The organism is uncultured Sphingosinicella sp., assembly GCF_963974575.1.
Taxonomy (GTDB): Bacteria; Pseudomonadota; Alphaproteobacteria; order Sphingomonadales; family Sphingomonadaceae; genus Sphingosinicella.
Map to the genome: position 1 here is coordinate 277,328 of NZ_CAXBBQ010000001.1, position 54,137 is coordinate 331,464.

A 54,137-nucleotide genomic window follows, 5' to 3' on the forward strand; every position below is an offset into this window, starting at 1 on the left:
ATTCTGGAAAAGGTCACGGCGGACTATGCCGCGCGCGGCGTGAAGCTGGTGAAGATCGATGTCGACAAGAACCAGATGATCGCGACGCAGTTCCGCGTGCAATCCATCCCCACGGTCTATGCGTTCTTCCAGGGCCAGCCGGTCGCCGACCTGACACCCGCCCGCACCGAACGCGAGCTTATCGCCTTCCTGGACCAGATCCTGCCGCAGCTGCCGATCAATGCCGCGGACGGCCATGACAAGTCGCTTACCGCCTATGTGGAGACCGCGGCCGCCGCGCTGGAGGCCGGCGACTTCGCGCAGGCCGAGCAGATTTACACCGCGCTGCGTGCCGAGGAGCCGGAGGAGGAGGCGCACGCGATCGGCCTTGCCCGCGCCCTTGCCGGACTCGACAGGATCGACGAGGCCGAAGCTGCGCTCGGCGCCGTTGCCGCCGACAGCAAGGCGCCGGGGCTGGCGCAGGTGCGTGCCGCGATCGAGATGGCAAAGAAGCGCGTTCCCGCCAGCGCGCTCGGCGCGCTGGAAAGTGCGCTTACCGCGAACCCGGATGATCACGCGAAACGGCTGGAGCTTGCCGCCGCGCTTGCCGCGAATGGCGACCGCGACGCCGCGGCCGAGCACCTGTTCGAAGTGATGCGCCGCGAACCAGGCTGGAACGACAATGCCGCACGCGCGCAACTCTTGAAGCTGTTTGAGGCGATCGGCCTTGAAGACCCGTGGGTGAACGCTGCCCGCCGCAAGCTTTCGGCGCTGCTGTTCTCGTGAGCAGTTTCGGGGTCAGTTCGCTGCCGGAGGTGATACCGGTGTTTCCGCTGGAAAACGCGGTCGTGCTGCCGCGCGGCCAGCTGCCGCTCAACATCTTCGAGCCGCGCTACCTCGCCATGGTGAAGGCTGCGATGGGCGGCGACCGGTTGATCGGCATGATACAGCCCAAGGAAGACGGCAGCCTGTTTGAAATCGGCGGGCTCGGCCGCATCACGCAATTCACCGATCCCGAGAACGGCCGGCTGCTGATCGTGCTGACCGGCGTCACGCGGTTTCGCGTTGCCGAGGAGCTCGATGTGGAAACGCCCTATCGTCAGGTGCGCGCAGACTACCGCGATTTCGTGGAGGACTTCCAGGCACCGCAGCCGATGGCGGCGGTGCTGCGTTCCGATCTTGAATCCACGCTGCACACCTATCTCGATACGCAAAACCTGTCGGCGGACTGGGAAGCGGTTTCGGGCGCGGACGACGAATCGCTGGTGAATACGCTGGCCGCCGTCTGCCCGTTCGACGTGGCGGAAAAGCAGGCGCTGCTGGAAGCGAAGACCGTGCCGATCCGGGCCGCTACGCTCTGTGCGCTGATGACGCTCGCGCAGACGGGCGGCGAAAACGGATCGGGACTGGTGCATTGAGCCGCGACGTCGATCCGCGGCTGCTCGCGATCCTTGTTTGCCCGCTCACAAAGGCGCCCCTTACCTACGACCGTGAGAAGCGGGAGCTCGTCAGCAAGGCCGCGGGCCTAGCCTATCCAGTGCGTGACGGCGTGCCGGTGATGGTGATCGAGGAAGCCCGCGAACTCGGCGAGGACGAGCGTTAGGGCAGATCGCCGCGCAGCAGCGACGGCAGATCGCCCGACGCGCCGCGCGCCTCCGCCATGAAGAATCGCTTCAGCGGCGGCAGGCGGTGGACGCCGGCGAGGCCAAGGCGGCGAATCGTCGCCGCGGGACGGCCCGGAATCGCGAACAGCTTGTTGAGCACATCAGTCGCGCCCATGACCGACATGCTGTCGAAACCCCGCCAGCGCTGATAGCGCGCGAGCACCTGCGGGCCGCCGAGATCAAGCCCGAGCCGCACGGCTTCCGCCAGCACATCCGCCAGCGCGGCGGAATCGCGGAGGCCGAGGTTGAGCCCCTGGCCGGCGATGGGGTGCATACCGTGCGCGCTGTCGCCTACAAGGATCAGGCGGCGGTCTGTGTAGCGCTCGGCATGGTGGAAGCCGAGAGGGAAGGAACTGGGCTTCGCCGCGAGGCGCACCTTCCCGAGGAAGCCGCCCATGCGCTTGTCGATTTCGGCGATGAAGGCGCGTTCCGGCAACGCCAGCGTAGCCGCAGCATCGCGCTCCCGCACGGTCCACACGATCGCCGAGCGCGTGCCCGGCAGCATGGGCAGCACCGCGAACGGCCCGGCCGGGTAGAACAGCTCGAACGCGACATTGCTGTGCGGCACCTCGTGCTCGATCATGCCGACGATCGCGGTCTGGTGATAGCTCCACGCCGCGATGCGGATGCCGGCATCCTCGCGGATTTTCGATCGGCGGCCGTCTGCAGCGATTATGAGCGGCGCGGTAAGCGTGCCGCCGCTTCCGAGGCGTACGGTGACGCCCGCCTCGGTGCGCTCTATCGTAGCGGCCGCATCAGGCGCATGGATATCGATGTGGGGTGAGACCGCACCGGCCGCGACCAGCGCCATGCGCAGGTGACGGTTTTCGAACATGTAGCCGAGCGGTTCGCCCGACGCGTCACCGGCGCCGTCGAAGTGGAGGTGAAGCGGCGAGAGGCCGTCCGTGACGCGTATTTCGCGGATCGGACAGCCCTTCGGCGCGAGTTCGGTATCAAGGCCAAGCGCGGCAAGCATCCGCCAGGTCGCGCTCGCGATCGCCGAGGCGCGGCCGTCGAAGCCCGCCGCCAGGGTCGCATCGAGATCGGCACTGTCGATGACGGCGGAACGGATGCCGGAGGCCGCGAGGGCAAGCGCCGTCGTCATGCCGACGAGGCCGCCACCGATGATGATCGTATCGTGGGTATGCCGCATAGCCGAACCCTAGCCGCACATCGTATAGCGCGAAAGAGCATGATAACTGCCCAATTTTCAGGCGCGCACTTTAACGCGCCTATTTATTGTGCATTTCATATTCAGGAATCCACGAAGCTGGGCCATTCCGGGCTTGGCACGGATTTTGAAGAGACGCCGACGAGACGCATTTCGCGTCTCTGCTCGCTCGGGAACCTGGATTTTTCAGGACCGTTCCTGTCGGCCGGCCTCACCGCCGGCCGACTTTTTCTTGACCCCGGGGCGCTGCGGACTCAATCTTAGGCATGTTCGTGGGATGTTCCGCGCGGACGTTGCATTGGAACGGGGTCTACGAAGGGTCATGGCGCGCGGGGCAGCAAGCAAATCGACGGCGATCATGCCGCAAAGCTGGGTAGCGGCGCTGGAGCGCGCGGCCGTCGTGGCGGGCGGCGGCGTGCTGGTGATGATCGCGCTGGCATTGATGCTGGCCTTCGCCAGCTACGACAGCACAGACCCATCCTTCAACCGCGCCACGATCGCCGCACCGCAGAACTGGCTTGGCTACACCGGCGCCTACGTATCCGATTTGCTGTTGCAACTTGCGGGGCTTGCGAGCCTGCTTGTCGTGCCCGTGGTCGCGCTCTTCGGTGTGCGGCTGATTCAGCGGCGGGGCATCGACGGCTGGCGCCGCCAGCTCGCCGCGACGCTCGGCGCCGTGCTGCTCGCCGCAGCCGCGTTGGCGCTGCCGGGGCGCGACCTCCTCGGCGATCTTCCAGCAGGTGCCGGGGGCATCGCCGGGCTCCTGCTCGGCCGCATCCCCGAAGCCCTGGCGGGTCTCCTCCCACCGGACATGAGCCCTGCCGCCGTGACGGCACCCATCGGCGTGCTGTTGGGGCTCGGCGCGAGCGCGCTTTTCTTTTACGCGCTCGGTATCAGCCGCGAAGATATCGCCGCGCTCCGCACACGCCTTGCCGAACGCAGCAGCGAGCGCGCCGAAGCGCCGCAGCCGCGCCCCGTTCCCCGCGCGCAGCCACGCCGCGCCGCGTCGCGCGATGACGAGACCGTACCGGAAACAGCCGCCGCACCGACCAAGCGCATCGTCACGCCCGAGAAGAAAGCCGCCCCTTCGAAACGCGAGGCACGCGAGAAACAATCGCGGCTCGATCTGCGCGATTCCTACCAGCTACCGCCGCTGTCGCTGCTTTCGCCGCCGCCGAAGCCCGCCGCGCGCAAGATCGATGCAGCGAGCCTCGAACAGAACGCGCGCCTCCTTGAATCGGTGCTCGACGACTTCGGCGTGAAGGGCGAGATCGTGGAGGTGCGCCCCGGCCCGGTCGTCACCATGTATGAGCTGGAGCCCGCCGCGGGCATCAAGGCGAGCCGCGTGATCGGGCTTGCCGACGATATCGCGCGTTCAATGTCCGCGCTTTCGGCACGCATCGCCGTTGTGCCCGGCCGCAATGTCATTGGCATCGAACTGCCGAACGTGAAGCGCGAAACCGTGTCGCTTTCGGAAATGCTCTCTTCGGACGCGTTCGAGACGCAGACCGCGGCGCTCCCAATCGTGCTCGGCAAGGACATCGCGGGCGATCCCGTCGTTGCCGACCTCGCGCCGATGCCGCACCTCCTCATCGCGGGCACCACCGGATCGGGCAAGTCCGTGGGCCTCAACGCCATGATCCTCTCGCTGCTCTACCGGCTCAGCCCGCGCGAGTGCAAAATGATCATGATCGACCCGAAGATGCTGGAGCTTTCTGTCTACGACGGCATCCCGCATCTGCTTTCGCCCGTCGTCACTGAGCCGCCGAAGGCGATTCGCGCACTGAAATGGGCCGTCGAGCAGATGGAAGACCGCTACCGGATGATGGCGTCGGTCAACGTCCGCTCGCTTTCCGGCTTCAACGCGCGAGTGAAGGAAGCGCGGGCGAAGGGCGAGCCGTTCGTGCGGCGCGTGCACACCGGCTACGACAGCGAAACTGGACAGCCGATCTACGAGACCGAGACGCTGGAGTTCGATACGCTGCCGCTGATCGTCGTCGTCGTCGACGAGCTCGCCGACCTGATGATGACCGCCGGCAAGGAGGTGGAGTTCCTGATCCAGCGGCTCGCGCAGAAGGCGCGCGCGGCGGGCATCCACCTGATCATGGCAACGCAGCGGCCTTCGGTTGACGTCATCACCGGCGTCATCAAGGCGAACCTGCCGACGCGCATCAGCTTCTCGGTCACCTCCAAGATCGATTCGCGCACCATCCTCGGCGAGCAGGGTGCCGAGCAGCTGCTCGGCAAGGGCGACATGCTCTACATGCCCGGCGGCAAGCAGATCTCGCGCGTTCATGGCCCGTTCGTGTCCGACGAGGAGGTCGAGCGCGTCGCCATCCACTGGCGCGAGCAGGGCGCCCCCGAATATATCGCCGCCGTCACGGAGGAGCCCGAGGGCTCGGATGGTCAGTTCGGTCTCCCTATCGACGAGGACGACGCGGAGGCCGGCCTCTACCGCCGCGCCATCCAGGTGGTCGCCGAAAGCCAGAAGGCGTCGACGTCCTATCTCCAGCGGCAGCTACGCGTCGGTTACAACAACGCGGCGCGCCTCATCGAACGCATGGAGAAGGACGGCTACGTCGGCACGCCCGACCATGTGGGGCGGCGCGAGGTGCTGATCGACCCGGACGGCAACCGAATCTGACGGCGGTTCAACGCTGGTTCAAGCACAGTGCGGCACCATGCGCCCGGATTTGCCGCACCTCCGCGTCGGCGCTATCAGGACCCGAGATGAAAAAAGCCCTCTTTGCCCTTGCCGTGACCTTCGGCCTTTCCGCGCCTGCCGCCGCCTCGATCCCCGAGGTGAGCGCGCACCTCGCCGCGACGCGGACGATGACGGCGGATTTCCGGCAGACCGCCGAGAGCGGCGCGGTGGCGACCGGCAAACTCACGCTCGCGCGGCCGGGGAAGGTGCGCTTCCAGTATCAAAAAGACGTGCCGCTGCTCGTGGTCGCGGACGGGCGTAACCTCACCATGATCGATTATCAGGTGTCTCAGGTTTCGCGCTATCCGATCAAGCAGACGCCGCTTTCGGTTCTGCTCGACGCGAATGCCGACCTTTCGCGCTACGCTCGAATCGTCTCCTCGACACCGAAGGCGCTGACCGTGGAGGCGAAGGACAGGAAGCATCCCGAATACGGCGTCATCACCATCTTCTTCGACCGTGACCGGACCGCGCCCGGCGGCTTGGAGCTCAAAGGCTGGCGCGTGCTCGATGCGCAGGGCAATACCACGCGTGTCGATCTATCCAACATCGCCTTCAACGTACCCGTGAACGATAACGCCTTCCGCTACCGCGATCCGCGCCCACGCAGCCGCCCCGGCAGCCGATAAACGGGGATTCGGAGGCGGAACGGTCGAATTTGCTGACCAAGCGCCTGTCCGTTCATTGAAGCGACAGGATCGGCGCCTTAAATTGTCATCAGTCGGCTGGTGTTCGGGATTTGCCCCCTGTTGCCCGGACCCGCTGCCGACTTGCGTGACGAGCGCAAAAAGGGCCCCCGTCTTCTCCTCGAAGGCGGGGGCCTACGCGTTTCTGAGGCTTTGCCTGTGGGCGCCTGCCTTGCTAAGCCGCTCGCCATGTCCCGTCTCAAGATCGCCAGCTGGAATATCAACTCCGTCCGCATCCGCCTGCCCATCATCGCGCAGCTGGTGAAGGACGAATCGCCCGACATCATCTGCCTGCAGGAAACCAAGGCGCAGAATGCGGACTTCCCGCTCGCCGCGATCCAGCGGCTCGGCTATCCGCACGTGATCCTGAACGGGCAGCGGATGCATCACGGCGTCGCCATCCTTTCGAAGCAGCCGCTTGTGGAGGAACGCCGATTCGATTGGCAGGACAATGGCGAGGCGCGGCACATCGGCGTGCGGCTGCCCAGCGGCATCCTGCTTGAAAATGTCTATGTGCCCGCGGGCGGCGACATTCCCGACCGCACGCTGAATCCGAAGTTCGGGCAGAAACTGGATTTCGTGCAGCGCATGACGCGCTGGTCCGAATCGCTCCGCGACCCGACGATCATCCTCGGCGATTTCAATATCGCGCCGCTCGAATGCGACGTGTGGAGCCACAAGGCACTGCTCGACGTCGTCAGCCACACGCCGATCGAGGTGGATGCGCTCACCGGCCTGATGCAGAGCCACGACTGGGTAGACGTCGCGCGCACGCTCGTGCCCGCGCCGCAACGGCTCTACACATGGTGGAGCTATCGCAACAAGGATCACACGGTGAACGACCGCGGACGGCGACTCGACCATGTGTGGGTCTCACCCGCGATGAAGGACACGCTCGCAGGCTTCCGCGTACTGGAGCCCGCGCGGAGCTGGGAGAAGCCCTCCGATCATATCCCGCTCATCGCCGAGTTCGTGCTTTGAGCAGCGCCGAACGCGCGATCGATGCCCTGCGGCGCGGTCACCCCGTACGGGTGACCGACGGCGACGCAGCGATCGCTGTGCTCGCCATCGAACTCGCCGATCCTGCATCGCTCGCGGCGTTTGAAGGCGGCGCGCGCGCGAATGTGCTGCTGACGGACAAGCGCGCCGCCTTCCTCGGCCTCGGCAACCAGCTTGCCGCGGCGGGGATGCAGGCGGTGCTGATCGAGCGCACACCGTGGCTCGATCTCGATACGGCGCGCGCTGTCGCCGACCCTGTGCTCGATCTTGCAACGCCGCTGAAAGGCCCGTTCCGCAGCCTGCCGATGGGCGGCGTCGATCGGGCGGCTCGCGCCGCACTGAACCTCGCGAAGCACGCCGGGCTGCTGCCCGCGCTGTTCGTGATCGCGGGCGGCGCTGCGGATGACGTGGTGACTGCGGCGGACATCGAACACTTCGCGGAAACAGGCGCGCTCAAGCTCGTCAGCCGTGCGCGCCTGCCCATCAAGGTGCACGAGAAAACCGAAATCGTCGCCTTCCGCCTGCCGGGCGGGCCGGAGCATCTCGCGCTGCTGATCGGCGACCCTTACGGCACCACACCGCTCGTCCGCCTGCACAGCTCGTGCCTCACCGGCGACCTGCTCGGCTCGCTGAAATGCGACTGCGGCGATCAGCTCCACGCCGCGCTGCACGCGATCGCCGACTCCGGTGGCGGCATCCTGCTCTATCTGCAGCAGGAGGGGCGCGGCATCGGCCTTATCAACAAGCTGCGCGCCTATGCGCTGCAGGATCAGGGCTTCGACACGGTCGACGCCAATCTCCGCCTCGGTTTCGAGATCGACGAGCGTGAGTTCGCGCTCGCCGCGAACATGCTGAAGGCGCTCGGCTTCGGCACGATTCGCCTTCTGACCAACAACCCTGCCAAGGTCGCCGGGCTGGAGGCAGAGGGCATTACCGTCGCCGAACGTCTGCCGCTCAAGGCCGGTGAGGGCGCGCACAACGAGGCGTACCTGCGCACCAAGCGCGACCGCACCGGGCACATGCTGTGAGCGCTATCCGCGTCGACACCGCTGCGCGCACGCTGACGGCGTTCGGTGAGACCATCCAATGCCTGATCGGCAAGGCGGGCGCGACCGACGCAGCGGCGAAGCGCGAAGGTGACGCCATGACGCCGCGCGGCACGTACCCCATTCGCGCGCTGCTGGTACGCCCCGACAAGCTCGCCGTCCCGAACACGAAGTTGCCGTGGCGCTGGTTGCACGAAAGCGACGGCTGGTCAGACGATGTGCGCGACCCCGCCTACAACCGGCCGGTGCGTCATCCGCATCCGTTCTCGGCGGAGCACTTGTGGCGCGAGGACGGGCTTTACGACCTCATCATCATCCTCGGCCACAACGACACGCCGCCGGTGGAGGGCATGGGCAGCGCCATCTTTCTGCACTGCATGGCGGCGAAGGATTTCACGCAGGGCTGTGTTGCGATTCCGCGCGAGGCTCTGCTGGCGGTCTTGGCGCGCCTTGCACCTGGTGACATGATCGAGATCGTCTGAGGCGCTTGCCTACGAGAGATCCCGGCGTTTAACCCCACTGAAGCCCAGAATGAAGTCGGGGCCGAAAGCGCTGGAGGGGGTGTGGAAGCCCGGGGCAACCTCGCCGCCGTGAACACGGCGGGCGATCTCGACGGCGGTGAGGGCGGTGAGTGTGTAGCCTTCAGGGGTTTCGAGCTGGCTGACGGCGCTGTTTCCTTCGGCATCCGTCGCATGGCCGACGAGCACGCTGCGGCCCCGGCCGCGCGCCTCGGCATCCGGGCCGGGCGGCATCCGGTCGATCGCGCGGCCCGCGAGCCAGCGGCCGGGCGCGCTGGCGATCAGCGTCCGCAGCAGGCGGGGCATCCCGAGCGCGCGTTCGAGCGGTGGGCTCGCTTCAAAGAAAACGCGGATGTCGGGGATGCCGGTGGAATGCCACGCGGTGGAGACATCACCCCAGCTGACGCCGACGGTCGGCTTCAGACCGCGCCCGAAATCGGCGGTGCCTCGGGGTACCTCGGAAAGTTCTACGATGACCCCGCCCTCGCGCACGCGGGTGCCCGCCGCCATGCCTTCCAGCATTGTGCGCGTCGTCCCCCGGCTCGCCTCGTTGAGCCCGCCGATGACGAGATCGAGCGAGACCGCCCCGGGCAGTCGGCGCTTCAGGTGCGCGGCGAGGCAATCCGACGGCACGACGTCAAACCCCGCGCCGGGGAGCACAGCGATACCGGCCGCCTTCGCCACGGCATCCTGCGCGGCGAGGGCCTCGAACACGTCGATCTCGCCGGTGATGTCTATGTAATGCGCGCGCGCAGCTAGGCAGGCCGCCAGCATCGGCGCCGAGGTGCGCGAAAACGGCCCGGCGAGGTGAAGCACCGTACCGATGCCCGAAAGTTCACCCGAAACGTCGCCCTTGAGATCGAAGATGCGCGAGGGCAGCCCGGTTTCGTCGGCGAGCGCTTCAACCGCCTGACGATTGCGGCCCGCCAGAACCGGCTTCAATCCACGCGCGAGTGCGCGTTCCACCACCAGCCGGCCCGTGTAGCCGTTTGCGCCGTAGATGAGGATATCGCCGCCCATGTCGGGCAGCCTAGTGCGTTTCGCGCGTTCCGAACAGAGCCGAGCCGACACGCACATGCGTGGCACCAAGCTTCACGGCCGTTTCGAAATCCGACGACATGCCCATGCTGAGCCCGGAGAGACCATGGCGCGCGGCGAGTTTCGCGAGCAGCGCGAAATAGGGCGCGGGCTCGTGGTCGGCGGGGGGGACGCACATGAGCCCGGCGAGCGGAATCTGCGCTGCGCGGACATCGTCGAGAAGCGCCGGGAGATCATCGATGGCGACACCGCCCTTCTGTGCCTCGCTGCCGATGTTCACCTGTGTAAAGCAGGGCACGCGGCGGCCGGACGCAGCCATCGCCTTCGCGAGCGCAGCGACGAGCGAGGACCGGTCGAGCGAATGAATGACGTCAAACAGCGCAACCGCTTCTGCTGCTTTGTTCGATTGGAGCTGGCCGACGAGGTGGAGTTCGACACCGGGAAACGCATCGCGGAGCGCAGGCCATTTCGCGGCAGCTTCCTGCACGCGGTTTTCGCCGAACACACGCTGGCCCGCTTCGAGCAGGGGACGAATTTCATCCGCACCGAAGGTCTTGGAAACGGCGACCAGCGTCACATCGGGTTTTCGGCCGGCGAGCTTCGCGGCCTTTTCGATGCGGGCGCGAATGTCGGCGAGTGTCTCGGCAGCAGTCATGCGCTTCCCTATAGAGAGCGGGATGCGACGCCGCTACTCCCAGCGCCTGCCGGAAACCTGGCTCTTCACGGACCCCCGCATGGGCGAGGCGCTGTGGGACGCCATACGCCGCCTGCCGCGCGGTAGCGGCATCGTGCTGCGACACTACGATGAGGCGGATCGCACGGCGATTGCGCGGCGGGCGGCAAGGCTCGCGCGGCGATACGGGCATATGCTGGTGGTGGCCGGAGATTCTCGGCTCGCGCGTGCCGTGGGCGCGGCGGGAGTGCACATGCCCGATGGAGGCCGCCCGACAGGTGACGTCATAACGGCAGCGTCACATGATCGCGCAGGGCTAGTGCGAGCACGGCGCGCCGGTGCGACCCTCGCATTCCTGTCTCCCGTGTTCCCGACAACCTCGCACCCCGGCGCCCGGACGCTCGGCACCCTCCGGTTCGGGCTGATGGCGCGTGGAACGGGCATTGCCGTCGCCGCGCTCGGCGGCATAACGCCCAAGCGCTATGCGCGGATGCAATCGCTCGGCGCGCAGGCATGGGGTGCGATCGACGCCTGGAATAAGTGAGGCTTCGCGTTTGCAGCCCGGAACGGGCGAAACCGGAGCCGATCCTAGAAGCTGAAGGACGTACCCAGGTAAACCGCGCCCGCTTCGCCATCGGTGCCGAGGCGTTCGCCGTTGCGCAGCAGATAGCGGCCCGAAGGATCCGGTTCGGAGAGCTGGTAACGCACGCCGCCGATCACCGAGAGGCGCGGATTGAGCGCATAGGCGCCGCCGAGTTCGACCGTGTAGCGCTTGTCGAGGCTGAGCGGGTTCACCCAGCCGTCGGCATCGCGCTCGGCGTTAAGCTGAAGCGCAGTCTTCCAGCGGCTGCCACGATAGGAGAGGCCGAGGTCGACACCTTCGCGCTCGTCGCTAAGCACGCCGGCGATCTTGCTGTAGCCGCCGGTGAGCGCGAAGCCCCGGAGTGCCACGGACACGTCGAAATTGTATGCGGTCGCAGCTTCGGTTTCAGCCGGACGCGCGGTCTCCGGCGCGGCCGCGCGGACGACGCGCGCCGTGACGCCGAGCGCCAGTGCCTTGTTGTCGCGGCTCTTGCCTGAGGGCGTGAAGCGGAATGTCCGCTCCTGCGAAGCCCCGGCAACACCGGCGCGGCGCACATTATCGAGCATCGGCGGCGTAAACGAACCGAGCGTTTCCGCCTTCAGTGGCGTCACCACGCCTGCAGTGGTCGTGAGCTTGCGGCGGGGTTCAGAACCCTTCGCGGCAGCGGCCTTGTCGGCAGCCACTTTCTCAATCGGCTTCTTCGAAGAGGCGGCGGCGGGAAGCGCGCACAGCATCAGGCCCGCGGAAACCGCGACCAGTGCTTTTGCTGCGTATGTCCCAACCCGAATCATAACCCCCGCGCTTCTGTCGCGTGCCTGTGACAACTACGTGACAGAACTACAGTTTCCTCCGCACGAATCCGAGTCTGAATCGCTCGTTTGGCGGCGACCGACCGGGTTCGTTCGAACCTGTTGCAACATCTCAACAGCCAATGCAACGCGAAGAGGGGCTATGCGCCCCCGAAAGCGCTGCCTATAACGGCCGCCGAGCAAGCCTGATGGAGCGGAAATCCACGTGAAGACGAGTGTACGCATTACGGGTCTGGCAATTGCGCTGGCCCTGCTCGCCGCCTGCGGAGGCAAGAAGGACGCGCCGCGCGCCGACCTCGCCGCCGCGACGACGACGACGATCGGCGTCAATTCCTACCTCTGGCGGGCAAGCCTTGAAACGCTGGCGTTCATGCCGATGGCGCAGGTCGATTCGAACGGTGGCGTGATCGTGACGGACTGGTACGCCAATCCGCAGGCGCCCGGTGAGCGCGTGAAGGTCACCGTCTACATCCTCGACCGTGAGCTGCGTGCCGATGCGCTACGCGTTGCTGCCATCCGTCAGCAGCAACAGGGCGGCAACTGGATCGATGCGCCAGTGCGCGCCGGCACCGTACAGAAGCTCGAGGAAACCATCCTCGCCCGCGCCCGCGACATGCGCAGGGCCGTGTATCAGGGCTAAGGGCCAATGACGCGATTCAACCCCGCGGTCGCCGACGGCCGCTGGCAACGCATTTGGGATGAGCGCCAGGCCTTCGCGGCCGACAGCGCATCCGAAAAGCCCAAAACCTATGTGCTGGAGATGTTCCCCTATCCGTCGGGGCGTCTGCACATGGGCCATGTGCGCAATTACACGATGGGCGACGTGATCGCGCGGTTCCGCCGCGCGCGCGGTTTCGAAGTACTGCACCCGATGGGCTGGGACGCCTTCGGAATGCCAGCCGAAAACGCCGCGTTCGAAAAGAAGACGCACCCGGAAAGCTGGACGCGGCAGAACATCGCCGCGATGCGCGAACAGTTCAAAAGCCTCGGCTTCGCGCTCGACTGGAGCCGCGAGTTCGCGACCTGCGACGCCGAATACTACGGCCACGAGCAGGCGCTGTTCCTGAAGATGTACGAGGCGGGCCTCGTTTATCGCAAAGAAAGCTACGTCAACTGGGACCCGGTCGACATGACCGTGCTTGCCAACGAGCAGGTGATCGACGGCAAGGGCTGGCGCTCCGGCGCGCCCGTCGAACGCCGGCTGCTCAGCCAGTGGTTCCTGAAGATCACCGATTTCGCCGACGAACTGCTTGAAGGGCTGGGCGGCCTCGACGAGTGGCCGGACAAGGTACGGCTGATGCAGGAGAACTGGATCGGCCGCAGCCGGGGCCTAAATTTCCGCTTCGCACTTCAGGGTCGGGCGGACGGCCTCGACGTGTTCACGACTCGGCCCGACACGCTGTTCGGCGCGAGCTTCGCGGCCATCGCCGCCGATCACCCACTCGCTGCCGAGCTTGCCGCGAACAACGCGGGGCTTGCCGCCTTCATCGAGGATTGCCGCAAGACCGGGACATCCGCCGAGGCGATCGAGACCGCTGAGAAGAAGGGCTACGATACGGGCCTCCGCGTCGCACACCCGCTCGACCCGGAATGGACGCTGCCGATCTTCGTCGCGAACTTCGTGCTGATGGAATATGGCACCGGCGCCATCTTCGGCTGCCCGGCGCACGACCAGCGCGACCTTGATTTCGCGCGAAAGTATCAGTTGCCCGTGACCCGCGTCGTCGGCGATGCCGAGGAGCCGGTCGGGGACGAGGCCTATGTCGGGCCGGGGCGCCTGGTGAACTCGGGCTTCCTCACCGGCATGGAGGTCGATGACGCCATCGCCGCCGTGATCGCACGTGCGGAGGCTGAGGGCTGGGGCGAGGGGACGACGCAGTTCCGGCTTCGCGACTGGGGCGTTTCGCGCCAGCGTTACTGGGGCACACCGATCCCGGTAATACACTGCGGGGACTGCGGTGTGGTGCCGGTGCGCGAAGACCAGCTACCGGTACGCCTGCCTGCCGACGTCACCTTCGAGACGCCGGGCAATCCGCTGGAGCATCACCCGACGTGGAAGAACGCCGATTGCCCCAAGTGCGGCAAGCCAGCGCGGCGCGAGACCGATACGCTTGATACGTTCGCCGATTCGAGCTGGTACTTCATCCGCTTCGCGAGCCAGCCCGGGGACAAGCCGTTCGACCGCGCCGAGGCCGAGAGCTGGCTGCCGGTCGATCAATATATCGGCGGCGTCGAGCACGCGATCCTGCACCTGCTCTATGCGCGCTTCTGGACTCGGGCGCTGAAGGCGTGCGGGCTCATCGACCTTGAGGAGCCGTTCAAGCAGCTGTTCACGCAGGGCATGGTGACGCACGAGACTTACCGCGCCGCTGACGGCCGTTGGCTGTTGCCGAGCGAAGTGGAGCGGCGGGAGGGCGATCTATTCGAAGTAGGCGGCGGGACTGTGACTGTCGGCCGTGTCGAGAAGATGTCTAAATCGAAGAAGAACACGGTCGATCCTTCGCCGATCCTCGACCAGTACGGCGCCGATGCCGTGCGCTGGTTCGTGCTTTCCGATTCCCCGGCGGAGCGCGACCTGCAGTGGACCGAGGCGGGCATCGAAGGCGCGTGGCGCTTCGTGCAGCGCGTGTGGCGCCTGGTGAACGAAACCAAAGAGGATGCCGGCGGCGAGGACGAGGCTTTGACGCGCGCGGCGCATATCGCCATCGACGGCATCACCGCCGACATCGAGGCGCTGCGCTTCAACAAGGCCGTCGCCAAGAGCTACGAGCTTGCCGCTGCGATCGAGAAGGCCGCGCCGTCGTCGGCGCGCCGCCATGCGGTGAAGATGCTTGTGCAACTGATCTCCCCGGCGATGCCGCACCTCGCAGAAGAGGCGTGGGAAGCGCTCGGCGAAGCCGGGCTTGCGGTCGATGCGGCGTGGCCCGAAGCCGACCCCGCGATGCTGGCGCAGGACACGGTGACGATCGCCATCCAGGTGAACGGCAAGCTGCGCGACGAGGTCGAAGCCGCGAAGGGCGCGACGCGCGAGGACATGGAAGCACTGGTCCTGACCCGCGAGAAGGTGCAGCGTGCGCTGGATGGCAAAACCCCGCGCAAGGTGATCGTGGTGCCCGACCGGCTCGTGAATATCGTCGCATGAAGCGCGCGGCCGCCCTGCTGCTTCTGCTGATGGCGGGCTGCGGGCTGCAACCGGTCTATTCGGGCGGCAGCAAGGGGCCGGCCGCGACGATCCTCACCGGGATCGACGTGCCGGTGATCCCGGAGAAATCAGGCTATCTGGTGCGGCAGGCGCTGCTCGACCGCCTGCCCGACGCGAGCGGCGAGCGGCGTTACAAGCTGATCGTGAAGCTGGACGACAGCCTCAGCGGCTTCGGCGTGCGCGGCGACGATTCGATCTCGCGCGAACGGCGCCAACTGCGCGCGCGCTGGCAGCTGGTGGAAGAAACAACCGGCGCCGTGCTGATCGATGCCGCCGCGCGATCCGACGCGGGCATCGACATCGTGAGTTCCGAATATGCCGTGATCGCGGCGGAAAACGCGGCGCTCGAACGGCTTTCCGAAGAGATCGCCCAGCAGATCATCGCGCGCGTCGCGCTTTTCGCGCGCAACGAAGCGGCGCGGTGAAGGCGGCGTGAAAGCGGCCGATCGCAAGGCGATCGATGCGGCGCTGACGCACTTCGACCCCGCCACACGGCTGGTTTTGCTCTACGGCCCCGACGAAGCGCAGGCGCGCGAGATCGCGGACCGCTTCACGGCCCTGCTGGCGCCTGCCGCAGATCCGATGGGACGCATCGATTTCGAGCCGACCGCACTCTCCGGCGATCCCGCCAAACTTGCCGATGAAGCCGCCGCGGTTTCGATGTTCGGGGACCGCCGCCTGATCCGCGTGGACGGCGCGGGCGACAATTGCACCGCCGCTGTCGAAGCGCTGCTGACGGCGCCTGCCGCAGGCAATCCCGTGGTGATGGTGGGAACGGGGAGCTTGAAGGCGACGTCGGCGCTTATCAAGGTCGCGGTCGCCTCCCCACTCGCCGTCGTCGCGCAATGCTTCGTCCCCGATGGGCGCGAGGCAGTGGATATGGTGATCGACGCCTGTGTGCGACATGGCCTGAAACCCTCCCGCGAGGCGGCGGAGGCACTTGCGGCGGGGTTCGGCGCCGAGCGGGGCGTTCTGGCCCGCGAACTCGAAAAGCTCGCGCTCTACCTTAATGCCGCGCCGGACCGGGTCCGCGCACTCGAAATGGAAACGCTCGCCGAACTTGGCGCGGCGATGGCCGAATCGGATTTCGACGCGCTGGTGAACGCCGTCGCAGACGGCAATTCCGCCGAAGCGGAAGCGCAGGCGGCAAAGCTCGGCCGCAACGGGATCGTCGGAATCCCGCAACTGCGCGCGGTGGCGCGGCGGCTGGTGCTTCTCGGCGAACTGAGGCGCACGATCGACAGCGGCCGGAGCGCGAAAGAAGCCGTGGAAGCCGCGCGGCCCCCGATCTTCTGGAAAGCGCGCGACCGAATCGCGCGGGAGGCATCGGCATGGAACATGGCAGCGCTGCGCCACGGCCTTTCACGACTGCTGGAAGCCGAGCGCCAGATCAAATCGCCGGGTGCGGCAAGCCCTGAACTTCTGACATCCCGCGCGCTGCTGGCGGTCGCGCATCTGGCGCGGCGCAGGCGCTGAAAAGGCGCTGTCGACGTGGGGCTTAGTGACGCCCGGAAACGAACGTCGCCAGTCTGAGCAAACCGCGATCCACCACGGCCTGATCAAGGGGGCGTTCCAGCTCTTTCAGCAGATCCAGCAGATCCGTGTTCTGCTCCGGACATTGCGCCGACCGGGAAGATGCCCCCCCGCCATGTATGCTGCCTTTGTCCTTCTCACCCATTTTGCTTTCCGCCTCGGCGCTCTCGACCCCCATCAGGCAGGCACGATGCACCGCTTTTCTTAATGTTTCCTCACGGCGATGAACGCATAGCGGGGGATTCGGGTCCACGCCTATGCGACCGGCTGCGCCACTGCGTTGCAAGCCTGCATCACAGGGCTACGGCGCGTCAACGACAGGCGCAAACGAAAAGCCGCCCGGACCGGCGGGGGAGCACGGACCGGGCGGCGATCAAGGCCAGGGCGCACGGGGGATTTGGCGCCGCGGCCCTTTCGGGCAACGTTGGAGCACTTGGGTTGCCGCGGGGGCGGCAGTGTGCCCTTCTTTCTGCAGACCGCCCGGCAGGAACGGAGAGGAACCAGGGAAGACCGTTGGCTGATCAGTCTGCACGCACAGCTCTAGCCCCGGAATCGTAAACAAGGCGTAAACAGCACACGTATAAGTTGTTTGGACGGACAAAAAGTCGCGCGGGACGACTTTCCGTGAAGGCGCGTTAGCGGCTCAGCGCCGAGCGAAGCCGGGCGAAGGCTTCGAGATGACGCGCCCGATCGGCCTCGGCAGCCTCTCGCAGCGCCGCGCCCGATTCGGAGCCTGCCAGCGCCTCGGCAACCTCCGCAAACGGCGCCGCTGCGCGTTCGAGCCGGCTGAGCTGCAGTTCTGCTGCCGCCCACGCGCTTTCGCCCGCTTCGGCACTGGCGGCCGCCGCTACCGCGCTCTCCGCAGCCTTCAGCGTATCGGCCCATGCACCCCGCGCTACCGACAGGCGCGCTTCGAGCGTGGGAAGATCGGGCGCGGGCGTTGAAACCGCCGGCGGCGGCGCGGCAACGCAGGGACGCGCTCCAGCCGGCGCCGATTCGGCCGCAGGGCCGCACGGCGCATTCGGCGATCCCGGCACGCGCGCCAGCGATGGCCATTCGCCGCCACGGTCCGCGCAGGCGCCGAGCATCAGGGAAACGGCCAGAAAAGCCGGGAAAGCAAGGTATCGCATCGCGGCGGGACGATAGAGATGCCGCCCCTCAGCCGCAAGCGCGCGCAAACCGCCACGACAGTGCAAACACGGGCTTGAACACGATGCGCGAGGCGACTATGTAGCGCCCTCCCGTGCGCGCCCGTAGCTCAGCTGGATAGAGCATCAGACTACGAATCTGAGGGTCGGACGTTCGAATCGTTCCGGGCGCGCCAAATTTCTCTTTTTTTGTTGTGCCTCAGGCGCCGGGCGGCCGCATCCGCGGCCTTGGCTCTCCTCGCATAAGCTCGGGCGGCCGGTCGGCCTTGCGAACGAGTTCGGGTTTTTGTCCCTCAGGCGCCGGGCGGGTTTGTTTGTTGTCCCTCAAGCGCCGGGCGGCGACATCCGTCGCCTTGGCTTCCTCGCATAAGCTCGGGCGGCCAGTCGGCCTTGCGAACAAGTTCGGGTTGTTGCCCCTCAGGCGCCGGGCGGCCGCATCCGCGGCCTTGCGAACCCTGACGGGTTCGGGGGCGCTGCTTTCTGACTATCGTGTCGGCGTTTGCCCCGATAAAGCAGCGGCATGGGCGATTACCGCATTCTCGATGTCCAGCTCGACGACCGCACGATTCTGTGGCGGAGCGCGGATATCGAGCAGGAGCGGCGCGTTGCGATCTTCGATCTGCTTGAAGGCAACAGCTTCCGGCTCGTGACGGCGCGCGGCGCACCGCACGACGGCCCCTACCGGATTCGCCTGCGCGTGGAGGACGGGCGGCTCGCCATCGACATCGCGGATAGCGAGAGCGAGCATATTGAAACGATCGTGCTCGCGCTCTCTCCGTTCCGGCGCGTGATCCGCGAGTATTTCGCGGTGTGCGAAAGCTATTATCAGGCGATTCGGCAATCGACCGCGAGCCAGATTGAAACCGTCGACATGGCACGGCGCGGCATCCACAACGCCGCCGCCGAAACACTGATCGAACGGCTGAGCGGCAAGATCGAAGTGGATTTCGACACGGCGCGGCGGCTATTCACATTGATCTGCGTGCTGCACATTCGTGGCTGACGTTTTCTTCGAGAAGGGCCGGGTTACATGGCGGTGATGTCCGACAAATGGATTCGCGGGCAGGCGCTTGAGAACCGCATGATCGAGCCGTTCGTGGACAGCCAGCGCCGGGAGGGCACGATCAGCTTCGGCCTTTCCTCTTATGGCTATGACGCGCGCGTCGCCGACGAATTCAAGATCTTCACCAACGTTGATTCTGCGGTGGTCGACCCCAAGAATTTCGATTCGAACAGCTTCGTCGATCGCAAGACCGATGTGTGCATCATCCCGCCCAATTCGTTCGCGCTTGCCCGCACGGTCGAATACTTCCGGGTGCCGCGCGACGTGCTCGTCATCTGCCTCGGCAAATCCACCTACGCACGCTGCGGCATCATCGTGAACGTGACGCCGCTCGAACCCGGCTGGGAAGGCCACGTGACGCTGGAATTTTCGAACACGACGCCGCTGCCCGCGCGCATCTATGCCAATGAAGGCGCGTGCCAGTTTCTGTTCCTGCAGGGCAACGAGCCGTGCGAAACAAGCTATGCCGACCGCGCGGGGAAATACATGGGCCAGCGCGGCGTGACGCTGCCCCGGCTGTGAGGCCGTGACCGAGGAACAGACGCGCCGCGGCCTCGCGGCGGGCGTCGGCGCTTTCCTGATCTGGGGCACGATGCCTCTCTACATTCACATGTTCGCCGGGATTCCCGCAGCGGACGTGCTTGCCCATCGCGTGCTCTGGGCGTTCGTGCTGCTTGCCTTCGCCGTCGCCGCGCTCAGGGGCTGGCCCCGGCTTCGAATGGCAATGGCCGCGCCGCGCCTGATGCTGATGCTGGCCGCGAGCGGCGCGCTGATCGCGATCAACTGGCTGATTTATACATGGGCAGTGCTGAACGATCGGGCGCTCGACACGAGCCTCGGCTATTTCATGCAACCGCTGCTCAACGTCGCCATCGGCGTGCTGCTGCTGAAGGAAGCGTTTCCGCTTCCCAAACGCATCGCGATCGCGCTGGCGGCGATTGGCGTCGGTATCGTCACCGTGGTGCACGGATCGCTGCCGTGGGTTTCGATCGGGCTCGCGCTGTCGTTCGGGTTCTACGGTATCATCCGCAAATACACGGCCGTCGATCCGGTGACGGCGCTCGTCGTGGAAACCGGCTGGCTGGCCCCGGTCGCCGCCGGATGGCTGGCGATGGCGCCGCGCGACGTGTTCGGCCACGGCACGGCCATCGACATCGCGCTCGTCGGTTCGGGGCTCATCACCATCGTGCCGCTCGGCCTCTTCGGCTATGCGGCGCGGCGGTTGCCGCTCTCTACGATCGGAATGCTTCAGTATCTGGGGCCTTCGCTCGTGTTTCTCGCCGCCGTCTTCATCCTCGGCGAGCCGCTCGATATCGGCCGCCTCGCCGCCTTCGTCTGCATCTGGGCGGGGCTCGTCGTCTTCTCGATCGGCGGCTTACGTGCCGCCGCAAATCCCGCTAGACCATAACCCCATGGACAAGATCATCATTCGCGGCGGAAGGCCGCTTTCCGGACGCATCGCCATCTCGGGCGCGAAGAACGCCGCGCTGACGCTGATGCCCGCGGCGATCCTCACCGAGGAACCGCTGACGCTGCGCAACCTGCCGCGCCTCGCCGACGTCGACACGTTCGGCCACCTGCTCAACCAGCATGGCGTCTCGACGATGATCGAGGGCCACCGGCGCGGCGAATTCGGGCGCGTGATGACGATCAAGGCGGCGCGGCTGACCTCGACGCTCGCGCCCTACGATATCGTGCGCAAGATGCGCGCTTCGGTGCTCGTGCTCGGGCCGCTGCTCGCGCGCGCGGGCGAGGCGACCGTGTCGCTGCCCGGCGGCTGCGCGATCGGTAACCGGCCGGTCGACCTGCACCTGAAGGCGATGGAAGCGCTCGGCGCCGAGATCGAAGTGACGTCAGGCTATGTGAAGGCAACGACCGCGAAGGGCCTCGTCGGCGGGCGCGTCGAATTTCCGATCGTATCGGTGGGCGCCACCGAGAACGCGCTGATGGCCGCCGTGCTCGCGAAGGGCGAATCGGTGATCGAGAACGCGGCGCGCGAACCCGAAATCGTCGACCTCGCCAACTGCCTCAACGCGATGGGCGCGAAGATCGAGGGGCACGGCACATCGACGATCCGCGTGCAGGGCCGCACCAGCCTGCACGGCGCGACATATGCGGTGATGCCGGACCGGATCGAGGCGGGGAGCTATGCCTGCGCAGTCGGGACGGCGGGGGGCGAGGTGGAACTCGTCGGCGCCGATCTCGCCACGCTCGGCGTCGTCGCGGACCGGCTGCGCGATGCAGGGCTGGAGGTCGCCGCCACGGACGAGGGCGTCCGCGTGAAACGCAACGGGCCGATCCGCGCGATCGATATCGAAACGCAGCCGTTTCCCGGCTTCCCCACCGACATGCAGGCGCAGTTCATGGCGATGCTGGCGCTGGCCGAGGGCACCAGCCATCTCACCGAAACCATCTTCGAAAACCGCTACATGCACGTGCCCGAACTCGCGCGCATGGGCGCAGACATCCGCGTTTCGGGGCGCACCGCCGACGTGTACGGCGTCACGAAGCTCACCGGCGCGCAGGTGATGGCGACCGACCTTCGCGCCTCGATGAGCCTGGTGCTCGCGGGGCTTGCGGCGGAGGGCGAGACGGTGGTGAACCGCATCTATCACCTCGACCGCGGTTACGAGCATCTGGAAGAAAAGCTCTCCGGCGCGGGCGCCGACATCGAGCGGGTTTCTAGTGACTGAGCGGCTGCGGCTGCTGGCGGCGGACGAGGCGGATCTCGAAACGATTTCCGCGCTGGTGCAGGACGCCGCCGTGAAGAGCGGCGACATTGCCTATGATGCCAAAGCGCGGCGGCTCGTCATCATCGCCAACCGCTACCGTTGGGAAATCCGGCAGCCTTCACGCGTGCGCTGCGTGCTGCGGCTCGATTCGCTCACTGGTCTCAAGCGGCGGAACTGGCCATCATCCGACACGGTGCTCGATCTGCTCGCGCTGCGCTGGGAGAACGGCGGCATCGAGATCGATTTCGCGGGCGGTGCGGCGCTGCGGGCGGACGCGGAATGCATCGATGTGGAGCTGCACGACCTGAGCGGCCCGTGGGGCGCGAAACGGACGCCGCGACACCAGCTTTAGCGCTCAGCGTCCTTGAGCAGCTTGTCGCGCCCGGCGAAGAGCAGCCGGTCTTCCTCCTCGAAACCGCGATACCAGAGCACGATGCCGTAAGTGGCGAGGATCGCCGGCAGGCCGAGCACGAGTTCCCAGTAGGTAACCAGATAGCGCTGCACGAGAATGCCGACGGCGAAGGCCGCGCCGGCCGCGAGCAGCATCGGCCAGCGCCAGCCGGAAACCGGTTCGCCGAGCGTGGCGCGCAGCAGCCGCGATTTCACGACCGTTGCGAACAGCCCCGATGCGAGGAGCGCGGCGGCGGGGGCGATACCGTTCACCGCGGCATTCGGCGATTCGGCAGGAAACAGCTCCCGGAACAGCGGAATAAACAGCAGTGTAAGGCCGACCTGCACGCCGAGCGTCGCCACGGACAGCATCAGGTTGCGGTGCCGCGCGGTGTAGACGAGACAGGTTTCCGCGACCGCGCCCGTTACGTAGGCGATTTCAGCGAGCAGCAGCAGGTTGAGGATCATCGTGCCGCTGCCGAAGCCTTCGCCGACAAGATCGAGCACCGCCTCGCCGGTCATGCCGAGCGACAGGGCGATGCCGATCTGCGCGGCGAGAATCCAGAAACCGACCTGCCGCAGATGCCCGGCGATGACGGCATTGTTCGCCTGCTTGAGGCCATTGGTGATGACCGGCGCGAGGATCGGATCGAACGTCACCTTGAGCTTTTGCGGCAGCGTGACGACCTGCTGCGCGACATAATAAATGCCGAGCACGGCGGGCGTCGCGAACTGACCAAGAATCAGGAGATCGATGCGCCGCGAGGCCCATTCGATGGCGTCAGCCCCCGCGATCGGCAAATTTTCCCGCATCATGCGGAATAGGCGGACGGGGTGCGGCCGCCAGCCGCGCGGCAAGCCGAACAGACGCACGCACGGTACGATCGATGCGACGAACGCCGCGCCGAGCGAAACCGCATAGGCGATGATCATCGCGTCGGGCTTCCATTCCGGGATCATCGCGAGCGCAGCGGCGAAAATCGTGAGTACCCATGGCTCGACGATCGAACGTGCGGTGACCGTCGCGCCGACGCGGTGCCGATAGGCGAGCGCCGCGAGCGTGACGTCAGAACCGACGATGAAGATCGCCGTGAGCGGGAAGATCCTGTCCAGCCCCGAGATCTTGCTGTTGGGGAAGACGATCTGCGGCAGCGCAATCATGATGAGCGCGCCGATCAGCGACAACATCCACGCGAGCACGAGCCCATCGCCGACGACGTGGCTTTCGGGGCGATCGCCCTTGCTGAGTTCCTTGGCGAGGCCGCGCTTGAGGCCGATGGTGGCAAGCGCCGCCATCAACTCCACGATCATCGTGGCATAGGCGAAGCGCCCGAGCGCCTCCGCGCCGTAGAGCTGACCGGCGATGAACAGGAAAGGCAGGCGCGCCAACAGCCTGAGCACGAACCCGAAGAAGTTCGTGCGTCCGCCCTTCGCGAGCGCCGCGGTATCCGCGTCGCGCGTCCCGTCTTCCGCCTTTTCGGTCAAACCCGGCGCACCGGGTGGTTCGTCCTCATGGCACCGCTTTAGAGGATCGCGCGCCAAAGTGTGAGTGGATTTGCGCTGCCCGCCTCAGCCCAGAATCGCCTGGGCGCGCTCGATGTCCATCATGGCGGCGGCGCGGCTGGCGTGAAAACCCGCGAACGCGACCTGCTTCATCAGCGGGCCTTCCGAGAGCAGCAGCGCGTCACCGTAGACATCGAGCTGCCCAGCCGCCTGTTCGGCGCGGCGCAGCAGCGGCTGCACGAGCACCGCCGCAGCGAGGCTGATGTCGCCGTTCTCGGTGCGCGCGAACAGCCGCTCCAGCGCCAGCTTCACCGCGCGGCGTTCGGCATTCGCCTCCACGATCATCTGCTCTTCCTCGGTAAGCACAGGTCCGGTCGGAACCGGCGGCGGCAGAGCGGCAACCGCCACACGCGCGCGCTCGACCTGCGCCAGAAGATTGAGTGGCGGCCCCTTCGCGTCGGCAAACACATCGGCCGGGGGAAGATCGGCACCCGCCGAAAGATCCACGGGTTCGGTTTCCATGAGATCGGCGAGTTCGGCATCGATGTCGAAGGCGGCGACCTGCGAGCTGCCGGTCTCCTTCCGAATCTCTCCCGCAACGCGTTCCACGATGAACGGCTGCATCGCAAGGAAGGTCAGCACGAACAGCGCCGCCGCGGCCGTGAACAGGCCAGCCAGCATCCAGCGTTCATGCCGCGCGAGCGTGGCGGTCGCCGGAACCGATGGCACGAAGATGACTTCTGGTTTCATGAGCGACCAGCAATGTAATCGATCATGGGAACATCATGGTGAATTATTTCATTGTCGAACAGATTAAGTGATTGTTTACTTCCGTGTCTTGCGATGCCGAAATGAAACTGTTCCACATCTGAAGTAATTAACATCTTGTTAACCTCATCTTCAGCGGCAGGAAACGCCCCGGCGCTTCAGGCTGGCGAAAGGTCGGCGCTGGCAGTCTCTTCGTCGAACGGGTCTTGTTGCCGCCGCGATTGGCGCATACACGGCCCACACGGGGACGGTAACGGATACGCACGCCTTGGGCCGACTTCTGAAATCAGCACTGAAAATTTCGCTCGCCTTCGGAACCCTCCTGCTCGTCATCCTGGCGGTCGCGGTGGGCATCCAGATGTCGTCGCTGCCTTCGTTCGACGACATGATGCGGTCGCCGAACGGCCAGTCGATCCGCGTGCTATCGGCCGACGGCGCCGTGCTCGTATCGGTGGGCCCGTCCTACGGCCAGTGGCTGACTTATGACGAGATTCCCGATGTGATGGTGGATGCGATGATGGCGGTGGAAGACCGCCGCTTCCGCTGGCACCCCGGCATCGATCCGCTCGGCATCGCGCGCGCGCTGTTTGTGAGCGCGAAGACGGGCGACCGGCTGAAGGCGACCTCCACGATCACGCAGCAGCTGGCGCGCAACATCTTCCTGAACAACAACCGCACATGGACGCGAAAGGCGAAGGAAGGCCTGCTCGCGCTTGCCATCGAGCGCAAGTTCTCGAAGGAACAGATCCTCGAACTGTACCTCAACCGTGTGTATTTCGGCGGCGGCGCCTACGGCATCGACGCAGCAAGCCGCCGTTTCTACGGCCACAGCGCGAGAACGCTGAACCTGCCCGAGGCGGCGATCATCGCCGGTCTGGTCAAGGCGCCGTCGCGTTACGCGCCGTCCTCCGATCCCGAACGCGCCCGCGCGCGCGCCGCAGTCGTGCTGTCGGTGATCAACAAAATGAAGCCGCTGCCCGATCTCGCCTCCGCGCAGGCCGAACTGAAAGAGATCACGTTTGCGCCGCAGGCCCGGCAGAACAACGTGCGCTACTTCACCGACTGGGTGATGTCGCAGCTCGATATCCTGACCGACGAGACGGTGGAGCCGCTCGTCGTGCGCACGACATTGCTGTCTTCCATGCAGAAGGCAGCGGAAGACGCTGTCCGCACGCAAACGCCCGCCGGGGCGCAGGGCGCGCTTGTGGCGCTTTCGCACGACGGCGCCGTGCGCGCGATGGTGGGCGGCAAGGATTATGTCGAATCGCTCTACAACCGCGCGACGATCGCCGAGCGGCAGCCGGGTTCGGCATTCAAGCTGTTCGTCTATCTCGCCGCGATCGAAAGCGGCGTGCTGCCCGACGATCTCGTCGTCGACGAGCCCGTGCAGATCGGCGGCTGGAGCCCGCGCAATTCGAACGGGCGCTTCGCCGGGGAGATGACGGTGCGGCAGGCGTTCGCGCTTTCCATCAACACGGTCGCGGTGCAGCTCGGCGCGCGTGTCGGCTTCGATGCCGTCGCCGACATGGCGCGGCGCTTCGGCATCACGACGCCCGTGAGCCGCCAGCCTGCAACGGTGCTCGGCGCCTCCACGGTCCGACTGATCGATATGACCTCCGCCTACGCAGCCGTGGCGCGCGGCGGCATCGAGGTGCGGCCCTATGCTGTCACCACGATCGAAACCGGGCGCGGCCGCAAGCTTTATGAGCGCCAGGCGGAAAATCCGCGCGTGCTCGTCGCGCCATGGGTCGCCGCGAACATGACCAATCTGCTGCAGGCGGCGGTCGAGACCGGCACCGGCCGTCAGGCGCAGATCGACCGTCCGCTCGCGGGCAAGACGGGCACGACCAGTTCCAACAAGGACGGCTATTTCGTGGGCTTCACCGGCGATCTTACCGCCGGCGTCTGGATGGGCCGCGACGACAACAAGCGTGTCGGCGGGCTGCAGGGCGGCGTCGCACCCGCGCGCGCCTTCGCGTCGTTCATGCGCGTCGCGACCAAGGGGATGCCGGTCGTGGAGCTGAACAGCAAGATCCAGATCGATGATACGCTGAGCGAGCCCGATGCGGAGGTCTATGGCCTTGACGGCACGATCGCGGGGTATCCGGACGAATATTACCGCGGCGGTCCCGATTATCAGGGCGCGATCGAGGTGCCGGTAGACGGCGACGGCAACCCGCTGCCGCGTGTGCACAGGCCGGGGACACTCGACAATGCGTGGCTGGAAGAGGCCGCGCCGCCCACGGAACCCTCAGCGGCGCCCGATCCAATGTAGCGCGGCGCCGTGCGCGGCGAGCCAGCGCGTCGCCTTGCGCGCGGTGGCACCCGACAGGCGGCTGCACAGAGCGTGAAACTCCGGCCCGTGATTATGGTGGACGATGTGCGCCACCTCGTGCGCGGCGACGGCACGGCGCACATATTCCGGCGCCATCACCAGCCGCCAGCTGAACGCGAGCGCGCCCTGGCTGCTGCAGCTGCCCCAACGGCCGGTGGTATCGCCGAGGCGGATCGGCGGCGGCGGCAAGCCGATCTCGGCGGCAAGCGCCGCGCAATCCTCCGCGAGCAGCCGCATCGCCTCGCGCCGCAGCCAGGTTTCAACGCGGCGCGGCAGTGCCTCCGCAGGACCGCCGATAAGGAGCACGTCGCCCTCCAGCCGGGCGGTGCGCGGCAGATCGGCCCGCCATTCGATCCTGATTTCGGTGTCGCCATAGGGAATATCGGCCCCCGGCGCGAACGGGCGCGGCGTCGGCCATTTCTGCGTGCACGCCGCGATCCACGGCTTCTGCGTTTCAAGAAAAGCGGCTGCGCGACGGTGCGAAATGCCATTGGGCAGCGTGAGACCAATGCAGCCGAGCGCGGCATCGGCGCGCAGCGTCATGCGCCGCGCGCGCGGGCTGACGCGCACGCGCAGCGGCACAATGCGGCCATCGATATCGAGCACGTCGGGGAGAACCGGTTTTCGCGACAGCGTGCGCCGCAGAAACGCGAGACTCACAGTTCCCGGTCCAGCATATGATGTTCGAGGGGACCGGCCTCGTCCTCCGAAACCGTCCATCCGCTTACCGATTCGCCGGCGCGCTTCACGCTTTCCGGGTCGCCCGTGATCAGCGGATGCCATTCCGGCAGCGGCTCGCCGCGTTCCAGCAAACCGTAGGCGCAGGTGGAGGGGAGCCAATCGATGCTGCGCAGCTTCGCCGGGGTGAGCCGCACGCAGTCTGGAATGTGCGCGTGGCGGTTGCGATAATCCGAGCAACGCCCCGTGCGGCGATCGAGCAGGCGGCAGGCAACGTTGGTGGCGACGAGCTCCCCGGTATCCTCGTCCTCCAGCTTGTGCAGGCAGCATTTGCCGCAGCCGTCGCAGAGCGATTCCCACTCCGCGCGCGACATGTCTTCAAGACGCTTCGTTTCCCAGAAACGCGGCGTCAACGCACCCATTTCGCAAGGCCTGCGGCGATTGCGGCCGCATCATCCGCGCGCTCGAAATACATAACGGGCTTTCCGTCCGGGTCCATCAGATAGATGAAGGCGCTGTGATCCATCAGGTAGTTCTGCGGATCGGTGCCTTCGCCCTTCGCGGCATAAACACGGTAGGCGCGCTTTGCAGTGTCGATTTCCGCCTGCGTGCCGGTGAGACCGACGAGGCGCGGGTGGAACGCCGCCACGAACTCCTTGAGCACGGCGGGCGTATCTCGCGCCGGATCGACGGTCACGAACACGGGCTGCACGCGTGCGCCGAGGGCAGGATTCGACGCTTCGAAACTTTTCAGGCCCTGCGCAATGCGCTGCACATCCACAGGGCATACGTCCGGGCAGAAGCTGTAGCCGAAATAGATGAGGCGGTACTTGCCCTTCAGGCTGTCGTTGGTGACGCGCTTGCCGTTCTGATCGGTGAGCGCGAAATCGCCGCCGATGGGCGCACCGGCGAGCGGCGGCTCCTCCACGCCCTGCGCGGCGGGCTTCGGCGCGGCGAGCCAGATGAACGCCGCGACAAGCGCGACGGCCGCGGCAAGCAGCAGCGCAATGCGAAGAAAGGAGAGGCGACGCGGTTGTTTCATATTCAGCTTGTCCGGCCTATAGACCAGCTTTGCCCCCGGGGACAAATCGGATCCGTGCCACATGTCCAGCCTGCGTAATCTTGCCGCTCTTCTCATGACGTTCGCCGCACTGTCGCTCGCCGCGCCCGCCGCCGCACAGTTTTCGGACCGCTACAATTTCTTCAAGGCGGTGAAAGAGGGCGACGTGCTGAAGGTGAAGTCGATGATCGACCAGCCCGGTTCGACACTGATCGACATGCGCGACAATGATTCGGGCGAAATGGCGCTGCACATGGTGACGCGCCGCCGCGACGTGCCGTGGATGAACTTCCTGATCGCCAACGGCGCCAGCGTGAACGTGCGCGACAAGGACGGCAATACGCCGCTGCACGTCGCCGCGCAGCTCGGCTACATCGACGGCATCCAGACGCTGGTGCGCCGCAAGGCGGATGTAAACGCGGTGAATAGCCGGGGGGAAAGCCCGCTCGTCGTGGCTGTGCAGCAGAGGAACGCCATGGTCGTGCGTGAGCTGCTGAACGCGGGCGCGAAACCCGATCTCGCCGACCATGTCGCAGGAATGTCCGCGCGCGATTATGCCGAGCGCGACCGCCGCGCCGCCGCGATCGTGCGCATGTTCAAGGACAACGACAACAAGGCGAAGGCTGACGAAACGAAGCCGACGACCGTGCTGCCGCTGCCGAACCCGGGCAACTGACGGGCCGCGGCGTGCCGCAGCCCCAATCTCTCCAGCAGACGCCGCTGCCGACGGCGCTCGGCACCGCTGGCGTCCGCGTGCGCACGCTCGTCACCATCCGCTGGATGGCGATCGCCGGGCAATCGATCGCCTTCCTTGTCGTGCACCTGCTGCTCGGCTTTCAGGTGCCACTCGCGGCGGCGGGCGCCGCCATCCTCGCATCCGCGCTGCTCAACATCGGGCTTTCGACGCTCTACGCGCCGACCGCGCGTCTTGTCGGCGTCGAAGCGCTGCTGCATCTCGCATTTGACCTGCTGCAGCTCGGCGTGCTGCTTTACCTGACGGGGGGCCTCGCCAATCCTTTCAGCGTGCTGCTCGTCGCGCCGGTCACGATTTCCGCGACGCTGCTGAGCGCGCGCGCCACGGTGGCGCTCATACTCATCGCGATGGCGACCCTCGGCGTGCTCTGGCAGTGGTCGCTGCCGCTGCCCTGGGCCGGGCCGCCGCCGGTGCTGCCGCCGATCTATGTGCTCGCGAGCCTCGTCGCGCTCGGCTTCACCGTTGTGTTCCTGGCCATCTATATACTCCGCGTCTCGCTCGACGCGCGGCGCTGGCAACAGGCGCTGGTCATCACGCAGGCGGTGCTGGAGCGCGAGACGAAGATGTCGGCGCTCGGCGCGCTCGCCGCGGCGTCCGCGCACGAACTCGGCGGCCCACTCGGCACGATCAGCCTCGTCGCGCGCGACCTTGCCGAAACGCTTGGGGGTGATCCTGATTTCGGCGAGGACGTCGCGCTGCTCGATCGTGAAGCCAGGCGCTGCCGCGAGATCATGACCGATCTTGCCCACCGCGCCGAAGTGGATGCGCCCTTCCCGCACGTGCCGCTGCGCGTGCTGCTGCACGAGGTGGCGCAACCCTTTGAGGCGAGCGGCAAGTCCGTGATCGTCGAGGCGCCCGCCACTGTGGTGGCGCGCACGCCCGAACTGCTGCACGGACTCGTCAACCTCGTCGACAACGCCGTTCGCCATGCGGAGCGCGCTGTTCGGATCGCGGCAGTGGCGGACGCTGAAGCCGTGACGCTGCAGATCACCGACGACGGCGCAGGCTTTCCGCCCGAACTGCTCCCGCATCTCGGCGAGCCCTATCTCGGCCCGTCGCGCTCGGCGCGCGGCGGCACGGGGCTCGGCATCTTCATCGCCACGACGCTGATCGAACGCACCGGCGGCGCACTCACGTTCCGAAATGCCGCAGGGGGCGGAGCGGTAGTCGAAATCACCTGGCCGATCGCCTATATCGCGGCAGGAACGGAAGGACTGGCATGACCACCGAAACCGAAACCGGCGCTCCGCCGGCTGCTGATCGCACGCTGCTGCTCGTCGACGACGACAACGCCTTTCGCCAGCGGCTGGGCCTGACGCTCGAGCGCCGCGGCTACACGGTCGCGGCCGCCGCGAGCGTTGCAGAGGCGCGCGGCATCGCGGCTGAACTGAAACCGGCATACGCCGTGCTCGACATGCGGCTTGGCGATGGCAACGGGCTCGACCTCGTCGCGGAGCTGCGCGCGCTCAGGCCCGGCATCCGCATCGTGATGCTGACCGGCTACGGAAACCTCGCCACCGCCGTTGCCGCCGTGAAGGCGGGCGCGGTCGATTATTTGCCCAAGCCCGCCGACCCGGACGCGATATTGAACGCGCTGCTCGCGCCCGGCGAAGCGAAGCCCGCCCCACCCGAGGAGCCGATGTCGGCCGACCGCGTGAAGTGGGAGCATATCCAGCGCGTCTACGAGCTGTGCGACCGCAACGTTTCGGAAACCGCGCGTAGGCTGAAGATGCACCGGCGCACGCTGCAGCGCATCCTGTCGAAACGCTCGCCGCGTTAGGATAATTCCCCGAAAAACGGGTCTTCGGAGCGTTGGAAGCGGCTTGCCGCGAGCCGGCCGAAGCGCAGGATTTCCGTGCGGCGACGCGCAGCGGAAAGCGGGTTTGTGGGTGCGTTGCGCAGAATCGCCGCATCGAAGCGGTCTGCGACGATCACGCCGCTGATTTCCGGCCGGAACGCAGGCTCATCGAGAATCGCCGCCGGAATGTGCGGCGGCACCGCCCAGAAGAAGCGATCGCAGAAATCAAGATAATCGGGCCACTTCATGTCGCCGCGCAGATCGGCGAGCGACACCTTCACCTCGCAGATCACGATCTCGCCCTTCGCATCGATCGCATACACGTCCGCGCGGCGACCGTTGCGCAGCGGCACCTCGGCAAGCGCGGCAAGGCCGAGATGATGGAACATGCGCGTGACCCCGCGCACGACGTCACACGCGACCATCGGCGATTGGGCAGGAAGGGCAGCAGGGCTCATCCGCCGCACTCTAGCAGAACAGGACGGGAACGAAAGTGGTCTAGCGGTAGAAGATGTGGCCGCCGATACGCCGCGTCTGTTCCTTCACGCGGCGCCAACCTGGCTTCACGTAGGTCGCATGGAAGAACGTCGCTTTGTCGGTGACGTCCTGCCAGCCCTGGCCGACGGCGATGATCGCGATGGCTTCGGCGCGCTTCCACGCCGGGCCCTTCACGGCCGGAATGTCGGGCTTGCCGTCGAACGTGAAGGAGAATTGTCCGCTCTGATAGACGACGGCACAGATATCATTGGGCCACCGATCGTTTTCCGCGCGGTTCAGGATAACCTGCGCCACCGCGAGCTGACCTTCGAGCGATTCGCCGCGCGCTTCGTAGTAGATCGCGCTCGCGAGGCAGCGCATGTCGTCTTCAAGATCACTACGATGCATATCGGCGACGTCGCCGACAAGCATGGCGAGATCGAGCGTCGGGCCGGTTTCCTCGGAGATGCTGAGGCCGACACGCGGCGTCTGGTCAACATCGAGCTCGTTCTCAAGGCGGACCGGCGAGAACGGCAGGCCCTGCTGGTCCGCCATCGGCACGTCGAGCGCGATCGCGGCAGGTTCAAGGTTGCTGACGATGTGATCGCCCGCCACCGGGGCGGCGCTAGGCCACACCATCGCGATCATCGCCGCGCAGAACGCGACGAGGCCGATGCCCCGTATGGATTTAGACATGGAAGGGTCCGCTCGTTGTCCGGGGCCGTCCAAGGGGACGAGCGGGGCCGAAAATCAGGCCGCCAGCGCCGGGAGTTCAACATCAGCACCAGCCCAGAAGGCTCGGCGCATAATCATTTCGCGGTGCGGATTGCCTTCCGGACAGTCGAAAGTCAAGAAGTTGTTAATCTTTGTCGACAAAGCGCCCTGGATTCTCGATATCCAGTTCGACGATCCACAGATCGGGATCGAATTTCCTGCGCTTTTCCAGCGCTTCTTGTGCAGCGGGATCGCGCTCTTCGCGGTTTTCAAAGATCGGCTGCCACGAGACCTTGCCGTCTCCCATATTCACGCGGGAAAGCGCCGTTATCGTACCGGAAGACTCGCGCAGCAGAAGCAGAACGGCACCCGAATCAGGCTCGCCCTTGGCAATGACGGTCGCGAATCCGCCCGCAGCCTCGACGCGTCGGCGAAGCGCGCCGACCCATATGTCCGTTTTGATTCGCATCCGCGCCGATCAGGCGCTTGCGGCCGCGGCGTGTCTAGGCTGATCCGGCTTGGCATCGAGCAGGCCCAACATGCGCGCCTTGTCACCCAGCCGCTGCAGCCCGCCCGAATCGCCATCGACGAAGACAAGGCCCATCAGCCCCTGGTCCGCCCATGCGACAAGGCACGGAAACGTGCCGTATTTGGGGAGGAACAGGTGAAGCGCGGTGCCCTTCGCCAGCATCTGCTTGCAGGCGATGCGCGCACCGCTTGTCGATATGTCACGCACAATGCACCCGAACTGCCGGTCGATCAGGCGAACCTCGCCCTTGAACACGACCTGACGGCGGCCCGCGAGGCGCGCCGCTTTGCCTTCAGCCGGGGTGACTTCGATGCTCATGCCGCTTCGCTATGCCCGACTCCGCTTAAAAGCGCGTAAAGAGCATCACTATTGTTGGTGCCGCGCAGTTTATCGACGAGGCGACGGTCGCGGAACATGCGACTGATCTGCGCCAGCGCCTTCAAATGATCTGCGCCGGCATCCTCGGGCGCGAGCAACATGAACACGAGATCGACGGGCTGACGGTCGATCGCTTCGAACTCGATCGGCGGATCGAGTTTCGCGAACAGGCCCTGCACGCTCTTGAGTTCAGGAAGTCGTGCATGTGGCACGGCAATACCGCCGCCGAGCCCTGTGGAGCCCAGGCGCTCGCGCTCCAGCAGGACCTCCATGAGTCGCGCTTCGGGCACACCAACAACCGGCGCGGCAAGCGTGGCAAGCTGCTGAAGCAGTGCCTTCTTGTTGCCGGCGCGGAGTCCTGTGTGGACTGTTCGCGGTGTGACGAGATCGAACATGGCTGAGCTTATACCCCAAACCGTCTGGAAGGGCCGTTAACGCGCCGCCGCTCAGGCGGCGGGCGGTTCGACCCAGCCGATGTGCCCGTCTTCGCGGCGGTACACCATGTTGTAGGCGCCCGTGCGGCTGTTGCGGAACATCAGCGCGCCGGTGTGCCGCAGATCGAGCATCATCACCGCATCGGAGACGCTGGCGTCGGGAATGTCGACGCGGGTTTCGGCCACGATGAGAGGGTTGTCGGCGCTCTCGCCGGTGTCTTCCACCTCTTCATCGGCAGCGCGCAGCACGCGGTATTCGGCATCGAAGGCGATATCCTTCACGCCGTTCAGCCGGTGGTGATCCTCAAGCCTGCGCTTGTAGCGGCGCATCTGCTTGTCAATCTTTTCGGCTGCGCCGTCGAAGCCGAGCTGCGCGGTGTGCATCGCGCGGTCCGACGCTTTCAACACGAGGCCCTGCGTCAGTTGCATCAGGATATCGCAGACGAATCCGGCATCGTGCGGACCCGGCTTCAGCGTGACGTTCGCGCCGGTGGCGCGCACCCCATACTTCTGCACCATCGCGCCGAGCGTGGTTTCGATATGCGTTGTCAGCGAAGCGCCGACATCGATCTGCTGACCGGAAACGCGGATATCCATTTCGGTCCATCCTTTCTTTTTGGCCTCGCCCGCCGGTTTGCCGGGCGATGGCAGTAAACGCTTACAGGATACGCCCTTCGGCGCATCCCACCCCAACACAAAACTCAACCCGTGCCCGTCTGCTCCCACAGCGGATTTTTCAGCAGCTTCAGGAAGGCAGCGTGCCGCGCCAGCTCTTCAGGCGTCGCGGCGTGCGGGCGGGGCGCCACGTAGCTGCGTTCGACGCGAACCGCAACCGTTTCCTCATGCGTGGCCGCCTGGCCGAGCGACATGCCGATCTGCCGGCCGCCCATGAGCTCTACATAGACACGCGAAAGCAGCTGGGCATCGAGCAGCGCGCCGTGCTTGTCGCGCGCGGTCAGATCGATACTGAAACGCGTGCAGAGCGCATCGAGCGAATGCTTCGCGCCGGGAAACTTCTTGCGCGCCATCGTCAGCGTGTCATCGACCCGCTCGATCGGGATCTGATCGTGGCCGCAGTTGCGCAGTTCCCAGTTGATGAAACGCCGATCGAACTCGGCATTGTGCGCGATGAGCCGTGCATCGCCGATAAAGGCCATGAATTCAGCGGCAATCGTTGCAAACGTCGGCTTGTCGGCGAGGAACTTGTCGGAAAGCCCGTGCACGGCCTCTGCCTCGGCGGGCATCGGGCGGCACGGATTTATGTACGCGTGGAACGAGCGCCCCGTTTCGATGCGGCCGACGAGTTCGACGCAGCCGATCTCGCAGATGCGATGCCCGTCCGACGGGTCGAGACCCGTCGTCTCGGTGTCGAAGATGACCTCACGCATGACTTGCAATATCGGACTCCATGACGCCTGAGACAAGAGACGAGATGATAGATTTCGGCCCGCGTTTCGCGCAGGCTCTGCCCTGTATCGATCACGAAATCCGCACGGCGGCGCTTTTCACGATCGCGCATCTGCGTGGCAAGGATCGCGGCGAACTTTTCGCGGCTCATTCCCGGCCGCGCCAGCACGCGCCGCCGCTGCACATGCGCAGGCGCGGACACGACAACGGTGGCGTCGACATGCGCGTGGCCGCCGCCTTCGAAGAGGAGGGGAATATCGAGCGCGACGATCGCCGCGCGGTTTTGCCGCGCCTCGGCCAGAAACGCCTGCTGCGCCTCCCGCACCAGCGGATGCACGATTTTTTCCAGGCGGCGGCGGGCTTCAGTGTTGCCGAACACGGCTGCGCCGAGTTTCGGGCGGTCGACACCCTGGGGGCCGGTCGTACCTGGGAACGCTGCCTCGATCGCTTCGATCGCCGCGCCACCGGGGCCCTGCAGCCGGTGCACCTCGGCATCGGCATCGAACACGGGTACGCCCGCGCGCCGCAACATTGCTGCGACGGTCGACTTTCCCATGCCGATTGAGCCGGTGAGACCCAGAACGATCATTGTGTGAGCAGCGCCTTCAACGCGTCCTCGCAGCCTTCGGGCGGAGGCGCGCCGAAAAACAGCGAAAAGGCGATGGCGGCCTGACCGATCAGCATTTCGAGGCCGTCCACGGTTTCAAGGCCGCGCGCCTCCGCAGCCTTGAGAAGCCCGGTTTCAAGCGGGCTGTAGACGATGTCGTAGACGACGGCATCGTCAGCAAGCGGTGAGAGATCAAGATCGAGCGGCGGTTGCCCGGTCATGCCGAGCGCGCTTGCGTTCACCAGCAGCGCGGCTTCGGGAAGTGAGGCGTCGAGCGGCTTCGCCGACCCCTTGAGGCCGAACGCGGCCAGCAGCCCCATCGCCTTCAGCGGGCTGCGGTTCAGCACCGTAACAGGCCCGACCTTCGCCTTGGACAAGGCAAAGAGGACCGCGCGCGCCGCGCCGCCCGCGCCGACGACCGCAACCGGCCGGCCTTCGAGATCGAGGTCCGCGATCGGCGCGAAGAAACCGCCGGCGTCCGTGTTCGTGCCGAACAGCGTGCAGTCTTCGGCGCGTGCGATCGTGTTCATCGCGCCGATGCTCGCGCGGACGCCGCCGGGGTCAGCGACATGATCCATCACCGAGATCTTGTGCGGAATCGTGACGTTGCACCCGCGCCAGTGCGGGTCGCCCCGGCGGGCTTCGATGTAGGCAGCGAGCTCTTCGGGCTTCACGTGCGCGCGGCGGTAGTCGGCGACGATCCCGAGCCGATCTAGCCAGAATTTGTGGATGAGCGGCGATTTTGAGTGGCTGATCGGATCGCCGATCACCTCGGCATAGGGCACGGTCATATCGGCATCACGCTGCGGGTTCTGAGATAATCGAGCACGGCGAGGAGAGGCAGGCCGCGGATCGTGAACTGGTCGCCGTCGACACGCGCGAAAAGCTGCGCACCCTGTCCCTCTATATGATAGCCGCCCACCGACCCCAGCAGGACGTCTCCGCAGGTATCGAGATAGGCATCGAGGAACGCGTTCGAAAAGTCCCGCATCGTGAGTTTCGCCACGCCGACGAACCGCCACACGGCGATGCCGTTCTCCGCCACGACGGCTGCGGACACCAGCCGGTGCGTGCGGCCGCGCAAGCTGCGGAGCTGCGCGGCAAGCGTTTCGCGGTCGGGTGCCTTGTCGATCATCGTACCGTCGTCGAGCGCGACGACCGAGTCGCTGCCGAGCACCAGCGCAGAAGGGATCTTGCGCGAGATCTTCACGGCCTTGGCTTCGGCAAGCGCATCCGCCACCCGGCGTGCGTCCGCGCCTTCGGACAGAAGCGCACGCTTCAGTTCAGCCTCGTCGACCATCGGCGCCAGCGCTTCGAACGGCACACCCGCCGCCGTCAGCATCGCCTGCCGTGACGCGCTCGTCGACGCGAGAACGAGTGACGTCATGCCGCCGAACCGTTGGCACGCGCCTCGGCGCGCTCGTTGTAAAGATTGATGATTGCCGCCGCCGACTCCTCGATCGAACGGCGCGATACGTCGATCACCGGCCAGCTGTTGTCGGCGCAAAGCCGCCGCGCCGCGGCGACCTCCTTGGTCACCTCATCCATGTCGACATAGGCGGTCTCGGGCGCCTGCGCGAGGCTGAGCAGCCGGTTGCGGCGCACCTGCACCAGACGGTCGGGGTTGGTGGTGAGGCCGACGACCATCGGCTTCGACAAACGGAAAAGCTGCTCAGGCGGGCGGCTCGTGGGCACCAGCGGCAGGTTCGCGGTCTTGTATCCGCGGTTCGCAAGATAGATCGAGGTCGGCGTCTTCGATGTGCGTGAGACGCCGATCAGCAGAATATCGGCCTCTTCCCAATTGTCGGCGCCCTGCCCGTCGTCGTGGTTCATCGTGTAGTCGATGGCCGCGACGCGGCGGAAATACGCCTCGTCCATCTGGTGCTGGCGGCCGGGCCGCGCGGCGGCGCGCTGGCCCAGAACCGCCTGTAGACCTTCGATCACCGGATCAAGCACGCCGACCGCAGGCAGCCCCATCGCCCGGCACCGCGCCTCGAGGTGGGTGCGCATATCGGCGTTGACGAGCGTGAACAGCACGAGACCGGGGCGGCTCGCAATATCCATCAGCACGCGATCGAGGTGGCCCCTGGAACGGACGAGCGGCCAGAAATGCTTGATCGTCTCGACGTCCTCGAACTGCGCGAGGCCGGCTTTCGCAACCGATTCAAGGGTTTCGCCGGTCGAATCGGAAACGAGATGCAAGTGCAGCCGCATGTGTCGCCTCCTGCCGCGCGGTTGTGGATAAGCCCCCGGACGACTCGATTAAGGACTCACGGGATAACCGGCAAGCGGGTGGTCGTTCATCCTCCCGCCGGGCGGCAACGGCAAATCATCCCCAGGTGGATACTCCAAAACACTTCCTGTGAATCCGGTGGATAAGTTGGGCTGCGCGATGCAAACCCGCGCGATGCTTCGACGGCCTGCGTCATGCTTGCCTGTGGACTTCACAGGAAACCCCGTTATCCCCAGCCCAACAATCAACCAAAACCATTTCTATATATTTATAAGAGAAGAGATATGGGGTTCCGGTCCTTGCTCGCAGTGCTGAACGGTGAACGGCAGGCTGTGCCGCCGGTGTGGTTCATGCGTCAGGCGGGGCGCTATCTGCCGGAGTATCGCGCGCTTCGGGCCGATAAGGGCGGTTTCCTCGCGCTCGTGTACGACAGCGAGGCTGCGGCGGAGATCACCCTGCAGCCGATCCGGCGCTTCGGATTCGACGGCGCAATCCTGTTTTCGGACATTTTGATCGTACCCCACGCGATGGGCCAGGCGCTGACGTTCACGGCAGGCGAAGGACCTCAGCTTGCGCCGCCGCTCGCGAATGCACGCCTGGAGGATTTAAGCGGAGCGCCGCATCACCTCGATGCGATTTACGAAACGGTTCGGAAGGTTGCCGCCGCGCTTCCTGATGAAACGACCTTCCTTGGCTTCGCTGGGGCCCCGTGGACGGTCGCGACCTACATGGTGGCGGGCGAGGGTAGCCGGGACCAGGCGGCGGCCCGCCTGATGGCCTACAGGGAGCCGGAACGCTTTTCGGCGCTGATCGACGCGATCGTGGATGTCACCGTGGAGTATCTCGCGGGTCAAATTGCTGCTGGCGTCCATGCCGTGCAGATCTTCGACAGCTGGTCTGGCAGTCTTGCGCCCGATGAATTCGATCGCTGGGTGATCGCGCCGACACGCGCGATCGTGGAGCGGCTGAAGGCGCGCGCTTCCGTGCCGGTTATCGGTTTCCCGAAGGGCGCGGGTGGCAATCTGCCGCGCTATGCGCGCGAAACCGGCGTTGATGCTGTCGGGCTCGATGAAACCGTGGACCCCGCGTGGGCGGATGTGGTGCTGCCGAAGGGCCTGCCGGTGCAGGGCAATCTCGATCCCTTGCTGCTGCTCGCGGGCGGGGACGCGCTTCCCGGGGCCGTACGGCGCATTCGCGAAGCGCTTGGGCGCCGCCCGCATGTGTTCAACCTCGGCCACGGCATCGACAAGGAAACGCCGATCGCCCATGTCGAAGCCGCGCTCGCCGCGATCCGGAAGCCGCTCTGAATGGAAAGCTGGGTCGGCTGGCTCGGCGCTGCGCACCTCTGGGTGCGGGCCTTCCACATCATTTTCGTGATTTTCTGGATGGCGGGCATGTTCATGCTGCCGCGCTATCTCGTCTACCAGCACCCCACCCTGCCCGGTTCCCCCGAGGAGGCGCTGTGGACGACGCGCATCGCGCGGCTCCGCAAGATCATCGTCGGCCCGGCAATGGTGATCGTGTGGGCGCTGGGCCTCGCGCTCGCCTTCAATCTCGGCTTTGCGGGCAACGGCTGGCTTTGGGTGAAACTCGCGATCGTGTTCCTGTTTTCGGGATTCCATGGCTGGATCGTCGGTGTTTCGAAGACAATGGCGCGCGGCGAACGGCCGGTGAGCGAACGCGGGCTTCGGATGCTGAACGAACTTCCGAGCCTCGTCACGATCATTGTCGTGTTGCTTGCGGTGCTCCGACCCTTCTGATCGGCTTGACTTCTACGGGGTGCGTTCCTAAGTCGAAAACCAAGTCCTCGTCCTGAGGCGCCCGCGCGGGGCTTTGTTTCGATTTTCCTCGTATCTCCCCGGCGCCGAATACCACACGATTCACCGAAGGCCCCCCGATGGTCATGCACCTTAAAGACCTCAAGAAAAAAACCCCCGCCGACCTCGTTGCCATGGCCGAAGAGCTTGGCGTCGAGGGCGCGTCCACGATGCGCAAGCAGGATCTGCTGTTCTCGATCCTGAAAGCGCTTGCCGACAACGATGAGCAGATCATGGGCAGCGGCACCATCGAGGTGTTGCCCGATGGCTTCGGCTTCCTGCGCTCGCCCGAAGCGAACTATCTCGCCGGGCCGGACGACATCTACGTGTCGCCCAACCAGGTCCGGAAATTCGGCCTGCGCACCGGCGACACCGTCGACGGCGATATTCGCGGTCCCAAGGACGGCGAGCGTTATTTCGCCCTGACGAAGCTCTCGCTCATCAACTTCGACGATCCCGAGCAGGTCCGTCACCGCGTCAATTTCGATAACCTGACGCCGCTCTATCCCGATGAGAAGCTGACGCTCGACACGCTCGACCCGACGCTGAAAGACAAGTCGGCACGCGTCATCGATATCATCGCGCCGCAGGGCAAAGGCCAGCGCGCGCTGATCGTCGCGCCGCCGCGCACGGGTAAGACCGTCCTCCTGCAGAACATCGCCAAGGCGATCACCGACAACCACCCCGAGGTGTTCCTCATCGTGCTGCTGATCGACGAGCGGCCCGAGGAAGTGACCGACATGCAGCGCAGCGTGAAGGGTGAGGTTGTCTCCTCAACCTTCGACGAACCGGCCACGCGTCACGTTCAAGTCGCTGAAATGGTTATAGAAAAGGCAAAACGTCTCGTCGAGCACAAGAAGGATGTCGTCATCCTGCTCGATTCGATCACGCGCCTTGGCCGCGCTTACAACACCGTCGTGCCATCGTCGGGCAAGGTGCTGACAGGCGGTGTCGACGCGAACGCCCTGCAGCGCCCCAAGCGCTTCTTCGGTGCCGCGCGTAACATCGAGGAGGGCGGTTCGCTCTCCATCATTGCCACTGCGCTCATCGACACCGGCAGCCGCATGGACGAGGTGATCTTCGAAGAGTTCAAGGGCACGGGCAACTCCGAAATCGTGCTCGACCGCAAGGTTGCCGACAAGCGCATCTTCCCGGCGATCGACGTGGGCAAGTCCGGCACCCGCAAGGAAGAGCTCCTGGTCGAGAGGGACAAACTTTCGAAGATGTGGGTGCTGCGCCGTATCCTCATGCAGATGGGCACGATCGACGCCATGGAATTCCTGCTCGACAAGATGAAGGACTCCAAGACCAACGACGATTTCTTCGCGGCGATGAACCAGTAAGCCGAAGGAGCGTTTGGCCCCGATGGATATCAGCCTTCTTTTCTCTGCGGCCGCGGCCGCCGGTGCGAGCAGCCTCGGCGGTCCGGCGGACATCTGGGCGGCCATCGTCCACGACTTTTCCAATATCGGTTCTCCGACGGCGCTTGCTGCCTTCACGCAGGTCCTGCTGATCGACATTGTGCTCGCCGGTGACAACGCCATCGTCGTGGGCGCGCTCGCAGCCGGCCTGCCGCCCGATCAGCGCCGCAAGGTGATCGCAATCGGCGTGCTCGCCGCGCTGGTGCTGCGCATCGCGTTCGCGCTTGTCGTCACGCAGCTCATGCAGATCGTCGGGCTCATCCTGGCGGGCGGGCTGCTGCTGCTGTGGGTTTCGTGGAAGATGTATCGGGAGCTTCATCCGGCGGGCACCAGCCAGTCTCCGGGATCTCCCGAGATTGCGGGCGACGAGGATTCCGGTATCCGTCCGGCCAAGAGCTTCATCGCTGCGGCCTGGGCCGTTGCGCTCGCGGACGTCTCGATGAGCCTCGACAACGTGCTCGCAGTGGCGGGCGCAGCGCGCGACCACCCGGGCATCCTGATCGTCGGTCTCGTCCTCTCCGTGGCGCTGATGGGCATCGCCGCGAACATCATCGCCAAGTATATCGAGCGCTATCGCTGGATCGCCTACATCGGGCTTCTCGTGATCATCTATGTTGCGTTCAAGATGATCTACGAAGGCATCGTCGATCCCTCCGTTGGGGTGATGACGCTCAGCATGTTCGGCGGTTGACACCGGTCTGGGGTCGGGACAGCATCGGCATCATGGATATGCGTAGTCTTTCACGCAGCCTCTGCAGCGGAGGCCAGCTTCTGGCGGGCATCTAGCCCCGGACCCTGACGGCATGTCCGACGGGTTCGGGGCAGTTCAGCCATGTTCCCAACGCCGTCAGAAAGACCTGTTCCATGACCGACGCATCGCGTCCGCCGATTCACCTCATCGATACCGAAGCCGAAAGGCTTGGAGATCTCGCTCTCGCCGCGGAGGCGCGCCTTCCCGAGGTGGCGGCGCTTCTCTTGCGCGAAATTGAGCGCGCCGACGTGCACGGCGTTGAAAGCCTCCCGCGAGGGGTCGTGCGCATGGGTGCGCGCGTTGATTTCGTGGACGAGGGCAGCGGCGCCCGCCGTACGGTCGAACTCGTCTACCCGCCGGATGCGGATATGGTGGCCGGCAAGCTTTCGATCCTCTCGCACGTCGGCGCCGGTCTCATCGGGCTCGCCGAGGGCCAGACGATTCGCTGGCCAGATCGGAGCGGGGCGGAGCGCGTGCTCCGGATCGAGACGGTTACGCCGGCAGCATGATGGTCGCGCCCGTGGTCTTGCGCGCCTCGAGGTCGCGGTGGACCTGCGCGGCGTCGGTGAGCGCGCGGTGCTGGTGGATATCGGCTTTCAGCTTGCCGGTGGCCAGCATTTCCAAGAAACGGCCTGATCCGGCGCGGAAGTCCTCGGGCGTGGCGTAATAGTGCGCGACTGTTGGGCGCGTGACGAAGAGCGACCCTTTTGCGGCGAGAACGCCGAGGTCGACACCTGTTACCGGACCCGAGGCGTTGCCGAAGCTCACGAGGAGCCCGCGCGTGCGCAGCGCCGACAGCGATACGTCCCACGTCGCCTTGCCGACGCCGTCGAACACCGCGTCGACCCCGGTGCCGCCGGTCATCTCCCGCGCTGCGGTATCGGCATCGCCGTAATCGCAGACGACATCGGCGCCTGCCGATCGGGCGAGCGTCTGCTTGTCGGCGGAACCTGCCGTGGCGACGACGCGGACGCCGATTGCCTTCAGCCACTGGACGAGCAGCAGCCCGACACCGCCCGCCGCCGCGTGGACGAGCGCGGCGTCTCCGGCGTTCACGCGCGCGCAGCGCTCGACGAGATATTCGGTGGTTGCCGCCTTCAGCATCACGCCAGCGGCGTCCTCATCGGAAAGCGTATTCGGAAGCTTCAGCGCCTGCGCGGCCGGAATGTTGCGGTGAGTGGCGTAGGCGCCGGGCTTACCGGTGAAGTAGCCGATGCGGTCGCCGGGCGCGAAGCCGTTTACCCCCTCGCCGATCGCTTCGACCACGCCTGCGGCTTCGATGCCGGGCACAGCGGGGAGGCTGACCGGGTAGAGCCCGCTGCGGTGATAGGTATCGATGAAGTTGACCCCAATCGCCGTATGGCGCACCGCGAGTTCACCGGGGCCGGGCGGGCCGGGCGTGAAATCCTGCCGCGCGATCACCTCCGGCCCGCCGGTTTTCTGAAACGCCATTCGATACGCCATCGGACTTTCCTTCACAGCAGTTTCTGCATGAACACGAGGGTGAGCCAGCGATCGAACTTGCGCCCGACCTCACGCAGCCGCCCAGCTTCCTCGAAGCCGAGTGCGCGGTGAAAGGCAAGGCTTCCCGCGTTTAAGGAATCGACTCCGCCGACGAGCGTGTGGAGTCCGCGGGTGCGCGCGAGACCGATGAGTGCTTCAAGAAGCTGCCGTCCATACCCATGACCACGGGATGTGTTTGAAATATATACGGAATGTTCCGCCGTTCCAGCGTAAGCCTGCCTGGCGCGGAAGGGGCCGAACGTGCCGAAGCCGGCCACGCCGTTCGCGACGTCAGCAATGATGAGCGGCAATCCCGTCGCCAACTTTGCAGTGCGCCATTCTGCGACATGCTCTGTGGTCCACGGCGCGTGATCGTACCACGCCGTCGTGTTGAGGATCGCGTCGTTGACGATGGCAAGGATCCCCGCGTCATCGTCGGCTCGCGCATCCCGGATGATGGCCGGATCAGCCATGGCAACCCTTCAGTGTTTCGTTTCCGTCCCCGGCTATGCGCAGTTCTTTTTCCATTGCGTCGTTTTTACGCAAAACCGGTTCCCACTTTGGCACGCGATGCTTTAGCGTCGAGAAACCTACCCGCCACCGCGCGGCTTTCACAAGAGGAGGGGCGTCCATGAAGGTGAATATCGAGATCGACTGCTCCCCGGAAGAAGCACGCGCGTTCATGGGGCTTCCTGACGTCCGCCCGCTGCACGATCTCTACATCGAGCGCATGAAGGGCCTGATGAAGGACGGCATCACCGCAGGCGATGTCGAGCGGCTGATGTCCAACTGGATGCCGAGTGCGGCGAGCGGGATCGGCGAGGTGCAGAAGGCGATGTGGAACGCGATGACCGGAGGCGGCACGAGCGGCAAGAAGGGCTAATACCCGACGCCATGACGTCATTTCTAAATGATTGAAAAGAAAACGATATTCTCTCTGTCGTCAGGGCGTCCGCCTGCCGGTGTCGCGGTTGTTCGTGTGTCCGGCCCGGGGGCGGGCGCAGCGCTGCTGGCGCTCGGCGGGCGTATGCCGTCGCCGCGCCGTGCAACGCTTGTGCGTCTTCGGGACGCGCTGACAGCGATCGATGATGCGCTGGTCCTGTGGTTTCCTGCACCCGCGAGCTTCACGGGGGAAGACGTTGCCGAGCTTCACGTTACGGGTGGGCCGGCGGTCGTTGCAGCATTGCTGCGCGCCTTGGGAGAGATCGAGGGGTTGCGTCCCGCTGAGCCCGGCGAATTCACGCGACGGGCATTCGACAACGGCAAGCTCGATCTGACCGAAGCCGAGGGTCTTGCCGATCTCATTGATGCGGAGACCGAGACGCAGCGGCGTCAGGCCCTACGGCAGGCATCGGGAGGCCTGCGCGCGCGCGCTGAAAGCTGGCATGGGCGGCTGCTTTCGATCCTTGCTGAAACCGAAGCCGCGCTTGATTTTGGCGAGGACGAGGAGGACGTCAGCACGCGTCTCGTCGAGGGCGAGGGGCCGGAGATCATGGCGCTTGTGCAGGAGATTGAAGGTCATCTCGGAAACTACCAGTTTGCCGAACGCTTGCGGCGTGGACTCACGATCGTTCTGCTGGGCGCGCCGAATGCCGGAAAGTCGAGTTTGATCAATGCGCTCGCGCGGCGCGACGTTGCCATCGTCTCGCCGGAAGCCGGTACCACCCGCGACCTTATCGAGGTGCACCTCGATCTCGGCGGTGTTTCTGCGACGCTTGTCGATACGGCCGGCCTTCGTGATGCTGACGGCGCAATTGAAGTTGAAGGCGTCCGCCGTGCTCGTCAGCGCGCGGAAGAGGCGGACCTCGTGGTTTTTCTGCTAGGCCCTGATGATCGTGACGCGGCGATTCCAGCAGGTGCGATGGTGGTTGAATCGAAGGCGGATCTTCGCGCCGACCCTGTGGGTGAACGCCTGCGCGTATCAGCGACAACGGGAGAGGGGCTCGCGGCGCTTGAAGCGCTTCTCGTTGAACGGTCGGATGCGTTGGTGGGAGCGGGCCAGGATGCGCTGGTCACACACGCGCGTCAGCGCGATGCAATCGCTGAGTGTCGGGACGCGCTCATTGCTGCTTCTCACGAGCACGATGCTGTGCTTCGGGCCGAATCATTGCGGCTGGCGATGCGCGCCTTGGGTCGTCTGACGGGCCGCGTTGGCGTCGAGGACATACTGGATATTGTGTTTGGACGCTTCTGCATTGGCAAATGATGTTTCACGTGAAACATTTTGGAACGGTCTGAGCCAGCATTGTTTCACGTGAAACACGACGTCGACATGAAAGGCCGATTCGGCTAGTCCGTCTCCCATCATGGAACGATTCGACGTACTCGTCATCGGGGCCGGACATGCCGGTTGCGAGGCGGCGACTGCCGCCGCGCGGGCGGGAGCGCGTACGCTTTTGGTAACGCCGGGGCGCGATACCATCGGTGTGATGTCCTGCAATCCGGCTATCGGCGGCCTCGGCAAGGGCCACATCGTTCGCGAACTCGATGCGCTCGGCGGCGTTATGTCGGAAGCTGCCGACGCGGCGGCGATCCAATACCGGCTGCTCAATCGCCGCAAGGGGCCAGCGGTCCAGGGTCCTCGCGCACAGGCAGACCGGAAGCTCTATCGCCGCGCGATGCAGCGGGCGATCGACGCACAAACTGGCCTGCAAGTTCTGGAGGCGCGCGTCGACGATTTGCTCGTGGAGCCTGATGGCGTGTCGGGTGTCATTCTATCGGATGGCGCGACGATCGCCGCGCGCACCGTTGTTCTGACCACCGGAACCTTTCTCGGCGGCGTCATCCATGTCGGCGGTGACGTGCGCGAGGGCGGTCGGGTCGGGGAGGCGTCTTCAGTAAATCTTGCGCAGCGCCTTCGCGCGTTGGGCCTGCCCATGGCACGGCTCAAGACGGGAACGCCCGCGCGCCTCGATGGTCGGACCATCGATTGGACCCGTGTGGGTTGGCAGGACGGGGACGAGGCGCCATCGTTCTTCGCGTCTTCAACCCGCACCGCGGTGAACCCTCAGGTGAGCTGCGGAATCACACGCACCAATGTCGCCACCCACGACATCATCCGTGATAATATTCATGCGAGCGCAGTCTATAGTGGCCGTATCGAGGGGGCGGGACCGCGCTATTGCCCTTCGATCGAAGACAAGGTGATGCGCTTCGGAGACCGCGATGGGCACCAGGTTTTCCTGGAACCAGAAGGCCTCGACGATCCGCTCATCTATCCAAACGGGCTTTCCACGTCTCTTCCCGTTGACGTGCAGATCGCGTTTTTGCGCACGCTCATCGGACTGGAGCATGTCGAGATCGCGCGGCCCGGCTACGCGATCGAGTATGACTATATCGATCCGCGCGCGCTATCGCGGACGCTCGAACTCCGCGCGATCCCGCGGCTGTTCTTCGCAGGCCAAATCAACGGGACGACCGGTTACGAGGAGGCTGCGGGGCAGGGGCTTGTCGCAGGGCTGAATGCCGCGAAGTCAGCGTTGAGCCGGGAGCCGACGGCCTTTGATCGCGCTGAGTCCTATATCGGTGTCATGATCGACGATCTCGTGACGCAAGGCGTGAGCGAGCCCTACAGGATGTTCACGTCCCGCGCCGAGTATCGCCTGCACCTGCGAGCGGACAACGCCGATCAGCGATTATCAGAAAAGGCCATCGGGCTCGGCTTGCTCGGTGGTGATCGTGCGGATCGTTATCGTGAACGGGCAGAGGCGCTGGCGAGGGGGAAGGCGCTTCTCGAAACGGCCCAGGCGTCACCGGCGCACTTGCAGCGCGCCGGACTCACTGTGCGCCAGGACGGGGTGGCACGATCGGCGTTCGAATGGCTGCGCTTTCCCGACATTGCATGGAGCGACGCCATGGCGGTCTGGCCCGAACTCGCTGAGATTGCGGCGCCGCACGCCGAGCAACTCCACACCGACGCGCGCTACGCGGTCTATCTCGAACGGCAGTCAGGCGAGATCGAAGCCTTCCGTCGGGATGAGGCGCTGCGCCTGCCATACGAACTCGACTACTCAGCGATCGGCGGCTTGTCGAACGAGATGATTGACCGACTGAACCGTGCCCGACCCGACAGCCTTGGGGCGGCCGCGCGTGTCGCAGGCGTCACTCCCGCAGCCCTCACCGCGCTCCTCCGCCATGTCAAACGCGCCGCCTGAAAACCCCGATGAGCAGCGCGCGTGGTTCGCGGCGACCTTCAATGTTTCACGTGAAACATTGGAGAGGCTCGACACGTATGCCGCGCTGCTCACCGAGTGGCAGGCAAAGTTCAACCTCGTCGGCCCGGCCACGCTCCCGCACGTCTGGGTCCGTCATTTCGCCGATTCGGCACAGCTTCTCCGGCTCATCGAGCGCGAAGGCGCCGCACATCGCCCGACCTGGCTGGACATCGGAAGCGGGGCCGGCTTTGCCGGAATGGTTATCGCGCTGATGACGGGTGATTCGGTCACGCTTGTCGATTCGATTCGCAAAAAAACGGTCTTCCTTGAAACCGTACGCGATGCGCTGGGATTGGAGCGAAACGTCAAGGTGTTGAATCAGCGTGTGGAATCGCTCGGTTCCGTAAAGTTCGATTATATCACCGCACGTGCGTGTGCGCCGCTCGCGAAGCTGTTTGACTGGGGTGAACCCTATGCTGCAAAGTCCTGCGCGTGGCTGTTGCTGAAAGGCGCAGCGGTTGAGGACGAGCTTGCGGAAGCCAGGCACCGCTTCGTTTTCGAACATGAATTGATTCCCAGTCTTACCGATTCGCGGGGGCGGATCGTGCGGGCGCACAGTGTACGGAGGCGTCGGTGATCAGAATCGCGGTGGCTAATCAGAAGGGCGGTGTCGGCAAGACCACCACTGCTATCAACGTTGCGACAGCAATCGCCGCAACCGGGCGGCGCGTGCTGATCGTCGATCTCGACCCGCAGGGCAACAGCTCGACCGGCGTCGGTGTCGACCAGAATGCGCGCCACCGCACGAGCTATGATGTCCTGATCGGTGCTTGCAGCGCAGCGGACGCGGTCGTTCCCACCGCGATCCCGCGCCTGTCGCTGATCCCCTCGACGGTCGATCTGTCAGGCGCGGAGGTCGAACTCGTCGAGATGGAAAGCCGCATCCATCGCCTTGATAGCGCGCTGGGAGCGCCGGCGATGCAGGCCTACGACTACATCATCATCGATTGTCCGCCGTCGCTTGGCATCCTGACGATGAACGCGATGGTGGCTGCGCAGTCGCTTCTTGTGCCGCTGCAATGCGAATTCTTCGCGCTCGAAGGTCTCAGCCAGCTTCTGAACACGGTGGAACGCGTGCGCGCCGGCTACAATCAGCGCCTCAACATCATAGGCGTGGTGCTGACGATGTACGACAAGCGCAACCGCCTCTCCGAACAGGTTGCAGCGGACGTGCGCGCCGTGCTCGGCAAGATCGTGTTCGAGACGATCATTCCGCGGAACGTCCGTTTGTCGGAGGCGCCAAGCCACGGGCTTCCCGCACTCGTCTATGATCATCGCTGCGCGGGCTCGGAAGCCTATATTGACCTCTCCCGCGAGCTTCTGGGGCGGACCGAGCCGCATGCACGCGCCGCTTAATTCATTGAAAGCGTTTGACTATGTCTCAGCCTAAGCGTCCCACTGGGCTCGGCCGCGGCCTGTCAGCCCTGCTCGAGGAAATGGGGAGCGCTGCTGTGCCGCCGCGCAGCGAAGCCGGAGCAGCAACGCCTGCGGCCCCGGCGGCCGATGCGGGCAGCAGCATGGGCGCGCAGATGCTCCCCATGGCGATGATCTCGCCCAATCCGAAGCAGCCACGCCGCCGCTTCGACGAAACCGCGCAGGCCGAGCTGATTGCATCGGTAAAGCGGCAGGGCTTGCTCCAGCCGATCCTCGTACGGCCCGTCGATGGTGGCCGGTTCGAGATCGTGGCGGGCGAACGCCGCTGGCGTGCAGCGCAGGCCGCGCAGCTCCATGATGTGCCCGTGCTCGTTCGGCGCCTGACCGACGAAGAAGCGTTCGAGGTCGCACTCGTTGAAAATATTCAACGCCAGGATCTGAATGCGATCGAAGAGGCCGAAGGCTACAAGCGGCTCATCGAGGATTACGGGCATACGCAGGAAGACATCGCCCGCATCGTCGGCAAGTCGCGCAGCCACATCGCGAACCTCGTGCGCCTGCTCGACCTGCCGGATGATGTGCGCGACCTGCTGATCGACGGGCGGCTCACCATGGGCCATGCGCGCGCGCTGCTCACGGCGCCCGATCCATCGGCGCTGGCACGCGACGTCGTGCAGATGGGCCTGTCGGTGCGCGAGGTCGAGGCACGGGCCAAAAAACCGCGAGCAGCCCGCACCAAAGCTGCGCCGCGCGAAGCGGCACGCAGCGCTGATCTCGAATCGCTCGAAGGCCAGCTCACGGAGCAGCTCGGGCTGCGTGTGCGTCTCGAATTCGATGGGGAAGGCGGGAAGCTGATTTTGTTTTACAGCGACCTCGATCAGCTCGACATGCTTTGCCAGCGGCTTTCCGGCGAACGCTTCTAGAAGATACAAGAAAAAAGGGCCGCGTGACGAAGCAGCCGCGCGGCCCTTTTACTTTGAATGGCAAAGCCTATTTCTTCAGCGAATCCCGAATCTCGCGAAGGAGTAGAACCTCTTCGCTCGGGCCGGCCGCAGGTGCGTCTTCCTTTTTGGGGGCGAGGCGGTTCGCCATGCGCACGAGAAGAAAGATGATGAAGGCGAGGATCAGGAAGTTGATCGCGGCCGTGATGAAGGCGCCGTAACCCAGCATCGGCACGCCTGCTTCCTTGAGTGCGGCGTAGTCGGTCATGGATCCGGCATAGCCTTCGGGCACAGCGCCGAGCCGGATGAAGAGGCTGGAGAAATCGAGGCCGCCGAAGATCGCGCCGACCACCGGCATGATCACGTCCTGCGTCAGCGAGGTGACGATCGTACCGAACGCACCGCCGATGATGACGGCAACAGCGAGGTCGAGCACATTGCCCTTCGCAATGAACGCCTTGAATTCATTCAACATTTTCCAGTCCCCTTGTTTCAGCCCACTCCAGCCGCAACGCGTCTGCGTTTGAGCGGGCCACTTTTCCGCACCAGGCGCTAGATTTCAATCAGCTTATCGGGAAGTTCATTGGGGTTGCGGGCGCCGGGCGGGAAGTGCGCTGAAAGGACCGTCCCGGACATCGTGATCGCCTTGACGAAACCGTCCGCGATCCTGCCGCCTCGCACCTCGGCGAGCAGCGCGTCGAGCGCGTCGCCCCACACGTCGTGCTCAACCTTGTCGTAAATGCCTTCGTCGGCAACGATTTCCGCGACATGGTCGCCCAGTGACAGGAAGATGAGCACCCCGGTGCGATCTTCCGTGACGTGAATGCCATGCGAAAGAAAGCTTTCGACCGCCGCCCTGTGCACGGCGCTCCGCTTCAGGGAACGCGGGGTGAGCAGGTGCAGGACCGGCGGCAGGCGCGCGATGAGAAAGGCGACGACGAATAGAAGCGCCGAGAGCGAGGCATAGAGCGCGATGATGAGGCGCGGCGCCGGGTGGCCACCGTCGCTCCATCCTCCGCTCGTGAACCACAACGGATCGGGAACGCCGAACCACAAAAGGATCGGCGGCAGGACGATCGCGGCGAGTGCGGCCCAGGCGAACGGAACGGCGCGATAGTCGTCTGTGCGCTGCGTAACGACGCAGAAGATTTCGCCCGAGGTCGTCCGTTCCGCTGACGTAATGGCGTCACTAATGCGCGCGTGCTCTGCGTCTGTCAGCCGCATTACCAGCTCCCGCTCGCGCCGCCGCCGCCGAAGCTGCCGCCGCCGCCAGAAAATCCGCCGCCACCAAACCCCCCGGAGGAACCACCGCCCCAGCCGCCGCCGCTGCCCGGCCCCCAGATGATGATCGGGCCGCCGCGCCCGCGCCGCCGTTTACCGCCCAGCGCGCCCCGCAGCATCCAGAACACGAACCAGATGATAAGGATGGTGGGGATAAGTCCGAGACCGTGCCGGGTCTCCTCCTGATCGCGCTCTCGTGCGGCGATCAGGTTCGCGCGGGCCTCTTCGGGCGGCAGCGAAAGCTGCGCCACGATAGCGTCGGCGCCGGCAACGACGCCACCTTCCATGTCGCCCTCCCGAAAGCGGGGCACGATCTGACGGTTGATGATGACCGACGAGAGCGCGTCCGTCAGATAGCCTTCGAGACCATAGCCGACCTCGATGCGGACCTTGCGATCATTGGGGGCGACGATGAGCAACGCGCCGTTGTCTTCTTCCTTCTGGCCGATGCCCCATTCGCGGCCGAGACGGTAGCCGTAGTCCGCAATGTCGTAGCCCTGAAGATCGGGAACCGTGGCGACGACGAGCTGGCGTGTCGTCGTGTCCTCCAGCGTCTTCAGCTTTTCCGTTAGCGCGGCTTCAGTCTCTGGTGACAGAAGATCGGCGGCATCGACGACCCGGCCCGAAAGCTTCGGGAAGTCCTGCGCTGCTACTGGGAAAGCCAGCAGCAGTGCGGCGAGGCACGCCAGCCTGAACATCTTTATTCGAACGAGACGGTCGGCGCGGTTTCGGCTCCGGCGGTGGTGGCCTTGAACGGCGTGATCGGCTCGGCGCCGTAGATGAACTTCGCTGCGATCAGGCTCGGGAAGGTACGGATTTCCGTATTATAGGCCTGCACCGACTGGTTGTAATCGCGCCGCGCGACGGTGATGCGGTTTTCAGTGCCTTCAAGCTGCGACTGCAGCGCGAGGAAATTCTCGTTCGATTTCAGGTCCGGATAGCGCTCGACGGTGACGAGCAGGCGGGAGAGTGCGCCGGAAAGCTGGTCCTGCGCTGCCTGGAACCGTTCGACGGCGGCTGGGTCGGTGAGCTGGTCGGCGTTGATCGTCGTCTGCGTGGCGGAGGCGCGCGCCTGTGTGACGGCTTCCAGCACCTCGCGTTCCTGGGCGGCGAAGCCCTTCACCGTGGCGACAAGGTTCGGAATGAGATCCGCACGCCGCTGATACTGGCTTTCCACCTCGGCCCACGCCGCCTTCACGGCTTCCTCGCGCGTCGGCACGGTGTTGATACCGCACGCCGCGAGCGTCAGCGCGGCGAAAAGCGGGAGCAGGAACTTGCGCATCGGATGAAACCCTTCCGTATCAGTCAACTAATACAGGGCTCTTTTCGCTTATTCTGCAGCCATTAGCAACGGTTCCGCCTGCGGACCGCGCACGACCCGCCCGGGCCGCGCGATCTGTACGTCGCCGTTCCGGAAGGTTATGGCGCCCGACTTGATCGTGGCGGTGTAGCCGTCGGCCTTCTGCAGCAGGCGCTTGCCGCCCGCGGGAAGGTCGAACGCGAGCCAAGGCTTGCCGAGCTTCAGCCGATCGAGATCGATGACGTTGACGTCGGCGAGATAGCCGGGTGCGAGCAGGCCGCGATCGGCGAGGCCGTAAAGCAGCGCCGTATCCCGGCACTGGCGCTTGATCGCGAGCTCTAGCGGAATGCGGCCGCGCGTGCGGCCCGTCACCCAGTGCGTGAGGAGGAAGGTGGGGGAGGCCGCGTCGCAGATCGTGCCGCAGTGCGCGCCGCCGTCAGACAGCGAGATGACCGTGTCGTCGCGTTCGAGGAGGCCCTTCACGAAATCGAGGTTGCCGTCCACGTAGTTCAGGATCGGCAGATAGAGGAAGCCGGCGCCGTCATCCTCCATCATGACGTCATACGCGACCTCGGCGGGGCTTTTGCCGCTCGCCTTCGCCAGCGCGGCGAGGCTGCGGTCCGGCGCGGGCTCGTAATCCGGCTCCTCGCCGAGCGGGAACTGCATCGTCCAGCCCTGCGTCACCAGCATGAAGAGCGCGGCGGTATCCGGGTGCGGCGGCGGCAGATTCTCCTCGGCGAGCAGCTTCGCGCGGAACGCTGGATCGCGCAGCGTGGCGAGCTGTTCGGCCCAGGGCTTTCCGGCAATCGCCTGCCATGAAGGGCGCATCACGAACGGGTGCACGGTGCCGCGCCATGCCATCAGCACGCCGGTGCCGCGTAGGGAGATCTGCGCGCGGATGTTGGCGCCCTCGTCGTTCGCGGCTTTGGTCGCGGCCATCTGGTCGGTCCAGTGCATCGCCTTCAGCGGCGATTGCAGCATGGCGAAGGTCACCGGCATTGCGGTTTCCTTCGACAGGCGCGTCATCCAGTCGAACTCGTTCCATTCGGGCATCAGGTCGGATGCCATTTCAAAGACGCCGTGCCCGACGCGGCCCATGGCGCGGCCGATGCCGATCAGCTCTTCGGCGGTCGCGGTGGTGCCGGGCACCAGCACGCCGTCCACCGATTTGTGGATGACGGTGCGCGAGGTCGAGAAGCCGAGCGCGCCGGCACGAAGACCCTCCTCGACGATCTGCGACATCGACTCGATCTCGTCAGCGGTTGGCGCTTCGTTCGCGGCGCCGCGTTCGCCCATCACATAGGCGCGCACCGCGCCGTGCGGGACGTGGCAGGCGACGTCGATGGTGCGCGGCAAGGCTTCGAGCGCGCCGAGATACTCGGGGAAGCTCTCCCAGTTCCACGTCATGCCTTCGGCGAGGGCGGTGCCGGGAATGTCCTCCACGCCTTCCATCAGGCCGATCAGCCACTGGTGCCGATCGGGGCGTGCGGGCGCGAAGCCGACACCGCAATTGCCCATGATCACCGTGGTCACGCCGTGCCACGATGATGGGGCCATGACGTCATCCCACGTCGCCTGTCCGTCGTAGTGCGTATGGATATCAACGAAGCCGGGCGTCACGATCTGGCCCGCCGCGTCGATCTCCTCGCGGCCCGCCTCGTTCACGTTGCCGACTGCGCTGATGCGGCCATTGTCGATGGCGATGTCGCCGGTGAACGGCGCGCCGCCGGTGCCGTCGACGATGGTTCCGCCGCGGATCACGATGTCATGCATGTGCACCTCCCTCAAGGTTCCCGCTCAGTTTCCGCAGGGTTGTCCGCCTCCGTCAAGCTGACGATAATGGCCGGAACAGGGGAGGATGGACATGATGCGCAAGGCATTGCTGGCGTTTCTGCTTGTTTCGGCGTCGCCCGCGTGGGCGA

62 protein-coding genes, 1 tRNA gene and 1 pseudogene (2 of these 64 running past the window's edge) are annotated in these 54,137 nt (G+C 65.5%); 35 read left to right on the plus strand and 29 right to left on the minus strand.

Features of this window, described 5'->3' with window-relative positions:
• The 3 genes in view from AAC014_RS01440 to AAC014_RS01450 are tightly spaced (each overlapping or abutting the next) and all read left to right on the plus strand, a layout consistent with a single transcriptional unit that may run on beyond the window.
• A protein-coding gene (locus tag AAC014_RS01440; protein ID WP_339703275.1) for a tetratricopeptide repeat protein crosses the window boundary here: on the plus strand, positions 1 to 765 show its 3' portion. Its footprint begins 141 nt before the window's first position; 765 of the gene's 906 nt are visible here — the last part of the coding sequence; its start codon lies beyond the left edge, outside the window; it ends in the stop codon at positions 763 to 765.
• Entirely contained in the window at positions 762 to 1,397 is a 636-nt protein-coding gene (locus AAC014_RS01445) for an LON peptidase substrate-binding domain-containing protein (protein ID WP_339703277.1), read from the plus strand. The genes AAC014_RS01440 and AAC014_RS01445 overlap by 4 nt, the downstream gene beginning before the upstream one ends.
• Positions 1,394 to 1,582, plus strand: coding sequence for a Trm112 family protein (locus tag AAC014_RS01450; RefSeq protein ID WP_339703280.1), 189 nt, complete (start codon positions 1,394 to 1,396; stop codon positions 1,580 to 1,582). The genes AAC014_RS01445 and AAC014_RS01450 overlap by 4 nt, the downstream gene beginning before the upstream one ends.
• On the opposite strand, the gene AAC014_RS01455 is transcribed toward AAC014_RS01450, so the two are convergent.
• On the minus strand, positions 1,579 to 2,796 hold the full coding sequence (locus tag AAC014_RS01455) for a UbiH/UbiF/VisC/COQ6 family ubiquinone biosynthesis hydroxylase (protein ID WP_339703283.1): 1,218 nt from the start codon (positions 2,794 to 2,796) through the stop codon (positions 1,579 to 1,581). The two genes, AAC014_RS01450 and AAC014_RS01455, sit on opposite strands and share 4 nt — an antisense overlap.
• A gap of 376 nt (positions 2,797 to 3,172) precedes the next feature.
• On the opposite strand from AAC014_RS01455, the gene AAC014_RS01460 reads away from it, so the two are divergent.
• From AAC014_RS01460 to AAC014_RS01480, 5 genes are all read left to right on the plus strand, one after another.
• On the plus strand, positions 3,173 to 5,458 hold the full coding sequence (locus AAC014_RS01460; protein WP_339703957.1) for a DNA translocase FtsK 4TM domain-containing protein: 2,286 nt from the start codon (positions 3,173 to 3,175) through the stop codon (positions 5,456 to 5,458).
• A gap of 86 nt (positions 5,459 to 5,544) precedes the next feature.
• A complete protein-coding gene (locus tag AAC014_RS01465) occupies positions 5,545 to 6,147 on the plus strand; it encodes an outer membrane lipoprotein carrier protein LolA (RefSeq protein WP_339703286.1) in 603 nt (200 codons plus the stop codon).
• A gap of 246 nt (positions 6,148 to 6,393) precedes the next feature.
• The gene (xth, locus tag AAC014_RS01470) at positions 6,394 to 7,185 is read left to right on the plus strand and encodes an exodeoxyribonuclease III (protein WP_339703289.1); all 792 of its coding nucleotides are present in this window, start codon (positions 6,394 to 6,396) and stop codon (positions 7,183 to 7,185) included.
• The gene (gene ribA / locus AAC014_RS01475; RefSeq protein ID WP_339703292.1) at positions 7,182 to 8,231 is read left to right on the plus strand and encodes a GTP cyclohydrolase II; all 1,050 of its coding nucleotides are present in this window, start codon (positions 7,182 to 7,184) and stop codon (positions 8,229 to 8,231) included. The genes xth and ribA overlap by 4 nt, the downstream gene beginning before the upstream one ends.
• The gene (locus tag AAC014_RS01480; protein ID WP_339703295.1) at positions 8,228 to 8,731 is read left to right on the plus strand and encodes a L,D-transpeptidase family protein; all 504 of its coding nucleotides are present in this window, start codon (positions 8,228 to 8,230) and stop codon (positions 8,729 to 8,731) included. Before ribA ends, AAC014_RS01480 begins: the two co-directional genes overlap by 4 nt.
• Before the next feature lie 9 nt (positions 8,732 to 8,740).
• Here the strand turns inward: AAC014_RS01480 and AAC014_RS01485 are convergent, their stop codons facing one another.
• Both AAC014_RS01485 and AAC014_RS01490 read right to left on the minus strand, forming a co-directional pair.
• On the minus strand, positions 8,741 to 9,787 hold the full coding sequence (locus AAC014_RS01485) for a saccharopine dehydrogenase NADP-binding domain-containing protein (RefSeq protein ID WP_339703298.1): 1,047 nt from the start codon (positions 9,785 to 9,787) through the stop codon (positions 8,741 to 8,743).
• Positions 9,788 to 9,797: 10 nt separating this feature from the next.
• On the minus strand, positions 9,798 to 10,460 hold the full coding sequence (locus tag AAC014_RS01490; protein WP_339703301.1) for a YggS family pyridoxal phosphate-dependent enzyme: 663 nt from the start codon (positions 10,458 to 10,460) through the stop codon (positions 9,798 to 9,800).
• 22 nt (positions 10,461 to 10,482) lie between these two features.
• Here AAC014_RS01490 and AAC014_RS01495 point away from each other — a divergent pair, with 22 nt between their 5' ends.
• On the plus strand, positions 10,483 to 11,022 hold the full coding sequence (locus AAC014_RS01495; RefSeq protein ID WP_339703304.1) for a thiamine phosphate synthase: 540 nt from the start codon (positions 10,483 to 10,485) through the stop codon (positions 11,020 to 11,022).
• A 44-nt stretch (positions 11,023 to 11,066) separates the two neighbouring features.
• On the opposite strand, the gene AAC014_RS01500 is transcribed toward AAC014_RS01495, so the two are convergent.
• Entirely contained in the window at positions 11,067 to 11,852 is a 786-nt protein-coding gene (locus AAC014_RS01500; protein WP_339703307.1) for a porin, read from the minus strand.
• 223 nt (positions 11,853 to 12,075) lie between these two features.
• On the opposite strand from AAC014_RS01500, the gene AAC014_RS01505 reads away from it, so the two are divergent.
• Genes AAC014_RS01505 through holA form a run of 4 tightly spaced genes read left to right on the plus strand, consistent with a single transcriptional unit; the run spans position 12,076 to position 16,548 of the window.
• Positions 12,076 to 12,510 (plus strand): DUF3576 domain-containing protein, encoded by a 435-nt coding sequence (locus AAC014_RS01505; RefSeq protein WP_339703310.1) that lies wholly within the window; start codon positions 12,076 to 12,078, stop codon positions 12,508 to 12,510.
• Positions 12,511 to 12,516: 6 nt separating this feature from the next.
• On the plus strand, positions 12,517 to 15,012 hold the full coding sequence (leuS, locus tag AAC014_RS01510; RefSeq protein ID WP_339703313.1) for a leucine--tRNA ligase: 2,496 nt from the start codon (positions 12,517 to 12,519) through the stop codon (positions 15,010 to 15,012).
• Positions 15,009 to 15,497, plus strand: a complete 489-nt coding sequence (lptE, locus tag AAC014_RS01515; protein WP_339703316.1) for an LPS assembly lipoprotein LptE — start codon at positions 15,009 to 15,011, stop codon at positions 15,495 to 15,497. Before leuS ends, lptE begins: the two co-directional genes overlap by 4 nt.
• A gap of 7 nt (positions 15,498 to 15,504) precedes the next feature.
• Entirely contained in the window at positions 15,505 to 16,548 is a 1,044-nt protein-coding gene (holA, locus tag AAC014_RS01520; RefSeq protein ID WP_339703319.1) for a DNA polymerase III subunit delta, read from the plus strand.
• Positions 16,549 to 16,570: 22 nt separating this feature from the next.
• On the opposite strand, the gene AAC014_RS01525 is transcribed toward holA, so the two are convergent.
• Together AAC014_RS01525 and AAC014_RS01530 are read right to left on the minus strand one after the other, a co-directional pair.
• Entirely contained in the window at positions 16,571 to 16,750 is a 180-nt protein-coding gene (locus AAC014_RS01525; protein ID WP_339703322.1) for a hypothetical protein, read from the minus strand.
• Positions 16,751 to 17,240: 490 nt separating this feature from the next.
• Complete coding sequence (locus AAC014_RS01530; protein ID WP_339703324.1) at positions 17,241 to 17,693, minus strand: hypothetical protein; 453 nt, start codon at positions 17,691 to 17,693, stop codon at positions 17,241 to 17,243.
• Positions 17,694 to 17,852: 159 nt separating this feature from the next.
• Between AAC014_RS01530 and AAC014_RS01535 the strand changes: the two genes are divergently transcribed.
• From AAC014_RS01535 to AAC014_RS01560, 6 genes are all read left to right on the plus strand, one after another.
• Positions 17,853 to 17,929 (plus strand) — tRNA-Arg (locus AAC014_RS01535).
• Positions 17,930 to 18,273: 344 nt separating this feature from the next.
• Positions 18,274 to 18,756: a UPF0262 family protein gene (locus AAC014_RS01540; protein WP_339703327.1), complete on the plus strand. Its 483-nt coding sequence runs from the start codon at positions 18,274 to 18,276 to the stop codon at positions 18,754 to 18,756.
• Between the two features lie 27 nt (positions 18,757 to 18,783).
• Positions 18,784 to 19,338 carry a dCTP deaminase gene (gene dcd, locus AAC014_RS01545; RefSeq protein ID WP_121053732.1) on the plus strand — a complete coding sequence of 185 codons (555 nt, stop codon included), beginning with the start codon at positions 18,784 to 18,786 and terminating at the stop codon, positions 19,336 to 19,338.
• Between the two features lie 4 nt (positions 19,339 to 19,342).
• On the plus strand, positions 19,343 to 20,224 hold the full coding sequence (gene rarD / locus AAC014_RS01550) for an EamA family transporter RarD (protein ID WP_339703333.1): 882 nt from the start codon (positions 19,343 to 19,345) through the stop codon (positions 20,222 to 20,224).
• 4 nt (positions 20,225 to 20,228) lie between these two features.
• The gene (gene murA / locus AAC014_RS01555) at positions 20,229 to 21,509 is read left to right on the plus strand and encodes a UDP-N-acetylglucosamine 1-carboxyvinyltransferase (protein ID WP_339703336.1); all 1,281 of its coding nucleotides are present in this window, start codon (positions 20,229 to 20,231) and stop codon (positions 21,507 to 21,509) included.
• On the plus strand, positions 21,502 to 21,900 hold the full coding sequence (locus AAC014_RS01560; RefSeq protein ID WP_339703339.1) for a DUF2948 family protein: 399 nt from the start codon (positions 21,502 to 21,504) through the stop codon (positions 21,898 to 21,900). The genes murA and AAC014_RS01560 overlap by 8 nt, the downstream gene beginning before the upstream one ends.
• On the opposite strand, the gene AAC014_RS01565 is transcribed toward AAC014_RS01560, so the two are convergent.
• Complete coding sequence (locus AAC014_RS01565) at positions 21,897 to 23,423, minus strand: oligosaccharide flippase family protein (protein WP_339703342.1); 1,527 nt, start codon at positions 23,421 to 23,423, stop codon at positions 21,897 to 21,899. The genes AAC014_RS01560 and AAC014_RS01565 overlap by 4 nt on opposite strands.
• An 84-nt stretch (positions 23,424 to 23,507) precedes the next feature.
• Entirely contained in the window at positions 23,508 to 24,191 is a 684-nt protein-coding gene (locus tag AAC014_RS01570; RefSeq protein WP_339703345.1) for a hypothetical protein, read from the minus strand.
• Between the two features lie 376 nt (positions 24,192 to 24,567).
• Between AAC014_RS01570 and AAC014_RS01575 the strand changes: the two genes are divergently transcribed.
• A complete protein-coding gene (locus tag AAC014_RS01575) occupies positions 24,568 to 26,484 on the plus strand; it encodes a PBP1A family penicillin-binding protein (protein ID WP_339703959.1) in 1,917 nt (638 codons plus the stop codon).
• On the opposite strand, the gene AAC014_RS01580 is transcribed toward AAC014_RS01575, so the two are convergent.
• From AAC014_RS01580 to AAC014_RS01590, 3 genes are read right to left on the minus strand one after another with little or no spacing between them, the layout of a single operon-like run.
• Positions 26,461 to 27,204, minus strand: coding sequence for a SprT family zinc-dependent metalloprotease (locus AAC014_RS01580; protein ID WP_339703348.1), 744 nt, complete (start codon positions 27,202 to 27,204; stop codon positions 26,461 to 26,463). The two genes, AAC014_RS01575 and AAC014_RS01580, sit on opposite strands and share 24 nt — an antisense overlap.
• Positions 27,201 to 27,644: a YcgN family cysteine cluster protein gene (locus AAC014_RS01585; RefSeq protein ID WP_339703351.1), complete on the minus strand. Its 444-nt coding sequence runs from the start codon at positions 27,642 to 27,644 to the stop codon at positions 27,201 to 27,203. The genes AAC014_RS01580 and AAC014_RS01585 overlap by 4 nt, the downstream gene beginning before the upstream one ends.
• Complete coding sequence (locus AAC014_RS01590; RefSeq protein ID WP_339703354.1) at positions 27,632 to 28,264, minus strand: SCO family protein; 633 nt, start codon at positions 28,262 to 28,264, stop codon at positions 27,632 to 27,634. Before AAC014_RS01590 ends, AAC014_RS01585 begins: the two co-directional genes overlap by 13 nt.
• Before the next feature lie 61 nt (positions 28,265 to 28,325).
• On the opposite strand from AAC014_RS01590, the gene AAC014_RS01595 reads away from it, so the two are divergent.
• Genes AAC014_RS01595 through AAC014_RS01605 form a run of 3 tightly spaced genes read left to right on the plus strand, consistent with a single transcriptional unit; the run spans position 28,326 to position 30,816 of the window.
• Entirely contained in the window at positions 28,326 to 28,958 is a 633-nt protein-coding gene (locus AAC014_RS01595) for an ankyrin repeat domain-containing protein (protein ID WP_339703357.1), read from the plus strand.
• An 11-nt stretch (positions 28,959 to 28,969) separates the two neighbouring features.
• Positions 28,970 to 30,259: an ActS/PrrB/RegB family redox-sensitive histidine kinase gene (locus AAC014_RS01600; protein ID WP_339703360.1), complete on the plus strand. Its 1,290-nt coding sequence runs from the start codon at positions 28,970 to 28,972 to the stop codon at positions 30,257 to 30,259.
• Positions 30,256 to 30,816 carry an ActR/PrrA/RegA family redox response regulator transcription factor gene (locus AAC014_RS01605; RefSeq protein ID WP_339703362.1) on the plus strand — a complete coding sequence of 187 codons (561 nt, stop codon included), beginning with the start codon at positions 30,256 to 30,258 and terminating at the stop codon, positions 30,814 to 30,816. Before AAC014_RS01600 ends, AAC014_RS01605 begins: the two co-directional genes overlap by 4 nt.
• On the opposite strand, the gene AAC014_RS01610 is transcribed toward AAC014_RS01605, so the two are convergent.
• The 11 genes and pseudogenes from AAC014_RS01610 to AAC014_RS01660 form a co-directional block, all read right to left on the minus strand.
• A complete protein-coding gene (locus tag AAC014_RS01610; protein ID WP_339703365.1) occupies positions 30,813 to 31,292 on the minus strand; it encodes an MmcB family DNA repair protein in 480 nt (159 codons plus the stop codon). The genes AAC014_RS01605 and AAC014_RS01610 overlap by 4 nt on opposite strands.
• 40 nt (positions 31,293 to 31,332) lie before the next feature.
• The gene (locus tag AAC014_RS01615; protein WP_339703368.1) at positions 31,333 to 32,007 is read right to left on the minus strand and encodes a cell wall hydrolase; all 675 of its coding nucleotides are present in this window, start codon (positions 32,005 to 32,007) and stop codon (positions 31,333 to 31,335) included.
• A 163-nt stretch (positions 32,008 to 32,170) separates the two neighbouring features.
• The gene (locus AAC014_RS01620) at positions 32,171 to 32,494 is read right to left on the minus strand and encodes a DUF1491 family protein (protein ID WP_339703371.1); all 324 of its coding nucleotides are present in this window, start codon (positions 32,492 to 32,494) and stop codon (positions 32,171 to 32,173) included.
• 9 nt (positions 32,495 to 32,503) lie between these two features.
• On the minus strand, positions 32,504 to 32,872 hold the full coding sequence (locus tag AAC014_RS01625) for a PilZ domain-containing protein (RefSeq protein ID WP_339703374.1): 369 nt from the start codon (positions 32,870 to 32,872) through the stop codon (positions 32,504 to 32,506).
• Positions 32,869 to 33,327 (minus strand): PTS IIA-like nitrogen regulatory protein PtsN, encoded by a 459-nt coding sequence (gene ptsN / locus AAC014_RS01630; RefSeq protein WP_339703377.1) that lies wholly within the window; start codon positions 33,325 to 33,327, stop codon positions 32,869 to 32,871. Before ptsN ends, AAC014_RS01625 begins: the two co-directional genes overlap by 4 nt.
• 51 nt (positions 33,328 to 33,378) lie before the next feature.
• Complete coding sequence (raiA, locus tag AAC014_RS01635) at positions 33,379 to 33,963, minus strand: ribosome-associated translation inhibitor RaiA (protein WP_339703381.1); 585 nt, start codon at positions 33,961 to 33,963, stop codon at positions 33,379 to 33,381.
• 104 nt (positions 33,964 to 34,067) lie between these two features.
• Positions 34,068 to 34,754 carry a DNA polymerase III subunit epsilon gene (gene dnaQ, locus AAC014_RS01640; protein WP_339703384.1) on the minus strand — a complete coding sequence of 229 codons (687 nt, stop codon included), beginning with the start codon at positions 34,752 to 34,754 and terminating at the stop codon, positions 34,068 to 34,070.
• A 29-nt stretch (positions 34,755 to 34,783) separates the two neighbouring features.
• Positions 34,784 to 35,362 (minus strand): annotated as a pseudogene (gene coaE, locus AAC014_RS01645) (dephospho-CoA kinase); the annotation flags it as partial.
• Positions 35,359 to 36,171, minus strand: coding sequence for a shikimate dehydrogenase (locus AAC014_RS01650; protein ID WP_339703387.1), 813 nt, complete (start codon positions 36,169 to 36,171; stop codon positions 35,359 to 35,361). The gene AAC014_RS01650 and the pseudogene coaE, both read right to left, overlap by 4 nt.
• Entirely contained in the window at positions 36,168 to 36,767 is a 600-nt protein-coding gene (locus tag AAC014_RS01655; RefSeq protein WP_339703390.1) for a Maf family protein, read from the minus strand. The genes AAC014_RS01650 and AAC014_RS01655 overlap by 4 nt, the downstream gene beginning before the upstream one ends.
• Entirely contained in the window at positions 36,764 to 37,594 is an 831-nt protein-coding gene (locus tag AAC014_RS01660; RefSeq protein WP_339703393.1) for a pyruvate, water dikinase regulatory protein, read from the minus strand. The genes AAC014_RS01655 and AAC014_RS01660 overlap by 4 nt, the downstream gene beginning before the upstream one ends.
• Before the next feature lie 303 nt (positions 37,595 to 37,897).
• On the opposite strand from AAC014_RS01660, the gene hemE reads away from it, so the two are divergent.
• The 5 genes from hemE to rnk all read left to right on the plus strand — a co-directional run bounded on the left by hemE (position 37,898) and on the right by rnk (position 42,111).
• Positions 37,898 to 38,920 carry a uroporphyrinogen decarboxylase gene (hemE, locus tag AAC014_RS01665; RefSeq protein WP_339703396.1) on the plus strand — a complete coding sequence of 341 codons (1,023 nt, stop codon included), beginning with the start codon at positions 37,898 to 37,900 and terminating at the stop codon, positions 38,918 to 38,920.
• Positions 38,921 to 39,373, plus strand: a complete 453-nt coding sequence (locus AAC014_RS01670) for a CopD family protein (RefSeq protein ID WP_339703399.1) — start codon at positions 38,921 to 38,923, stop codon at positions 39,371 to 39,373. It abuts the gene before it with no gap.
• A gap of 143 nt (positions 39,374 to 39,516) precedes the next feature.
• On the plus strand, positions 39,517 to 40,773 hold the full coding sequence (rho, locus tag AAC014_RS01675; protein WP_339703961.1) for a transcription termination factor Rho: 1,257 nt from the start codon (positions 39,517 to 39,519) through the stop codon (positions 40,771 to 40,773).
• A 22-nt stretch (positions 40,774 to 40,795) separates the two neighbouring features.
• Entirely contained in the window at positions 40,796 to 41,542 is a 747-nt protein-coding gene (locus tag AAC014_RS01680; protein WP_293779636.1) for a YjbE family putative metal transport protein, read from the plus strand.
• A gap of 173 nt (positions 41,543 to 41,715) precedes the next feature.
• A complete protein-coding gene (rnk, locus tag AAC014_RS01685) occupies positions 41,716 to 42,111 on the plus strand; it encodes a nucleoside diphosphate kinase regulator (protein WP_339703406.1) in 396 nt (131 codons plus the stop codon).
• Here the strand turns inward: rnk and AAC014_RS01690 are convergent.
• Both AAC014_RS01690 and AAC014_RS01695 read right to left on the minus strand, forming a co-directional pair.
• Positions 42,095 to 43,066, minus strand: coding sequence for a quinone oxidoreductase (locus AAC014_RS01690; RefSeq protein WP_339703409.1), 972 nt, complete (start codon positions 43,064 to 43,066; stop codon positions 42,095 to 42,097). The genes rnk and AAC014_RS01690 overlap by 17 nt on opposite strands.
• A gap of 11 nt (positions 43,067 to 43,077) precedes the next feature.
• Complete coding sequence (locus tag AAC014_RS01695; protein WP_339703413.1) at positions 43,078 to 43,578, minus strand: N-acetyltransferase family protein; 501 nt, start codon at positions 43,576 to 43,578, stop codon at positions 43,078 to 43,080.
• Between the two features lie 158 nt (positions 43,579 to 43,736).
• On the opposite strand from AAC014_RS01695, the gene AAC014_RS01700 reads away from it, so the two are divergent.
• The 6 genes from AAC014_RS01700 to AAC014_RS01725 all read left to right on the plus strand — a co-directional run bounded on the left by AAC014_RS01700 (position 43,737) and on the right by AAC014_RS01725 (position 49,616).
• Entirely contained in the window at positions 43,737 to 43,988 is a 252-nt protein-coding gene (locus AAC014_RS01700) for a DUF6489 family protein (protein ID WP_339703415.1), read from the plus strand.
• 27 nt (positions 43,989 to 44,015) lie between these two features.
• Positions 44,016 to 45,311, plus strand: coding sequence for a tRNA uridine-5-carboxymethylaminomethyl(34) synthesis GTPase MnmE (mnmE, locus tag AAC014_RS01705; protein WP_339703418.1), 1,296 nt, complete (start codon positions 44,016 to 44,018; stop codon positions 45,309 to 45,311).
• Positions 45,312 to 45,408: 97 nt separating this feature from the next.
• A complete protein-coding gene (gene mnmG, locus AAC014_RS01710) occupies positions 45,409 to 47,259 on the plus strand; it encodes a tRNA uridine-5-carboxymethylaminomethyl(34) synthesis enzyme MnmG (protein WP_339703963.1) in 1,851 nt (616 codons plus the stop codon).
• A complete protein-coding gene (gene rsmG, locus AAC014_RS01715; protein WP_339703421.1) occupies positions 47,240 to 47,896 on the plus strand; it encodes a 16S rRNA (guanine(527)-N(7))-methyltransferase RsmG in 657 nt (218 codons plus the stop codon). Before mnmG ends, rsmG begins: the two co-directional genes overlap by 20 nt.
• Complete coding sequence (locus tag AAC014_RS01720) at positions 47,893 to 48,675, plus strand: AAA family ATPase (protein ID WP_339703424.1); 783 nt, start codon at positions 47,893 to 47,895, stop codon at positions 48,673 to 48,675. Before rsmG ends, AAC014_RS01720 begins: the two co-directional genes overlap by 4 nt.
• A 20-nt stretch (positions 48,676 to 48,695) precedes the next feature.
• Positions 48,696 to 49,616 (plus strand): ParB/RepB/Spo0J family partition protein, encoded by a 921-nt coding sequence (locus tag AAC014_RS01725; RefSeq protein WP_339703427.1) that lies wholly within the window; start codon positions 48,696 to 48,698, stop codon positions 49,614 to 49,616.
• 67 nt (positions 49,617 to 49,683) lie between these two features.
• On the opposite strand, the gene mscL is transcribed toward AAC014_RS01725, so the two are convergent.
• From mscL to AAC014_RS01750, 5 genes are all read right to left on the minus strand, one after another.
• Entirely contained in the window at positions 49,684 to 50,109 is a 426-nt protein-coding gene (mscL, locus tag AAC014_RS01730) for a large conductance mechanosensitive channel protein MscL (RefSeq protein WP_339703430.1), read from the minus strand.
• Positions 50,110 to 50,186: 77 nt separating this feature from the next.
• On the minus strand, positions 50,187 to 50,858 hold the full coding sequence (locus tag AAC014_RS01735; protein ID WP_339703433.1) for a hypothetical protein: 672 nt from the start codon (positions 50,856 to 50,858) through the stop codon (positions 50,187 to 50,189).
• The gene (locus AAC014_RS01740) at positions 50,858 to 51,613 is read right to left on the minus strand and encodes a TPM domain-containing protein (RefSeq protein ID WP_339703436.1); all 756 of its coding nucleotides are present in this window, start codon (positions 51,611 to 51,613) and stop codon (positions 50,858 to 50,860) included. The genes AAC014_RS01735 and AAC014_RS01740 overlap by 1 nt, the downstream gene beginning before the upstream one ends.
• Positions 51,614 to 51,615: 2 nt before the next feature.
• Positions 51,616 to 52,197 carry a LemA family protein gene (locus AAC014_RS01745; protein ID WP_339703439.1) on the minus strand — a complete coding sequence of 194 codons (582 nt, stop codon included), beginning with the start codon at positions 52,195 to 52,197 and terminating at the stop codon, positions 51,616 to 51,618.
• A gap of 48 nt (positions 52,198 to 52,245) precedes the next feature.
• Positions 52,246 to 53,988 (minus strand): amidohydrolase family protein, encoded by a 1,743-nt coding sequence (locus AAC014_RS01750; RefSeq protein ID WP_339703442.1) that lies wholly within the window; start codon positions 53,986 to 53,988, stop codon positions 52,246 to 52,248.
• 91 nt (positions 53,989 to 54,079) lie between these two features.
• On the opposite strand from AAC014_RS01750, the gene AAC014_RS01755 reads away from it, so the two are divergent.
• Positions 54,080 to 54,137, plus strand: partial view of a parallel beta-helix domain-containing protein gene (locus AAC014_RS01755; RefSeq protein ID WP_339703445.1) — the beginning only. It continues 1,145 nt past the right edge of the window; only the first 58 of its 1,203 coding nucleotides appear in the window; the start codon lies at positions 54,080 to 54,082; its stop codon lies off the right edge, out of view.

Coding starts and splice junctions, on each gene's coding strand:
- AAC014_RS01455 (WP_339703283.1), bottom strand. CDS start 2,796: ATGCGGCATACCCACGATACGATCATCATCGGTGGCGGCCTCGTCGGC.
- AAC014_RS01460 (WP_339703957.1), top strand. CDS start 3,173: ATGCCGCAAAGCTGGGTAGCGGCGCTGGAGCGCGCGGCCGTCGTGGCG.
- AAC014_RS01465 (WP_339703286.1), top strand. CDS start 5,545: ATGAAAAAAGCCCTCTTTGCCCTTGCCGTGACCTTCGGCCTTTCCGCG.
- xth (WP_339703289.1), top strand. CDS start 6,394: ATGTCCCGTCTCAAGATCGCCAGCTGGAATATCAACTCCGTCCGCATC.
- AAC014_RS01485 (WP_339703298.1), bottom strand. CDS start 9,787: ATGGGCGGCGATATCCTCATCTACGGCGCAAACGGCTACACGGGCCGG.
- AAC014_RS01490 (WP_339703301.1), bottom strand. CDS start 10,460: ATGACTGCTGCCGAGACACTCGCCGACATTCGCGCCCGCATCGAAAAG.
- AAC014_RS01495 (WP_339703304.1), top strand. CDS start 10,483: ATGCGACGCCGCTACTCCCAGCGCCTGCCGGAAACCTGGCTCTTCACG.
- AAC014_RS01500 (WP_339703307.1), bottom strand. CDS start 11,852: ATGATTCGGGTTGGGACATACGCAGCAAAAGCACTGGTCGCGGTTTCC.
- leuS (WP_339703313.1), top strand. CDS start 12,517: ATGACGCGATTCAACCCCGCGGTCGCCGACGGCCGCTGGCAACGCATT.
- lptE (WP_339703316.1), top strand. CDS start 15,009: ATGAAGCGCGCGGCCGCCCTGCTGCTTCTGCTGATGGCGGGCTGCGGG.
- AAC014_RS01525 (WP_339703322.1), bottom strand. CDS start 16,750: ATGGGTGAGAAGGACAAAGGCAGCATACATGGCGGGGGGGCATCTTCC.
- AAC014_RS01530 (WP_339703324.1), bottom strand. CDS start 17,693: ATGCTCGGCGCCTGCGCGGACCGTGGCGGCGAATGGCCATCGCTGGCG.
- AAC014_RS01540 (WP_339703327.1), top strand. CDS start 18,274: ATGGGCGATTACCGCATTCTCGATGTCCAGCTCGACGACCGCACGATT.
- dcd (WP_121053732.1), top strand. CDS start 18,784: ATGGCGGTGATGTCCGACAAATGGATTCGCGGGCAGGCGCTTGAGAAC.
- murA (WP_339703336.1), top strand. CDS start 20,229: ATGGACAAGATCATCATTCGCGGCGGAAGGCCGCTTTCCGGACGCATC.
- AAC014_RS01570 (WP_339703345.1), bottom strand. CDS start 24,191: ATGAAACCAGAAGTCATCTTCGTGCCATCGGTTCCGGCGACCGCCACG.
- AAC014_RS01575 (WP_339703959.1), top strand. CDS start 24,568: ATGTCGTCGCTGCCTTCGTTCGACGACATGATGCGGTCGCCGAACGGC.
- AAC014_RS01585 (WP_339703351.1), bottom strand. CDS start 27,644: ATGGGTGCGTTGACGCCGCGTTTCTGGGAAACGAAGCGTCTTGAAGAC.
- AAC014_RS01590 (WP_339703354.1), bottom strand. CDS start 28,264: ATGAAACAACCGCGTCGCCTCTCCTTTCTTCGCATTGCGCTGCTGCTT.
- AAC014_RS01595 (WP_339703357.1), top strand. CDS start 28,326: ATGTCCAGCCTGCGTAATCTTGCCGCTCTTCTCATGACGTTCGCCGCA.
- AAC014_RS01605 (WP_339703362.1), top strand. CDS start 30,256: ATGACCACCGAAACCGAAACCGGCGCTCCGCCGGCTGCTGATCGCACG.
- AAC014_RS01610 (WP_339703365.1), bottom strand. CDS start 31,292: ATGAGCCCTGCTGCCCTTCCTGCCCAATCGCCGATGGTCGCGTGTGAC.
- AAC014_RS01615 (WP_339703368.1), bottom strand. CDS start 32,007: ATGTCTAAATCCATACGGGGCATCGGCCTCGTCGCGTTCTGCGCGGCG.
- AAC014_RS01620 (WP_339703371.1), bottom strand. CDS start 32,494: ATGCGAATCAAAACGGACATATGGGTCGGCGCGCTTCGCCGACGCGTC.
- AAC014_RS01625 (WP_339703374.1), bottom strand. CDS start 32,872: ATGAGCATCGAAGTCACCCCGGCTGAAGGCAAAGCGGCGCGCCTCGCG.
- ptsN (WP_339703377.1), bottom strand. CDS start 33,327: ATGTTCGATCTCGTCACACCGCGAACAGTCCACACAGGACTCCGCGCC.
- raiA (WP_339703381.1), bottom strand. CDS start 33,963: ATGGATATCCGCGTTTCCGGTCAGCAGATCGATGTCGGCGCTTCGCTG.
- dnaQ (WP_339703384.1), bottom strand. CDS start 34,754: ATGCGTGAGGTCATCTTCGACACCGAGACGACGGGTCTCGACCCGTCG.
- AAC014_RS01650 (WP_339703387.1), bottom strand. CDS start 36,171: ATGACCGTGCCCTATGCCGAGGTGATCGGCGATCCGATCAGCCACTCA.
- AAC014_RS01655 (WP_339703390.1), bottom strand. CDS start 36,767: ATGACGTCACTCGTTCTCGCGTCGACGAGCGCGTCACGGCAGGCGATG.
- AAC014_RS01660 (WP_339703393.1), bottom strand. CDS start 37,594: ATGCGGCTGCACTTGCATCTCGTTTCCGATTCGACCGGCGAAACCCTT.
- hemE (WP_339703396.1), top strand. CDS start 37,898: ATGGGGTTCCGGTCCTTGCTCGCAGTGCTGAACGGTGAACGGCAGGCT.
- AAC014_RS01670 (WP_339703399.1), top strand. CDS start 38,921: ATGGAAAGCTGGGTCGGCTGGCTCGGCGCTGCGCACCTCTGGGTGCGG.
- rho (WP_339703961.1), top strand. CDS start 39,517: ATGCACCTTAAAGACCTCAAGAAAAAAACCCCCGCCGACCTCGTTGCC.
- AAC014_RS01680 (WP_293779636.1), top strand. CDS start 40,796: ATGGATATCAGCCTTCTTTTCTCTGCGGCCGCGGCCGCCGGTGCGAGC.
- rnk (WP_339703406.1), top strand. CDS start 41,716: ATGACCGACGCATCGCGTCCGCCGATTCACCTCATCGATACCGAAGCC.
- AAC014_RS01690 (WP_339703409.1), bottom strand. CDS start 43,066: ATGGCGTATCGAATGGCGTTTCAGAAAACCGGCGGGCCGGAGGTGATC.
- AAC014_RS01695 (WP_339703413.1), bottom strand. CDS start 43,578: ATGGCTGATCCGGCCATCATCCGGGATGCGCGAGCCGACGATGACGCG.
- AAC014_RS01700 (WP_339703415.1), top strand. CDS start 43,737: ATGAAGGTGAATATCGAGATCGACTGCTCCCCGGAAGAAGCACGCGCG.
- mnmE (WP_339703418.1), top strand. CDS start 44,016: ATGATTGAAAAGAAAACGATATTCTCTCTGTCGTCAGGGCGTCCGCCT.
- rsmG (WP_339703421.1), top strand. CDS start 47,240: ATGTCAAACGCGCCGCCTGAAAACCCCGATGAGCAGCGCGCGTGGTTC.
- AAC014_RS01725 (WP_339703427.1), top strand. CDS start 48,696: ATGTCTCAGCCTAAGCGTCCCACTGGGCTCGGCCGCGGCCTGTCAGCC.
- mscL (WP_339703430.1), bottom strand. CDS start 50,109: ATGTTGAATGAATTCAAGGCGTTCATTGCGAAGGGCAATGTGCTCGAC.
- AAC014_RS01735 (WP_339703433.1), bottom strand. CDS start 50,858: ATGCGGCTGACAGACGCAGAGCACGCGCGCATTAGTGACGCCATTACG.
- AAC014_RS01740 (WP_339703436.1), bottom strand. CDS start 51,613: ATGTTCAGGCTGGCGTGCCTCGCCGCACTGCTGCTGGCTTTCCCAGTA.
- AAC014_RS01745 (WP_339703439.1), bottom strand. CDS start 52,197: ATGCGCAAGTTCCTGCTCCCGCTTTTCGCCGCGCTGACGCTCGCGGCG.
- AAC014_RS01750 (WP_339703442.1), bottom strand. CDS start 53,988: ATGCATGACATCGTGATCCGCGGCGGAACCATCGTCGACGGCACCGGC.